A 44,344-nucleotide genomic window follows, 5' to 3' on the forward strand; every position below is an offset into this window, starting at 1 on the left:
TACGCGCGACCACGGAGGATGAAAGGAGATTGGTCGTGAGCACCGGGGCCGCGGAGTGAGCGGATCAGCCTCGCGCAGTTTGCGAGGCTTCCCGTAGTTGTTGCTGCGACTTCAGTCGCCGGTGACCGGCTGCGCGCGGAACTTTCTATTCAGGCCGGCCACACCGTAATCAGCGTCTGCGCGGTAGCTTGCAGGCCGAAGGATCCATAGCCGCGGCAGCACGTGATTCGACGGCCTGCACCGTTTTCCATGCCGGATCGGGTCCGATGCGAACTCCGGGAGAAGGACCGGTGCGTCCGACCCACTCACGTGCTGCCGCACCCACAGATCCTTCGGCCTGCCAGGTGTTGTGCCGATGCGAGTTGCGGTGTGGTCGGCCTCAGGATGACGTCCGGGCGGGTGCAGTGTGGATGCAGAAGCCGATCTCCCTCTTGCCGCGCCGCCGCCGGGGTGGGAACATCAGGCGAATGGGGGGAGATGCGGATCCACGGCGGAACGGGCGAAGTGGCGGACGAGACGGCACGATCCAGCGGGATGGAGGAAGCGCGCTCCGGGGCCGGTGACATGGTCCTGAGCGCGTTCTGCTTCAGCGTGATGAGCCTGATGGTGAAGCTGGCCGGCACGCGCATCCCCAGCCAGGAGGTGGTGTTCGTCCGCGCCGTGATCTCGCTGGCGATGGCGTACGTGCTGGTGATCCGCGCCCGCGTGGGAAACTGGGGGCACCGCAAGGGGCTGCTGGTGCTGCGCGGCTGGGTGGGGTTCCTGGCGCTGTCGTGCTTCTTCTACGGCATCATCCACCTGCCGCTGGCCGACGCCACGGTCATCCAGTACACCAACCCCGTGTGGACCGCGTGGCTGGGATGGTGGCTGCTGGGCGAGGCGCTGACCGCGGGCGAGGCGGTGCTGAGCGGCGCGGGCCTGCTCGGCGTGCTCCTCATCGCCCGGCCGACGGTGCTGTTCGGCGGGGTGGGCGCGGCGCGGCTGGACCCGTTCGCCGTGGGCGTGGCGCTGGCGGGGGCGCTCTTCTCGGCGTCGGCGTACGTGAGCGTGCGCAAGCTGAGCCGCACCGAGCACCCGCTGATGATCGTCTTCTACTTCACCCTGGTCACCGTGCCCGCCTCGCTCCCCGGCGCGCTGGCGGGCGCGGTGATGCCGCGCGGCCGGGAGTGGGCGCTGATGGTGGGCGTGGGGGTGATGGCGCTGCTCGGGCAGGTGTTCCTCACCCGCGGCCTGCAGCGCGAGCCCGCCGGCCGCGCCACGGCCATCGGCTACGCGCAGATCCTCTTCGCCGCGACGTGGGGGATGGCGTTCTTCGACGAGTGGCCGGACGCGCTGAGCCTGGCGGGCGCCGCGCTGGTGCTGGTGAGCGTGGTCGTCCTCGCGCGCCGGCGCGGCCGCCCCGACGTCCGCGCCGCCCGCGCGGAGGAGGGCACGGCGGAGGCGGTGTGATCCCCAAAATTTATTTGCAGTTACCTCTCCCAGCGGTTTTGGGAGAGGTCGAAAAATGGAGGGGAGAAGACGGCGGTTTGTCTTCTCCCCTCCATTTTTCGGGTGAGGGCCCCGCGGCGCCCGGGGACACGCGCTTCGATCCGGATGCGAGCTCGGGAGACACGATCACATTCGCGAAAAGGGAGCATCCCGGCGAGGGACACTCCCTTTTCGTCGGACCGCTGACGGGCGGTTTCTTCAGCCGGCTGCGGCTGCGTCCAGCCGGAGCAGCGTCTGCCCGCCGGGATAGGCCAGGCGCAGCACCGCGTCGCGCCCGTCGGCGGTGCGGCTCACGTCCAGCTGCGTGACCGCCTCGATGCTGTGCGTCAGGTGCTCCAGCGGGCCGCCGTCGCTCAGCATCAGCTCCACCCGGCCGTGGCGCGGCTCGAAGGCGGCGCCGCGGAAGTGCAGCTCCATCTCGGCCCACTGCGCCCCCAGCTCGGGGTCGTCCACCTCCAGGCGCGTCACGCGGCCCGCGTTGCGCCGGGAGAACTCCTTCAGCATCTGCGGCCACTGGCCGCGCTCCGCCACCGCGGTCATCGGTCACCTCGACTGCTGCGCGTTCCCCCAATCCGCGGCGCTCCCGCGGCCACGGCTCCGGATGAGGAAGATGCCACGGACCCCGTGCGGGAAAGGTCGGGCACGCCCCAACTCCGGTGTAGGGCAAAGCTCGACAGCTGCGCCACTTCCCGCCCGCCCCGCCCGCGCTTACCTTCGTCCCCGACTCCCCCGCTCGATCGCGCCCGAAACCCCGAACCATCGCCGCCCGCGACCCCGATGAGCAGCGTCCTCCCCCCCGGAACGGACGAGCTTTCGCGCCTGCTGCTGGACAGCGTGCGCGACGAGGCCATCTTCGCCCTGGACCCGTCGGGCCGCATCACCCGCTGGAGCCCCGGCGCGCGCGAGGTGATCGGCTACGACGAGGCCGAGGTGCTGGGCGCGCACTTCTCCCGCTTCTACACCCCCGACGACGTGGCGCTGGGGATCGCCGAGCGCGAGCTGCGGCGCGCCGAGCAGAAGGGGCGCTCCGAGGCCGAGGGGTGGCGGGTGCGCAAGGACGGCTCGCGCTTCTGGGGGCAGATCGTGACCACCGCGCTCCGCGACGAGGGCGGGCGGCTGGTCGGCTACGGCCGCGTGGTGCGCGACGTGACCGAGCGGCTGCGCTTCGAGGAGGCCATCCGCCTGTCCGAGGCCAAGTTCTCCGGCATCATCTCCATCGCCACCGACGCGGTGGTGTCGGTCGACGAGGAGCTGCGCATCGTCCTGTTCAACCAGGGCGCGGAGAAGATCTTCGGGTGGACGGCGGGCGAGGTGATGGGCCGGCCGCTCTCCATCCTCCTTCCCGAGCGCTTCCGCGACAGGCACGACGCGCATCTCCACCACTTCGCGCAGGGGCCGGTGGCGGCCAAGCGGATGGGCGAGCGGCAGGAGATCTTCGGGCTGCGCAAGGACGGGTCGGAGTTCCCCGCCGAGGCCAGCATCTCGCGGCTGGAGCTGCCCGGCGCGCGGCTGCTGACCGCGGTGCTGCGCGACGTCACCGAGCGCAAGCAGGCCGAGGAGGCGGTGGCCCGCGCGCTGGTGCGCGAGCAGGAGGCGCGCGCCGAGGCCGAGGCTGCGGGCGAGCGGATGCGCTTCCTGGCCGACGCGGCGGCGCGGCTCTCCGAGTCGCTGGACCGCGAGACGGTGCTGCGGACGCTGGCGCGCGTGGCCGTGCCGCTGCTGGGCGACTGGTGCGTGGTGGTCCTGCGCGAGGACGACGGGCAGGCGCGCCGCGTGGCCGCCTGCCACCGCGACCCGGAGCGCGAACCGCTGATGCAGGAGCTCACCGGGCTCCCGGTGGACTTGGCCCCGGCGCACCCGGTCGCCCGGGCGATGGAGACGCGCGAGCCGGTGCTGGTGGCCGACGCTCCCGAGGAGTGGATCGCCCGGATCGCGGCCGGGGAGGAGCACGCGCGCATCCTGCGCGAGCTGGGGATGCACGCCGTGCTCGCGATTCCGCTCGTGGTGCGCGACCAGGTGATGGGCGCGCTGGAGCTGGTGATGTCGTCCGCGGCGCGCCACTACGAGCCGGGGCGGGTGGAAGTGGCGCGGGAGCTGGCCTCGCGCGCGGCGCTGGCAGTGGAGAACACGCGCCTGTACGGCGCGGCGCAATCCGCCATCCGCGCCCGCGAGGACGTGCTGCACGTGGTCAGCCACGACCTGGGCAACTCGCTGTCGGCCATCATCATCAACACCACCGTCCTCCTGCGCACGCTTCCCGAGGAGGAGGCGAACGAGGACCTGCGCAAGCGCATCGCCAGCATCCGCGACCTCGCGCGGCGGATGCAGCGGCTGCGGCAGGACCTGCTGGACGTGGCCAGCATCGAGACCGGCCAGCTCGCGATCGAGTGGGACCTGTGGGATCCGGCCGGGCTGGCGGCCGAGGCGCTGGAGTCGTTCGCCGGGTTGGCGGGGGAGAAGGGGCTGCGGCTGGAGAGCGAGGTGGCGCCCGGGCTGCCGCAGCTGGAGGGCGATCGCGAGCGCATCATGCAGGTGCTGGCCAACCTCCTGGGCAACGCGGTGAAGTTCACCCCCCAGGGCGGGCGCGTGGGGCTGCGCGTGACTGCGGGTGGCGACGAGGTGCGCTTCGACGTGAGCGACACCGGCCCCGGCATCCCCGCCGAGCACCTGGACCGGGTGTTCGACCGCTTCTGGAAGGTGCGCAGCGCCAACCGGCAGGGCGCCGGCCTCGGCCTCGCCATCGCCAAGGGGATCGTGGAGGCGCACGACGGGCGGATCTGGGTGGAGAGCGAGGCCGGCCGCGGCAGCACCTTCTCCTTCACCCTCCCCATCCGCGAGGGAATGACGGAGATCGAGGAGGACGAGTAGAACGGGTTGATGCTGCATCCTCCGTCACCTCGAACATCCTCCGTCACCCTCCGCCGCGACGCCCGATGACGTCATCCTGAGGCCGGCCACGCCGCAACCTGCGTCCACGCAAAGGCTTGGCAGGCCGAAGGATCTATCGCCCGTCCAGCACGTCGGCCTGTCGAGACGCACGTCAGCCGGCACATCTCCCATGATCGAAGCCCCTTCTCCGCGACTCGTCGGAGGAGGGGCTTCATCGCTTTCCGGCATCCCCGGAGCGGTTTCGCGCCGGGGCCTTCATCTCCCTGTGCCTTTCCCCCGACAGCAGGAGAAGCGGGAAGCAACGGCACGCCTCCGCGAGCCGCAAGTTCCGCCGAGGGTATGCTTTGTGCGCCGCGGACGGGCGATGAGCACACGATCCGATCCCGTTCCCGGCGACCGCCGGCAGGACCCCCACCGCGCGAGCGGGGCGGCGGCCGACGCGCGCTTCCGCCTGTTCCGCTGGGTGGGCGAGCACGTGCGCGGCTTCCACGCGGCCGTGGGCGCGCTGCTGTTCGTGGGGTTGGCCATCATCCTGGTCTGCGTCACCCTCTTCGCCGCGCTGGCCGACGAAGTGATGGAGGGCGACACGCTCCCCTTCGATCGCGCGGTGCTGCTGTGGATGAACCGGCACGCCACGCCGCCGCTCACCGGGCTGGCGCTGGACGTGACGGCGCTGGGCGCGGGGACGGTGGTGTGGCTGGTGGTGGTGGTGTCCAGCGTGTACCTGTGGGCCAGCCGGCACCGCTGGTCGGCGGCGCTGCTCTGGGTGTCGATCCTGGGGTCGGGACTGATCAACACCATCATGAAGCTGTTCTTCCAGCGCGAGCGGCCGCACCTGTTCCCGTGGCGCGTGCCGTACGCCGGGCTGTCGTCGTTCCCGTCTGGGCACTCGATGACGTCGATGGTGTGCTATGCCACGCTGGCGTACCTCATCGCGCGCCTGGTCCCGTCGCGGTTCCTGCGGCGCTTCACCATCGGCGTGGCGGCGCTCATCATCGTGCTGATCGGGCTGTCGCGGATGTACCTGGGCGTGCACTACCCCACGGACGTGGCGGCCGGGTTCATCATGGGGCTGGCGTGGGCGTCGTTCTGCGCGCTGGGGCTGGAGGCCATCCGCTTCTTCCGCCACCGCGAGCCGCAGGTCGCCGCGCAGGAGCAGGACCTCGACGCCACCGCCACCGACGGCCCCACGGGCGAGGACGAGGAGCGCGCACCGGAGGCCGCCTGAGAGCGGATGTGCGGAGCCGTCGGAACCCGGCCCTGCAGCCATTCGCCACCGGCGGCTGAAGCCGCGGCAACAACCACGGGAAGCCTCGCAAACCGCGCGAGGCTGTTCGGCTCGGAAGCCGGCTCCGGCGGTGAAGGACGCCTCCCTCTCACCATCCCGGGATGCGCGCGGCGATTAAGAAAAGCGGGCCGCATCGTGTTTCGATGCGGCCCGCTTTCGTTTCTGTGGATGGAGATGCCGCTCACGTCGCGGCGACGGCGACGCCCTCCTTCTTCTCGGGGGCGGCGGGCTCGTCCTCCTCGCGGCGCGGGCCGATGCCGAAGCTCAGGAAGAAGGTGCCGAGGACGAGCGCGGCGCTGGTCCAGAACGGATACCCCGTCCCCATGTGCTGGAAGGTCCATCCGGCCAGCAGCGGGAACAGCACGCGCGCCGCCCCGCCGTAGCTCTGCTGCACCCCCATCATCACCCCCCGCTCGCGCGGCTCGATCACCTGCGACAGCAGCCCGGTCACGCAGGGGAAGGTGAACGCCGTGCCCAGCGGCAGCAGGGCGATCACCAGCGCGAACACCACGATCCGCGGCTCCATCGACACGCCGAAGGGGAGCGCCACCGGCCACCCGGTACGGATGGTGGCGGTGAGCGGGATCAGCCCCAGCCCCAGCACCAGCAGCGCCTGCCCGATGCGCGCCAGCCGCGCCTCGCCGAAGCGGTCCACCGCGGGCCCCAGCAGGAACGCCCGCACCAGCACCGAGATGGCCCCGTTCCAGGCGAAGAAGTAGCCGATGGTCTTGTCGGTGATGCCGAAGCGCACCGCCAGGAACAGCGCCAGCACCGCGGTGAAGCCGGAGAAGGCGCCCATCGCGATGGCGTAGATCCAGATGAGCCGCGGCGCCGGCTCGCCCGGGTGGGTGAGCACGTTCAGCGTGGCCGCGGCCGGCTTCACCACCGCCACCTTCGACTCCTGCATGGCCGGGACGTGCGACTCGCGCACGAACATCCACACGAAGCCGATGTTGGCCGCGCAGAGCACGGCCGCCAGCACCCCCGGCGCCCGCGCGCCGTAGAAGGCCAGGCTCAGCGACCCCAGCGCCGGCCCGATGCTCACCCCCAGGTTGGTGGCCGCCGAGAGCCACCCCAGCGCCCGGGCGCGGTCGCGCGGCTCGGTGCTGTCGGCCACGTACGCCTGGATCACCCCCACCGTGCCCCCGCCCGCGCCCTGCACGATGCGCGAAAGGAAGAGGAGGAGGAGGTAGAACCCGGCCGAGTGCCCATGCCCGCTGGGCAGGCTGGCCCACGCGAAGATCAGGTACGCGGCGACCGACGCCGTGAGCGCGGTCAGCAGCACCGGGCGCCGGCCGTAGCGGTCCGAGAAGCGCCCCCAGAGCGGCGCGCTCAACAGCTGCGCCAGCGAGAACGAGGAGATCAGCGCGCCCACCACGAAGCCGCCGGCGCCCAGCCGCGTGGCCACGAACGGGAGCTGAGGGACGATCATCAGCAGCCCCATCATGTCCACGAACGCGGCGAACATCAGCGCGGTCAGGTTGCCGCGGCCGTTGCGCCTGGTGCGTTGCTCTTCGCTGATAGCCGGTGCCACCCGAATCCCGGGTTCGTGAGGAGAGACAAAGGTTCTGCGGAACGTACCCGCGCCCGCCGGGCCCGTCAATCGACCGCGCCCGGCCGCGTCACCTCGGGGGCGACGCGGCCGGCGCCGGCTGGCGGAGGATGGGGTAGACGGCGGCGTCCTTCAGCCACGCGTCCAGCAGCCCCCAGGTGGCGAACCCGTCGTCGGAGCGCGGCTCCAGCAGCGTGAACGCCAGGCGCCCCAGCGGCTGGTCGGCCGGCACGCGCAGCCATCCGCCGGCGGGACGTGCATCGGACACCCGCCACGCGCCGAAGATCCGCCGCTCGCGGTGCCCCTCGCTCTCGCTCCGCGCCGTGGCCGCCGAATCGATGCGGAACGCCTCCACCGCTCCCGTCACGGAGGCGACGCGCTCGAAGCGGATGCCGTGCGCCGCCAGCCGCTCGGCCACGTCGCGCAGCGTGTCGGGAACGAGCCAGGCGGCGGGGGCGCGCTCCGTCTCCGCCGCGTCGTAGGCGGTGAACTCGGGCATCCGCTCGGGGCGCACCACGTCGCGGCGGCGCCACATCACCTCGCCACTGTAGGGGTTCCGCTCCTCGCTCACCTCGCCCATCAGGATCGGGTTCGGACCCGTGCGCCGGAGCCGCGCCGTCACCGCCAGCGTCGTTCCCACCACCGAGCGCCGGTCCGCCTCCACGGTGACGCGGCGGATCCGCGAGGCGTTCTGCGCGGCCCAGTCCAGCACCTCTTCCACGAAGCGCTTCTGCACCTCCACGCGCTCGCGGAAGGTGAGGTACGAGTAGGTCTCGCTGAGGATGCCGAAGCGGTTGCGCAGCCCCCAGTAGTGGTTGCTGAAGCGCGGCCGCCAGTCGTACGTGTACCACCCGCGCTCGGCGCCCGGCCCCGCCGCCCACGGACTCTCCGGCGCGGGCACGTTGCCGTAGTCGTGGAAGTCGTACCCGTACTTCCGCTTCGCCGACGCGGTGACCGCCGGGAGCCATTCGTCGCGAAGAATGGAGACGATGGCCGGGTCGGTGTTGGGATGCAGCGGCGGCGCGAAGGTCAGCTGGTACGCGTGGAGAGTGCCGTCGGTGGTGTGCAGGTCGACCAGCACCTGCGGGTCGTACGCCTGCATCAGCAGCGCCTGCGACCGCGCCTCGGGCGTCTCCAGCTTGCTGAAGTCGCGGTTGATGTTGAGCCCCTGCGCGTTCGGCCGCGTCCCCATCCCCGCGACGGGTCCGTGCTGCTGCGGCCGGTTGTTCAGCGCGATGCGCTCGTTGCCGTCGGGGTTGAAGATCGGGGCCACCAGCAGCACCAGCGAGTCCGTCCACGCCCGGTGCCGCCCGGCCGCGATGTCGCGCAGGATCTCGAGCAGCGCCTCCTTTCCCTCCACCTCGCCCGCGTGGATGTCGCCCTGCAGGTAGACGACCGTCTTCCCGCTCGCTCGCACCGCGGCCGACGACGCGTCCCCGGGCGTGCCGGCGACGGCCAGCGGGAGCGCCCGCCCCTCCCACGAGTACCCGAACGTGGTCAGGTGGATGAGCGGCGACGCGCGCCCCACGGTGTCCAGGAACGCCAGCACGTCCGCATACCGGCTGGTCTCGCGGAAGTCCGTCCGCTCCGCCCGCGTGAGCGGCCCGCCCTGCGCCGCCGCGGCAGTGGAGATCGCGGAAAGGAGGATCGGAACCAGCAGCAGCCGTCTGCGCATCGTCGTGCGGGAGCGGAGGGGGATCGGGATGCGATCAGCGATGGGACAACGTACGGCATGGCGATGTGGGCGCAACAATCTCCCCCACTTGCCCGTTTACTCCGGGTGTGTTTATCTTCCCCGGTGTACAGATGATACGGGTGGTCAAAGCGGACGGGACGCTCGCGAATCCCGTGATCAGATGGGCCCGGGCTCCCCGCCCACCGGGTTCTACGTCCGCTGCGTGCACGACCGGGTGGTCTACCGGCGCGAGGTGATGCGGACGCCGATTCGCACACTGGCCGCGGAGATCAAGATCTCCAAGAGCGCGGTCGACGCATTCTACAAATCCCGGACGTATCCTGGAAAAGTCTGGCCCAAGCTGAGGGATTGGTACATGGGACAGCGAGAGAGACAGCTCGACGATTACCAGACCCCGCCCGAGAACCACCTCCTGAGCGCCCTGCATACGCTCAGCACCTTCCCGCGCGAGCGTCGCGCGGAGGCAATGCGGGTGATGGCGGAGAACTACAGATCGCTGAACCAGGCGATGGGACTGCCGGTACCCGAGTGGGTCGGGATGCTCTCGGAGATGGCCCGGCGCGAGCAGATCTCCGGGCCCAGCGACGAACCCGAACTTCGCATCCCTCTGCCGCGGAAGCCGGACCACTGAGCGACCGAATGCAGACCGCCCTCGCCGAATCCGGCGGGGGCGGTCTGCGTGAGGACAACTTCACCCACTTGTCCGTTTACTCCGGGTGTGTTTATCTTCCCCAGTGTACAGATGATACGGGTGGTCAAAGCGGACGGGACGCTCGCGAATCCCGTGATCAGATGGGCCCGGGCTCCCCGCCCACCGGGCCTTACGTCCGCCTCGTGCACGACCGGGTGGTCTACCGGCGCGATGTGATGCGCACGCCCATCCGCACGCTGGCTGCGGAGATCGGCATCTCGAAGAGCGCGGCCGACCACTTCTACAAGCATCGGTCGCCCGAAAAAAACTGGCCCAAGCTGAGGGATTGGTACATGGGACAGCGAGAGAGACAGCTCGACGACTACCAGACCCCGCCCGAGGAAATTCTCTTCAGCTCTCTGCACACCTTCGTTACCGTGCCGAAGGGCATGCGCGGGGAAGTGATGCGTGACGTGGCGGAGAGCTATCGTTCCATCTTCCTGAAGCACCGTCTCCCCGTTCCGGACTGGGTGATGCTGCTGACGGATACCGCGCAGCGGGAGCTGAGCTCCGGGCCGAGCGACGAGCCGGACCTCCGCGTCCCATCGCCGCCAAAGCCGGAGCACTGAGCGACCGAACGCAGACCGCCCCCGCCGGATCCGGCGGGGGCGGTCTGCGTTTTCATGCGACGGCGTTCCGCTCACTGGAACGGGCTGCTCTCCCACGAGCCGTACATGGGGTTGGGGAGAAGGACCCAGCTGCGGCCGAACTCGGCCAGCGCGGAGGGCGGCTGGGTGAGCACCGCCTGCGACAGGCCGGGGAAGTCCTGGATGTTGTCGCCCACCCACATCAGCACTTTCAGCGGCGGCAGGCTGGTGCCCGTGCCCGTGCGCACCTGCCCGAAGCGCGGGTTCTTGTCGCTCTGCCCCTGCACGCGGCAGAGCACCACGTCGAACGCGATGGCGACCCTGCGCAGGTTGTCGCGCGTCTGCGGGCAGACGTCGTCGTCGCGGTTGGTGACGATGGCCACGCGCCCGCCCAGCTCGTGCACCAGCCGCGTGAACTCCGCCGCGCCGGGGGTGGCGGGCGCCGCCTCCTCGTTCACCCACGCCGCCCAGCTCTCGCTGGAATAGCCCTGCCCCTGCGGGTTGCGGCGGAACTGGTAGGTGGAGTTGTCCAGCACCGTCTCGTCGGCGTCCATGACCACCGCCCAGGTGCCGCGGCGCTCGCCGGCCGCCAGCTGGCGCAGCCGCTCGCCCGCCCAGCGGTAGGTCTGCACGAACAGGGCGGTGCGCTCGGCCGAGTTGCGCCACCAGTGGATGGCGCCCACCGCCCCCGTCGGCGGGATCGGCGCCTGCAGCCGCGGCGGATTCTCGGGGATGGGCACGGGGTGCGGCGGCCGCGGCTCGCGGCGCTGCTCCGCGGGCGCGGGCGCCGGTGCGGGCGCGGGCGGCGGCGGCGGCGTGCAGGCGGACGCGGCTGCGAGGAGCAGGAGGAGGGAAGCTCGGCCGGTCATGGCGGTCTCCATCTAGGTCGTGCGTGCGTCGGGATGTCGGCTGACGGAGGATGCACGGGCCGCGCCGGAGCCGCATCTCTCCGCATCTCCCACTCTGTCCGGCCGGGCTTGTTCCGCGCCGCGGCGGGGCGATACGTTGCGGTCTTCCGACGTACTCCTGGTTGACCCATCCGCACCCAGCCGACCGCGATGATCCCGAGCCGATCCGCCGCCCTCTGCGCCGCGCTGCTCCTGGCCGCCTGCGCGCCGGCCGCCACCCGCCCCGCCGCGCCGATCCGCGACCCCGAGTCGCTGATCCGCGCCATGCACGACCGCTACCCCAACTGGTACCGCAACCTGGCCTTCACGCAGAAGACCACGCAGCACCGCGGCGACTCGACGGTGGTGCAGACGTGGAAGGAATACGGGAAGATGCCGGGCCGGCTGCGCATCGAGACCGACCTGACGGGGAACAACGGGGTGATCTACGCGCGCGACAGCCTGTACGTGGTGCGCAACGGCCAGCTGGCCATGAAGCGCGCCGAGCGCAACGCGCTGATGGTGCTGGGCTTCGACGTGTACGCGCAGGACCCGGCCACGTCGATCCGCATCCTCACCGAGGAGAAGTTCCTCCCCGGCACGCTGCGCACCGACACCTGGGAGGGCCGCCCCGCCTGGGTGGTGACGGCGACGGACACCACCGGCGGCAGGCACGAGTTCTGGGTGGACGCCGAGCGGCTGCTGTACGTGCGCTCCGTAGAGCCCGGCCCCGGCGGGCAGACGCTGGACGTGCGCTTCGAGAACTACCAGCCGCACGGCGGGGGATGGGTGGCCGAGCGCGTGGACATCCGCATGAACGGCCGCACGGTGCAGATGGAGGAGTACTCGGACGTGCGCACCGACCTGGAGATCCCCGAGACGGCGTACGACCCCGCCACCTGGAGCGCGCCGCGCCCGTGACGGATAGATCTCTCCCGGACGAGAGGACACGGAAGAACCCTTCTCCGTGTCCGCTCGCGTGTTTTCTGTACGAGCCCAGAGAATTGTCGGAGAACACAAAGGTAGAGCAGCGTGGCTTTCGCCCCGAGAGAGGAGTTCGTTTCCACGGCATTCACGTGTCCAATGGCAACTCTTCTTGAATCGTAAACGGGTCTTCGCCTTTGAATTCCGATCCCGTCCGTAAACGGTTTACGAACCGGCGCTGAAGAGAGGTGAACCGCTGAAAGATTTTCGATCGTGATGTAGCCCCGAACTCCAGCGGGTTATTGTGTATCTGGACGGTGTTCCAGTTTTGTTGAATCTGCAAGAAAGGTTTGTACTCGGAGGTTGCAGCGGCCAATAACACCTTCCGTACCTTCAAGAGTATATCGTTTTGACCTTTGGGGCCAATTACAGACCACGATGCTTCACACGTTCGGGCGCAGAGATCTCGGAGCTGAATTTCCGGAATGCGCTTCGTCATTAGAGCAAGGACGTGCGGTAGTACGATATCGGCCACCTCCCACAGCGCGGACTCAGCATCGATCGGGATAAAGCTGTTAGGAACCGTGTCCCAATCGATAAAGAGACCCGTGGTAAAGTGATTGTTCAAATCCTCGACATGTAACGAGTTATGCACCAGTCGTAGACCCTTGGGTGTCTTTACGATCAGGGCAAAGTTGTATGGGCCTCGATCAATCCCGATCTGAAGAGAGGTTGTGTATTTTTCATCTCCATTGACCACCATGCTACACGTTTCGAGCGCGCTTAGAGGAAAACCCGACCGACCAAGGACTTCGGTAGTGACCTCACTGTACCGCGCCAATTGGTCTGCTTCTGTGTTCTTTCCCGATTTTATTTCTAGTATGAGAGTGTTGTGAGTTATAGAAGAAGTCAGGATCAGTTCTGGGCATATAGTAATCTTACGCTGATCAGCCGTGAAAAACGTTATCGTCTTCTCAATAGCAACGTCACGATATCCAAATACGTGGAGCACTCGCGGTAATCCAACGACACCGCGAGACATTCCGATCCACGCATTTAGAAGCAGCCTGTTAAAACTCGAAGACGCTTCTTCCATCTCCATCCTCTGCCTTGATTAGTGCGTCGTAATGATGTTGGAGATTCGTGTACAGTCGAATTATAGTATTTCCACAAGCATCAGTTGGCAAATACACCCGCATATACTCCGGGGTAAGTTCGAACCTCATGTTGCTTCCCACGTGTAAATCGATGGCTTCCACAGTATAAAAGCGACTATTCCGAACTACTGGAACACCCCATAGTCGGAATGGCTCACGAGCAGAAAAAAGCCCGCTGCAGAACAAATCAAGATGCTTAATCGGTTTGGCGAACAAGAAATTTAGGGGCTCGCCTTGGAGTGTCGGTGTGCCTTCATTCAGAACCATCCTGAGTGGATACCGCGCCTCTACCTTTCTTATAGCGGTCGAATATACATCTACGATGTGATTGACCAGACCCAAGTGGGTCGAGAATGAGCCGCCCCGGGCAGTGATCTTCCCATCGTACTTTACATCTTGAAGATTGCTTCGATCCCCGCCATCTCCGTCTACACGAATCCGAATCTTTGAGAGAGTAGTTGCATTAGGGAGGGAGTCCTGTGCCCTCAAGGCACCGAGCACCTGTCGCGCGCTACTCCCCCAGAACTGCATACGAAGAACTTCTATCGGGGCTTCGGGCGTATCAAAGTCGACGTCCCTCAGCACGCGACGGTCGTATGCCAAGCCCAATCCGCGTAGCGGGCCAATCGATGAGAGTTTCTCAAGGAGTTGTGACGGCATCCAAGCGCGGTCGAGCTCCGTCCCAGCGGAAAACATCGCGCTGACGAAAGGCCCCAGAGCTTGGCTAGAGCTCATTGAGTGCAAGAGCCAAAAGCGTGGATTGGAAACGTCCAAGTATGCTGTCAGCGAACGCTTCCCGCTATGCCCCTGAATGGTAAACAGTTCCGCATCGTCGCTTTCATAGAGAGTTGCATCAACAGAGAGTTGCCGCTTCCGGGTCTGGAAGAGACTCAGCGCAAAATCGTTCGCCTGTGTTTGGGTTGCTCCGTCGGGAATAGCAGCCTCAACAATATATGTCTTTACGACAGTACTGTCGGCGTCTGACTCTGGCCCGCGGAGCGTACGCGCAAAGCCGGGCTCCCGCATCGCATGCTCAAGCATGGAAACGAGATCAAGACGTGAGAGCACCCGGAGATTTGCGTCCATCTCGGCCATGTTGAAAGTGCGCAAATGGACGTTAGAAGTCGGTGTAGCGGCTTTTACCATAAACCGCGGAGTGCAGGAGCACAATGCCAGCTTTCCTATATACTCTGCGCTTACGCTCCTACGAAGCGGCCATCATCTACCGCCCCGGGGCGGGGAAGACGGCGCGGCTCTCGTGGCCCTCGCGGTCGACCGCGGCCACGGCGAAGAAGTAGTTGTCGATGACGATGCCGGTGAGCGTGGCCTCGGTCGCGTTGCCCGCCCAGCGCGAGAACTGCCAGGTGGCGCTCTCCGGCTCGCGCCAGTAGATGCGGTAGCCCGCCAGGTCCGGCGCGTCCACCGCCTTCCAGCGCAGCACCGTGTTCGGCGTCACCGCGCCGGCGATGGTCACGCTGTCGGGTGCGGGCGGCGCCCAAGCGAGCGACGCCAGGCTGGTGGCGTTCAGCGCCGCCATGCGGGCCACGTACGGATAGTCCACCATGTCCGGCGTGTCGCCGTAGCGGATGCCGTTCTCGGTGCGCAGGTTCTGGTGCTGGCGCGTGTAGTCCTCGTACATCTCCGTCACCCGCACCGACGGGTAGCCGCTGGTGAAGAACGGCGTGTGGTCGCCGCCGCGCCCGAAGCGGTCCAGCCGGTAGACCATCATCACGTCCAGGTTGGCCACGAACTGGCGCGCCACCCCGTCCACGTAGCGCATCAGCTCGCGCGACGGGGTGTCCAGCTCGCCGCCGGAGTACAGGTATCGCCGCAGCTCCGCCTGGGTGGCGTTCACGGGAATGCCGGGGCCGAACACGCGGGCGCGGGTGTTGTCCACCGCGCCGTTCATCCCCCGCGAGTTCCCCACGATGTCGTTGTTCAGCACCCCCTCGATCTTCCACCCCTGCGCCTGCGCGAAGCGCGCGAAGATCGTGCTCCCGTTCAGCCCCTGCTCCTCGCCCGCCAGCGCGGCGTAGACGATGCTGCCGTCGAACTGGTACCTCGACAGCACGCGCGCGCTCTCCAGCGCCACGGCCACGCCCGACGCGTCGTCGTTGGCGCCGGGGGCGTCGCTGGTGCTGTCCATCACGTCCGTCACGCGCGAGTCGTAGTGGCCCTGCACGATGACGAAGCGGTTGGGGTCGGTGCGCCCGCGCTGGATGGCCACCACGTTCACCACGCGCGTGTCGCGGGGGATGCGCGAGCCGCGCTCGGTGCTGCCGGGGACGATGTCGTCCACGTAGCGCACCTCCAGGCACCCGCCGCACGCCTGCGAGATGCGGGTGAACTCGTCGAACAGCCAGCGCCGCGCCGCGCCGATCCCGCGCGTGCGGCTGACCGTGTCGCTGAGCGTGTGGCGCGTGCCGAAGCCCACCAGCCGGCGGATGTCGGCCTCCATGCGCGCGGGCTGCGTGGCGGCGGCGATCTCGCGCAGGCGCGGGTCCTCGCCCCCCGGCGCGGCGCCGGGCGATGCGGCGGCCGCGCGCTGCTGCTGCGCCGCGGCGGCGGTGGCGGAAAGCACGCAGGCGGCGAGCGCGAGCGCGGGGGTGCGGAAGCGCGGGGTCACGTGGGGTCCTCCGGTTGGCCGGGAACGGCGGTTTCGGGAGATGGAGATGGGGCGCCCGTCGCGCCTTCCGTCTTCCGCGCGGACGCGGCGATGCGGGCCAGCAGGTCCGCCAGCTCGGCCTGCATGAGCGATTCCAGCCGCACGTCGTGCTCGCCGAACTCCAGCGCGGTGGTCATGCGGTTGGGCACCACCACGCAGAACATCCCCGCGCGGCGGGCGGCCAGCGCGCCGTTGGGCGAGTCCTCGAACGCCACCGCGCGCGACGGCTCCACGCCCAGGCAGGCCAGCACGCTGCGGTACAGCTCGGGGTCCGGCTTCACCCGCTCCACGTCGTCGGCGGTGCGGACGCAGCGGAAGTAGTGCCACAGCCCCAGGCGGCGCAGCTGCGGCTCCACCCACGCGCGGTGCGAGCTGGAAGCCAGGCCGATCTTCAGCCCCAGCGACCGCGCCGCGCGCAGCGCCTCCTCCACGCCGGGGATGGGCCCCTGGCCCTCGATGCGCTGGTGGAAGCGCGCGCGGCGGCGGGCGTCCAGCTCGTCGCGGTCCAGCCGCGCGCCGGTGCGCTCCTCCAGGTACGCGTACGGGTCGAAGAACCCCGCCTCGCGGCCGATGCACTGCCCCCACACGTCCAGCGGCAGCTCGGCCCCGTGCTCGGCGAAGAGCTCGGCCACGGTCTCGTACTCGTGCGTCTCGCTGTCGAACACCAGCCCGTCGAAGTCGAAGACCACCGCCTCGATCAAACCGCACCCTCCGGGAGCTCGTTCGTGGGGATGAATGGATGGGACAACATACGCACGGCGGAGGAGTGCGAAAGTGCGAAAGTGCGAGAGTGCGGAAGTGCGGAAGTGCGGAAGTGCGTGGAACCGTTTGGCGATGCGGCTCGGGCATCGGGCGCCATCCACGCGCACCGAACCCGCGGACGCACGGATGTGATGTCCGCGCAGGCGGACTGCGTGCCGTTGTAGCCGCGAGTTCACTCGCATCCTCGGATTCCCCCGGCCGACGCGAATCCCATCCCGCACCGAACCAACGCACTTTCGCACTTCCGCACTTCCGCACTTCCGCACCGCCCTTCCGGGCGCGGCGATTGCACCCGGCGGCGGCACCTTCAGCAGACCTTCGACGACGGGACGGGGAGCGGATGCCGGACGAAGAGCGGGAATACGACGCGATCGTGATCGGCGGCGGGCCGGCGGGGCTGGCGGCGGCGATGTGGCTGGCGCGCTACCGGCGCTCGGTGCGGCTGTTCGACGCGCAGGACCCGCGCAACAAGGAAACGTGGGCGGTGCACGGCTACTTCGGCATCGACGACCCGCCGCCGCTGGAGTTGCGCCGCATCGGCCGCCAGCAGGCCACCGGCGCCGGCGCCGAGCTCGAGGCCGCGGTGGTGAAGACGGTGGAGGGGGCGATCGACGACTTCCGCGTCACCATCGCCGACGACCGCGTCTTCCGCTCGCGGCGGCTGGTGCTCGCCACGGGGCTCAAGGACATCAAGCCCGAGGTCGCGGGCTTCGACGATTTCTACGGCACCAGCATCTGGCACTGCCCCGAGTGCGACGGGCCGACCATCGCCGGGAAGAAGGTGGGGATCCTGGGCTGGGGCGAGTCGATCGCCAAGTACGCACTGTACTTTCTCACATGGACGGACGACCTGACGGTGCTCACGCACAGCCATCCGAAGGACATGTCGGACGAGGCGCTGAAGACGCTGGGGGAGTACGGGATCGGCGTGAACCAGAAGGCCATCACCGCGCTGGAGGGAACGGACGGGCGGCTGGAGCGGGTGGTGTTCCACGACGGGACGAGCGAGGAGTTCCCCTTCCTCTTCTTCCACGTGGCCTCGGGCCCCGGCTCCACCTTTCCGCTGGACATGGGGTGCGAGATGGACGACGAGGGGATCGTGCAGGTGGACAACAACTTCCAGACCAGCATCCCTGGCGTCTACGCCGCGGGCGACATCACGCCGGGCACGCGCCTGGCCATCCGCGCCGCCTTCGAGGGCACCCGCGCCGCCATCGGCGTCCACAAGTCCCTCATCCCCGAGGAGGAGAAGGTGACGCAGGAAAGAAGTGCGTGAGTGCGGAAGTGCGGAAGTGCGTTGGGCTTGCGCGGACGTCAGAAGATCCAGCCGAAGGTGTTCTGCACGGGATTGTAGCCGGGCGGGCAGGAGGCGATCCACGCCTCGATCCTGTTCACGTGCGCGCCGGCGTTGCCCTGCGGGATGGAGGTGGAGAGGAAGAGCACGCCGGGGAAGGAGCGCCCGGCACGGTTCAGCGCCTCGACCAGCGGCGCGAAGTCGTGGTAGTTGCGGGTCAGCACGATGCGGCCTTCCCCGATCGCGTGCTCCAGCAGCTCCGGGTCACTGGCCTCCCGCAGTCCGGCCTCGGTCGCGTGCACCACGTCGATGCCGCGCCGCACCAGCTCGCGCGCCGCCGCTTCGCTGATGTGGACATCGAAGAGGAAGCGCATCCGCGGCTCAGCCCGCTTTACGCGCGCGAGCGTTGCAGGCCGCCTCCATCTGCCGTCCGATCCGCTCGTTCAGCTCCACCCGCCCGTGGACCTCGGACGCGAACTTGCCGGCGTACGCGAGCGCCTGGTCCAGGTGTTCACGAGGGATCCAGCTGAAGTGCTCGTACAATCCCTCGCGATCGTTGCTGTAATCGCGCTCCACCATCGCGATCTCCCACACGTCCGGCCCGCCGCGGACGGACGCCCGGCGGCCCGTGACTCCGTCGCGGAACTCGATGGCGGGGAAATGCTCCAGCGTCCACCACTCCTCGGCAATCCGGCGCATCCCCTCGGAACGGCCCTCGCCGGAAGCGGCAAACGTCCCGTTCAGCTCCTCCTCGAGCCATTCGGGAAGCCGGGTGGTGATGGGATTCGCGGGCATGGTGCACCTCGTGTACGGTGTATACGCAAGTACGTCCAAGACGTTATCTACAACGCTTTCGATGGTCAATCCCCTGAACAACGTCACCAGGCCGGTGCCGGAAGGCTTGTAGTCCGCACGCCCGGGGCGCATCATGCGGCGGCCGGAATGGTTCCCCATTGGATGATCGCACCTTTTGCATCGGAAGGCCCATGGGCAAGGTCCTGTCGCGGGGAAACGTGGAGATGATGCAGCAGATCGCCAGGGGCGGCGGACTGACCGCGGCCATGTGGGAGCACAGGGACGAGGACCAGATCCACCTGTACCGCGTCTGCGGCGAGACCGAGTGCTTCAACACGTGGATGTACTGCCTCGCCGGAGGCGAGTACAAGGCGCTGGCCCAGATGGTGGCCCCCGAAAGCGTGGCGGTGGACCAGGTGGGCAACAACGAGGGAATGCCGGGGCGCAAAGGCGGCGTGGACCCGCGCCTCGAGATGCTGGCGAAGCTGGGGATCACGCCCAGCGCCCCCAAGAAGGAACGGCTGGTGGTGGAATACTCCTGGATGCCGGCGAAGCAGTTCTCCGGCAACCTGCTCAGCGTGGGCGTGAACCGGAAATACGCGGTGAAGGGGAGCGGGCTGTCGTTCGAGGGCGGCGGCGGCGTGATCCTGCAGATCGGCACGCCGCTGTCGTGGGTCGAGACCGAGGAGGAGAACGTCGACTTCACCAGCCGGTTCATCTGACGATCACACCCCTGGCGTTGCAAGCGGACCGCCCGGAGCGAGTGTCTCGCTCCGGGCGGTCTTTGCATCGCCATCACGTGCATCCCTGACTTCAGCGATGCGAAACGGCGTGCTGCGGGTGCGCGAAGAGCGGGAGGTAGCGCCCGTACCCCTCCGCCTGCAGGCGCTCCACGGGGATGAAGCGCAGCGACGCGGAGTTCATGCAGTAGCGCAGCCCGGTGGGCCGGGGGCCGTCGTTGAACACGTGGCCCAGGTGCGAGTCCGCGTGCGTGGAGCGGACCTCGGTGCGCTCGCCGTACGAGTTGTCGGCGCGGGTGCGGATGTTCGCCGGCTCCAGCGGGCGGGTGAAGCTGGGCCACCCGGTGCCCGAGTCGAACTTGTCGGTGGAGCTGAACAGCGGCTCGCCCGACACGATGTCGACGTAGATCCCCGCGCGGTGATTGTCCCAGTACTCGTTGCGGAACGGGGTCTCGGTGGCCGCGTGCTGCGTCACCTGGTACTGCAGCGGCGTCAGCGTGCGGCGCAGCTCGGCGTCGCTCTTCTTCGCGTACGTCCGCGCGGCCGCGGCGCGCGGGGCCTGCGCGTGCGCCGGCGCGGCGGCGGCCGCCGCCACCACGGCCAGGGCGAGCGCGGGGAAGATCCTCTTCGTCATCATCTTCATCTCCCGATATCAGTGCGATCCGCCCGCGGCGTCGCCCCACAGCTCGTGGAGGCGCGCGTCGCGGCCGCAGCCGCGGCGATAGGCGTTGTAGTGGTCCGGGTTGCGCTCGGCGAAGTCCTGGTGGTACTCCTCGGCCGCGTAGAACGGCGTGGCCGCGTCGATCTCCGTGGTCACCGGCCGCGTGAAGTGGCGCTGCACCACCGCCTTCGACGCCTCGGCCGCGCGCCGCTGCCCGGCGTTGCGGAAGAAGACGATGCTGCGGTACTCCGGGCCGTGGTCGCAGATCTGCCCGTTGGCGGAGATGGGGTCGATGTTGTGCCAGTACACGTCCAGCAGCTTGTCGTAGCTGGTGCGCGCGGGATCGAACACCACCTGCACCGACTCGGCGTGCCCGGTGCGCCCGGAGCCCACCTGCTCGTACGAAGGGTTGGCCACCGACCCGCCCGCGTACCCCGAGACGGCGGACACCACCCCCGGCACGTGCTCGAACGCCTTCTCCATCGACCAGAAGCAGCCGCCGGCGAACACCGCGGTGTCGCGAGCCGCGGCGCCCCGCGCGGGAATGGGCGCCGACGAGGCGTGCGGCACGAACGCCGCCGCGCCCATCACCAGCGCCGCGCCGGCGAGCGCGGCGGAAATCGATCGAACGGGATTCATGCGCATATCTGTCCTCGTCTCGGGATGCATCTTCACTATCCATCCAACCCGCACCGGGAGATACGGATACACCGCAGTGCGCGGATCTGTCCCACCCCATCGGGCGTGACGAAGATTGGAGGCGGAACAGGGCGAAAGGTTACATCGCCAGGCAGGTCATCTGATCGCCAACTCCATTACCACCAACACATGCAGCGGTGCGCCGCCCGGCATCGCGCCCTCTCCGGCCGGCCGAGGCCGTCCACCTCTCCCGTACCGGGAGAGGTAGCCTGGCTGCGTCGGTGTGCTCCGGCTGCATCGTGCCCGCCTGTCTGGCCCCCTCCCCCGGTCCGCAGGGGAGGGGAGAACTCAGCACGGGGGCGAGGTCGTCGCGTCAGGGAAGCCAGGCTGGGATGGAGTTTCGGCAACGCGCCGATGCTGGAGAGCCACCTCCTCCCGGAACGGGAGGGGGTCGCGCCCTCCGGCGCGGGGGGAGGGCGCGAGGTAGCCGAAGCGCACCGCAAGCTCCGTATGCGCTGTGGACGCACTCACGCACTCACGCACTCCCGCACTCCCGCACTTTCGCACTCCCGCACTCCCCCCTCCCCACCCGTTCGGGTAGCCCCCCTGCCGGACAAGAAGCGAAGCCTGCTCCGTACGGCGGTTGGTGAGCGGGATTCATGGCAGCATCGTTGCGTTGCAAGTGCGCAACCGCAGCCGCGGCGGGCGCTTTGCCCTGCTGCGACGCGCATCTGGCCCGTGGCTGGACAAACTCCGATTTCCCAACGGGAGACCGCATGATCTCCGCTACCGCACCCGGCAGCGAAGTGGAAGGGGTAACCTTCCTCTGCGAAGACATCGAGGCGTGCGCGCGCGTCCTCACCCCCGAGGCCGTGGAGTTCGTGGCGGGGCTGCACCGGCGCTTCAACGCGCGCCGCGTGGAGCTGCTCCGCCGGCGCGACCAGCGGCAGGCGCTCATCGACTCGGGCGCCATGCCCGAGTTCCTGGCCGAGACCGAGCCGGTGCGCCAGGACGACTGGAAGGTGGGCCCGTGCCCGCCCGACCTGCAGGACCGGCGGGTAGAGATCACCGGACCGGTAGACGCCAAGATGGTGATCAACGCGCTGAACTCGGGCGCCAGCTGCTTCATGGCCGACTTCGAGGACGCGCTGTCGCCGACGTGGCGCAACGTGATCGAGGGGCAGGACAACCTGCAGAAGGCCGTCCGCCGCACCCTCGCCTTCACCTCGCCCGAGGGGAAGAGCTACGTGCTGGGCGACAGGCTGGCCGTGCTGATCGTCCGCCCGCGCGGGTGGCATCTCGTCGAGCGTCACGTCACCGTCGACGGCGAGCCCATCTCCGCTTCGATCTTCGACTTCGGGCTGTACTTCTTCCACAACGCGCGCGAGCTGCTGGAGCGCGGCAGCGGGCCGTACTTCTACCTCCCCAAGATGGAGAGCCACCTCGAGGCCCGGCTCTGGAACGACATCTTCGTCGCCGCGCAGGAGCAGCTGGGTGTTCCAGTGGGCACCATCCGCGCGACGGTGCTGATCGAGACCATCCTGGCCGCGTTCGAGATGGACGAGATCCTGTACGAGCTGCGCGACCACGCCGCCGGGCTGAACGCCGGGCGGTGGGACTACATCTTCTCCCTGATCAAGAAGTTCCGGAACCGCGAGGACGCGGTGATGCCGGACCGCGTGCAGGTGACCATGGCCGTGCCCTTCATGAAGGCGTACTGCGACCTGCTGGTGAAGACGTGCCACCGCCGCGGCGCGCACGCCATGGGCGGGATGGCCGCCTTCATCCCCAGCCGCCGCGACGCCGAGGTGAACAACACGGCGCTGGCCAGGGTGCGCGAGGACAAGGTGCGCGAGACGGGGCAGGGCTTCGACGGCACCTGGGTGGCGCACCCGGACCTGGTTCCCGTGGCGAAGGAGGTCTTCGACCGCCACCTGGGCGACAAGCCGAACCAGAAGGACGTGCTGCGCGAGGAGGTGTCGGTCGAGGCGCGCGAGCTCATCTCCTGCGGCATCGCGGCCGGCGAGGTGACGGAGGGGGGGATCCGGCTCAACATCTCCGTGGCCCTGCAGTACCTGGAAGCGTGGCTGCAGGGGAACGGCGCCGTGGCCATCAACAACCTGATGGAAGACGCGGCCACGGCCGAGATCAGCCGCGCGCAGCTCTGGCAGTGGATCCGGCACCGCACGCCCGTCACCAACGACGCCGATGGCGACGGGGTGATGACGCCGGACGACTACTGCCGCATCCGCGACGAGGAGGTGGCGAAGCTGAAGGGCGCCCGCGGCGGCGACACGCCGCAGCTGGACCAGGCGGTGAAGCTGCTGGACGATCTGGTGCTGGGCAGCGAGTTCAAGGCGTTCCTCACCATCCCGGCCTACCAGCTCCTGAGCTGAGGGCAGCGGGACCCATCGACAAACCGAGAGACGGACGGAGGAGCCGATGAGCCGGGAGAGCTTCGAGGCGCAGGTGCGGGAGCTGGAGATCCAGTGGCTGACCGACGGCCGCTGGGAAGGCGTCCAGCGCGGCTACACCGCGGCCGACGTGGTACGGCTGCGCGGGTCGGTGAAGGTGGAGCAGACGCTGGCACGGCACGGCGCCGAGCGGCTGTGGCGACGGCTGCACCAGGACGACGCGGTGCGCACCTTCGGCGCGCTGACCGGCGCGCAGGCGGTGCAGATGGTGAAGGCCGGGCTGGAGGCGCTGTACCTGTCCGGCTGGCAGGTGGCGGGCGACAACAATCTGTCGGGGCAGACGTACCCCGACCAGAGCCTGTACCCGTCCAACAGCGTGCCCAACGTGGTCCGCCGCCTGAACAACGCGCTGCAGCGCGCCGACCAGGTGGAATGGGCGGAGGGCGATGGCGAGGCGAAGCGCGACTGGCTGGTGCCCATCGTGGCCGACGCCGAGGCCGGCTTCGGCGGGCCGCTGCACGCCTTCGAGCTGACGAAGTCGATGATCGAGGCGGGCGCCGCGGGGGTGCACTTCGAGGACCAGCTGGCCAGCGAGAAGAAGTGCGGGCACCTGGGCGGCAAGGTGCTGGTCCCCACCGCGCAGTTCATCCGCACGCTGGTGGCCGCCCGGCTGGCGGCCGACGTGCAGGACGTGCCCACCGTGCTCATCGCGCGCACCGACGCCGACAGCGCCTCCCTGCTCACCAGCGACATCGACGAGCGCGACAGGCCCTTCTGCACCGGCGAGCGCACGGCCGAGGGGTACTTCCGCGTGCGCAGCGGCGTGGACGCGGCCATCGCCCGCGCGCTGTCGTACGCCCCGCACGCCGACCTGCTCTGGTGCGAGACCAGCACGCCGGACCTGGACGAGGCCCGCCGCTTCGCCGACGCGGTGCACGCGCGCTTTCCCGGGAAGATGCTGGCGTACAACTGCTCGCCCAGCTTCAACTGGCAGAAGAACCTGGACGCGCACACCATCGCCCGGTTCCAGACGGAGCTGAACGCGATGGGATACAAGTTCCAGTTCGTGACGCTGGCCGGCTGGCACCTCATCAACCTGCACACCTTCGAGCTGGCGAAGGGGTACGCGGAAGAGGGGATGACGGCGTACGTGGCGCTGCAGGAGCAGGAGTTCGCGCGCGAGGCCGAGGGCTACACCGCCACCAGGCACCAGCGCGAGGTCGGCGCCGGATACTTCGACAAGGTGCTGATGACCGTCACCGGCGGCGAGGCGTCGACCGCGGCGCTCACCGGGAGCACGGAGCAGGCGCAGTTCGCCTGACCCGCATCGACGGATCGGTACCAGGGAGGCCCGCCGGGATCAGTCCCGGCGGGCCTCCGCCGTCTGGTGAGCGGAAGATCGATGAGCGGATGCGAGTCGCCCCGATCCTCCCTGCGCAATCCCCGAATCCCCTCTCAGGACGGCGACACGGCCACCGGCTCGCAAACCGTTGCGCCGGAACGTATTGAGCGGTAGCGGGCGCCGGAGGACGGCAGCGGGAACGCGGAAGAATGCGCCTGCATTTTCGCGGATTTTGGCACTGCGGCGCGGCTCGTTCGCGCCGCTTCGTGTGACCCGGAGCCGATGGCGGTCGTCCTCTGGACGATGGGATGGCGGGAAGGACGAAGGAGCCGGCACCGTCCAGTACGTCCCCCCGGACGGGTGCCTCGTGACGTCTTCCGGGCTGGCGATCGGATCGGGCCCGGGTTCCACTCCCGCATGCAATCGGCGGATGGGTGCCAATACAGCAAGGTGGATCGGGCGCCTTTCGCGGGATGTCCATCTTCACGCAAACCGGCGCGAACCGCGGGTGATGGAAAACCGCCGGGCCGGTCCGTCCAATCAGGATGAAAGTCCGTCCTGTGCTGTCGCGGCTTCTGCAAGTCGGTTGCGGAACAGGCCGGAGTTTGGCGGAGTTGCGGCCGCGGCCGGGCACGAGCAAAGGCTCCATGAGGGCGGGCGGCAGTCGCCGCAGGATTGACTCGCAGCGGGGCGGTCGCTAATGTCACCCGGCGCATTCAAGGCGTCCAATTTCATCGAAGGCCTGCATCGCCGCGAGGTCCTTGCAGCGCCGCGGCCATGAAGATACCGGAGACGGCCTTGCCCAGACTTCCGCCCTACCTGGGTGAGTTCGCCGACGAAGATGCCGAGTGGCTGGCGTCTGCTGGAGAGCAGCGGCGGGTCCGCGCCGGCGAGGAGGTGATCACCGAGGGCGTGACCCCGGAGCACATCCACTTCGTGCTGGAAGGCGAGTTCGTGGTGTCGTCGCGGTCGCTGGGCGACCCCGAGATCCAGCGGATCGGGCCGGGCGAGGTGCTGGGCGAGGTGTCGTACATCAACCAGGTGCCGCCGGGCGGCTCGGTGCGCGCGGCCACGGACGGCGTGCTGATGAGCGTGCGCCGCGCCGACATCGACGCCAAGGTTGCCGCGGACCCCGCGTTCGCCAGCCGCTTCCGCAAGGTGATCTCGGAGTTCGCGGTCAGCCGCATCCTCCTCTACAGCCGCCGCTTTGTGGACGGCGAATCCCCTCCGCCCGCGCCCTCTTCCAGCGCCGACGACGACCTGCGCGTGCACGAGCTCATCGAAAAGCTGCTGCGGGGCGAGTTCTAGAACAGAAGTGCGGAAGTGCGTGAGTGCGGAAGTGCGTGGGCTCCGCGTGCGGAGACGCACCCCCCCGCGCCCGAATCTTCCCCCGCACCGGAAGTCCGCGAAGGCGGACTGCGTGCCGTTGTAGCCGCGACTTCAGTCGCATTTTTCCATTGATGGATTCATCGCCGCAAACGCAAAAGGCCTCCCCGCCATCGAGCAGGGAGGCCCTTCGCATTTCACCATACCTTCGTGGCGCGGTGAGTTCTCCGCGTCTCCGCGTGAGATCCCGCCGGGCTGGGGACGCGCGACGAAGCCGGTCCCGCACAGGAGACGCCGGTCACGCCTCGAGGTGATACTCCTTCAGCTTGCGGTACAGCGTCCGCTCGCCGATGCCCAGCATCTCGGCGGCGCGGCGGCGGTTGCCGCGGGCCTCGCGCAGCGCCGCGCCGATGGCCTCGCGCTCCAGGTCCTGCATCGTCATCCCCGGGCGGAAGACCACCACGCCGCGCTCCTCCGGCGGCTCCGGCTCGGGCGGCGGGGCGGGCGCCCACCCCAGCGCCGCGGGCATCCCCGCCCCGCCGCCGATCGCCACCCCGGGCAGCGTCACCGGCTCGCGATGGCGCTGCTTGTAGATCTCGAACTCGCGCCGCAGGTCGTCCAGATCCATCCGCATGTCGAACATGGTGCGGAAGATGAACTCCAGCTCCGGCGGCGGCCCGCCGTTCCCGTTCGCCTGCACCGGCACCCCGGCCGCCGTCGCGGGCGCCTGCCGCGGCATGGGAACCGGCATCAGCGCGCGGTTGCCGCGGCTGTAGCGCACGTCGGCGGGAATGTCCTCGGGGCGGATCACCCGGCCGGGGGCCAGCACCACCATGCTCTCGATCAGGTTGCGCAGCTCGCGCACGTTCCCCGGCCAGTCGTACTCCGCCAGCACCCGCACCGCCTCGGGGTCGATCCCCATGAACGGGCGGTCGTGCTCGGCGCTGAACTCGCGGATGAAGCGGTCGATCAGCCGCGTGACGTCGGCCCGCCGCTCGCGCAGCGCCGGAAGGTCGATGCGCAGCACGTTCAGGCGGTGGTACAGGTCGCGCCGGAACTGGCCGGTCTGCACCTGCTCGCGCAGGTCGCGGTTGGTGGCCGCCAGCACGCGCACGTCCACCCGCAGCAGGTCCTCGCCGCCCACGCGCCGGAACTCGCGCTCCTCCAGCACCCGCAGCAGCTTGGTCTGCGTGGACAGCGGCATCTCGCCGATCTCGTCCAGGAAGATGGTGCCGCCGTTGGCCAGCTCGAAGAACCCCTTGCGCAGGCTGGACGCGCCGGTGAAGGCGCCCTTCTCGTGGCCGAACAGCTCGCTCTCCAGCAGCGTCTCCGGCAGCGCGGCCACGTTCACGGCGATGAACGGGCGGTGGCGGCGCGGCGAAAGGGCGTGGATGCCGCGCGCCACCAGCTCCTTTCCCGTCCCGCTCTCGCCCAGGATCAGCACGGTGCTGTTCACCGGGGCGATCTGGACGATGCGCTCGAGCACCCCCTCCATCTCCTCGGTGTCACCCACGATCCCGGTGATCTCGCGCAGCTCCTCGCGCTGGACCAGGCGGCGGCCCACCAGGGCCACCTCCTCGGGGTCGATGGGCTTGCCGAAGCACTCGCTGATCCCCAGCTGGCGGCACACCTCGCGCCCCGAGGGCTCGGTCGGCTCGGTCAGCCCGATGATGGGCACGCGTCCGCGCTCGCGCGCCTGCGCCACCATCTGGCGGGCACGGCGCTCGCGCAGCCCGCCGGTGATCACCAGCAGGATGGGCTCGCCCAGCGCGTCCGCCACCGACTCGCCGGCGGCGAGCAGCTCCACGCGCATCCCGGCCTGCTCGAACGCGCCGCGGAGCCGGACGGCCGGCTCCAGGTCATCGGTGGTGATCACAACGACGTCCGCCAACGGATTTCGATCTCCAGTAAACTGAAGTGCGTGAGTGCGGAAGTGCGTGAGTGCGCCGGTTTCCGCGCGAGTGCCGGCTTCACGCCGAAGCCCGCGCACTTTCGCACTCCCGCACTGCGCTTTTCGGGGCTTCCGGCGACACAACCTAACATCGCCGCCAAGCCGGTGCGAGTGTTACGGCCTTCGCCGGAAACGGCTGTGTCTCACGAAAAGCGGGGCCGGCGTGCGCCTGGCGCCGCCAGCCCCGCCGTCTTCGAGCTTCGGCCGCGGTCAGTGGCACGCCCAGCCGAACGCCAGCTCCGCCGCGTGCCGCGGGCACTGCGTGATGTGGCCCACGCCCACGTCGCCGAACATGTGCGGCAGGTTCCGCTCGGAATCGATCTGGAAGAGGTGCTCCATCCGCGAGCCGCAGACGCGGCACGCGGGATAGCTCGCGGACTGCACCCAGAGCGGCCATCCCAGCAGCTTCTCGCCGGAACGGGGAAGGCGTCGCCCAGCACGTCCGCCTCGGCGTCGCTCATCTCCATCCCCAGCTCCTCGTACTCGTCCCACAAGGGATAGTCCGCCGCCTCCGTCCAGCCGGTGATGCGCTTCGCGGGGAACATCGCCGCGGGAATCTCCGTCCCCCGATCGCCTCTGCTGCCCTCCGGCGCGGCGACGAGGCGAAGGAGCGTGCTGGCGGCGTGGGGCTGCCATGCGTCGCAGTCGTCCTCGCAGAGCGGGTCGTCGCTGGTGCAGTAGAAGAATTGCAGCAGCATTTCCTCGCCCAGGCGCGCGCGGCCGGCGGCGGGAAGGTCGCGGGCGTTCAGCTGCACGAAGAGCTGCATGGGCCGGCCGCAGTTTCCGCACGCCGGCCACGCCTCGCCACCGGCCAGGTGCGGAGCGCCGGAAAACTTCGACGCCGCCGCGTCTCCGTCCCCGTCCTCCACCACGGGGAGCCAGGCGCTGCGCCGGAACGCCGCGGCCTTCGCCATCGCCGCGTCGAGCGAAGGCACCGCTCGTCCGCCGCATGCTCGTCCGCCGGCGCGGCGGCGGACGGTGAAGGCGGCGCCGCGGTCCCGGACCTCGGCGGCGGCGGAGACGACGCGCGAAAGGCGCGGACGGCGGCCACGAGCGCGAGGACCACCGCCGCGGCGGCGACGAGATAGATGAGGATGGACACGGGTGCGATCGGAATAAAGGGAGAAAGGCGGGATCAGCGCACGCGCGCGACGTGGATCTCGCGGATGCGCGTGCCGCCGGGCGCCAGCAGCCACCCGGCGACCGCGTCGTCCGGGCGGATGAAGCGACGGCGACCGGATCGCCCGCCGGCGCCGGGGCCACGAGACGGCCGGCTTACACCGTCTCGCCGGGGGCGGTGGCGCCGGCCGCGGCGCGCAGCTCGGCCAGTGTGGCGTGCACGCGCTCCAGCATCTCGGTGTAGCGCGGGTCGGCCTCGTCCTTCATCAGGTCGGCGAGCGCGGCCTCGGCCTGCTCGTGGGAGCTGATGGCCTTCTGCAGCGCCAGCTTCTTGTTGTCCTGCGGCTCCATCTCCATCTCCTTTCGTTTGCGATACTCGGGAGATCCGTCGTGCAATCCGGCAGCGCACGTGCGACCTCGCTGATAGATCCTTCGGCCTGCAACCGCTGGTGCGGGGAAAGCGACGGTGTGGTCGGCCTCAGGATGACGTCTCTTTGTGCGTTTGTAATGCACGGGTGATTGCCCGTCATGGACTCGCGAACCCATGAGCGATTCAGCGCGGGCCGCCCAGGCGCGGGTCCTCCAGGCGCTCCATCGTCTCCAGGTCGTGGATCTCCATGTCGAAGTACGGCGCGCCGTTCAGGGTGATGCGCATGCTGGTGGGCCACACCACGTCGTCCTCCTCGGCGGCGCCCTGCAGCCACACGTCCTGCGTCACCGGCGCGGCGCCGCCGGCCGGGTCGCGCACGGGCATGCGGACGTGCGCCAGGCGCCCGGTGGCGTCCACGTACAGCTCCACCGGCGGGCGCCCCGGCACCATCGCGCGGATCCCCGCCTGCCCCGCGGAGTCCGGCGGGATCTCGGCCAGCGTCACCCCCGGCGCGCGCAACGGCACCAGCCGCATCACCTGGTACAGAAAGAACTCGTCGCGCTCGTTGGCCAGCATGGCGGCCGGCATGGGCTGAAAGCGCCCGCCGCTCACGATCCACCCGCGCGGCGCCGCGTAGACCAGCGAGCGCTCCGTCGCCCGGCCGCGCCCCTCCTCCCAGGTGGAGACCACCGCGGTGTCCGGCGGCTGCACGGCCCACACGCCCTCGATGCGCACCGTGCGCCCGCCTGCGCGCACCGTGGCCTCGCCCTTCCACGACAGCGCCCGCGCGCGCTCCAGCGCCTCCGCGCCCCCCGCCTGGCCGATGGCGCGCGCCAGCACCCCCGCCGCGCCGGGGATCGGCGGCGGCGCCACCACCCGCGGCGGGGGCGTGCACGAGCTCAGGCCGGCGAGCGCGGCGGAGAGGATGAGGACGACGTTTCTTCGCATCGGCGGACCGGGGCTGGGGGGGGTGATGGATCACTCGTTCGCGGGGCGGCGCGGGCGCTGCCTGGCGGAGACTGAGCGAATTACGAGCCGCCCCGGGCGCGTGGGGTCCAGCGGCGTGCGGGCGCCGGCCAGCGCGCGGGCGACCAGGTCCTGCACCTCGGGGCGCTCCAGGTCGTCCGCGCGGGCGAGCGGGAGGTGGCGCGCGACCGTGCCGCTTCCTCGCAGCAGCTCGTGCGGGTCCGCCAGCCCGGCGCCCTGCAGGAAGCAGAGCGCCACCGAGCGCGGGTACACGGCGATGGAGAAGATCCCCTCCGATGGCCGGTCGCCGGGGCAGAACCCGACGACCAGCGCGTTGTAGTTGTCGTACACCATCTGCACCGCGCCGGGGAGCCGTGCCCGCATCCGGGCCAGCGCCGCGCGCGCGAGCGCGGCGACCTCCGGCGTGAACCGGTCGAGAAATCCGTCCAGCGTGCGCTCGGGCGTTTCGGCGTCCATCATCCCCCTCCGCCTTCTCCTCCCGGCGAGTGCGGTGCCGCACCTCGGGCGGTCACGGGGTGATCCAGTTGTCGTTCAGCCCGGCGGCGTCCAGGCTGCCGAGCGCCGCCAGCAGGCGCTGCGCCTCGGCCTTGTCCGCGCCGGTGGCGGTGCGGGCGGTGTGAGCGTCTTGTCCCCCTGCCCAAGCTCCATCGTCCAAAGCGGGAGCACAACCCTTTTTTCGCCGTGATGCGTGCCCATCGCGACACAGGGCGTTCCGGGCGGGCGACGGGGCCCCGCGTTCAGGCGAATGGAATTCGCCAGCAACAACGGCACGAAGTCCCTGCGGGACTGCCATCCAGCATTGGGGTGGAGGGAGGAGATCGGCCGTGAGCGCCGCGGCGAGTCACGAGCGGATCAGCCTCGCGCGGTTTGCGAGGCTTCCCGTGGTTGTTGCTGCGACTTCAGTCGCCGGTGAGGGGCTTCCGTCACACCGCGGGAGATTCGTCGCGGGGAAGCCCCAGCCGCCCGGCGATCTCGTCCACGCGGGTGAACAGCATCTCGGGGTGATGCGCCGCCAGCCCCGCGGCGGTGGTGTATCCCCAGGCGACGGCGCCGAACGCGATTCCCTCAGCGCGGGCGGCGTGCAGGTCGCGGATCTCGTCGCCGATGCAGAGCGCCTCCGCTGCCGCCACGCCGCTGCCGGCCAGCACCTTCCGCAGCTTCCGCCGCTTGCCGAAGAGCGAGACGCCGCACCCGTAGAACGCGACCCGCGCGGCGTTCTCCGGCCCCAGCACGCGCCGGACGTTCGCCGGCGAGTTGGAGCTGACGATGGCGATCCGCACGCCATCCTCCGAGAGCTGCCGGAGCATTTCGTCCACGCCGGGAAAGAGGGCGATGGAGCCGATGTCGGCCGCCATCCGCCGGCGCATCCAGCGCGCGACCAGCGGCAGCTTCCACAACGGCAGCCCCACGTGCTCGATGATGCGCCGCGCGTCCAGCCCGCGCAGCGGCTCTGCATCCCCCGGCTCGATCCGCCGGAACCGGTGGACCCGCGCCGCCTCGTTCACCACGCGCAGGAACCACGGAAACGAATCCGCCAGCGTCCCGTCGAAGTCGAAGATCGCGAGCCGGTACGTCATCCCCATCCTCATCCTGATCCCCTTCTTGCCCCGCCGTTCGCGGTGAAACATACGGCTGGCGCGGGCGATCGGGAACGCAGCCGCGGCGGCGCCCGCCGTGCGATTCCGCGCGCGGGAACGTATCATCGCTCCGATGCGGTTCGTACGTCCGCGAACGACGAAGAGGAGTGGAGATGGAGATGCCGGACCGCGCGCCCGCGCACCTGAAGCTCGAGACGATGGCCGGCACCTGGCGCGGCGAGGAGCGCATCCGCCCGGCGCCGTGGGACCCGGCGGGCGGCAGTGCGTCGGCGCTCATCGTGAACCGGCTGGCGCTCGGCGGCCAGGTGCTGGTGCAGGACTACGAGCAGGCGCGCGGCGGCCGGCCGGCGTTCACCGGCCACGGCGTGCTGCGCTGGGACGACGCGGAGCAGGTGTACGTCTTCCACTGGTTCGACTCGCTGCGCACCACGCCCGCGGAGTTCCGCGGCAGCTTCGGCGGGGGCGTGCTCACGCTGGTGCGCCGCGAGCCGCGGGGGAGCGCCCGCGCCGTGTGGGAGTTCGCCGCGGACGGGCAGAGCTACCAGTATCGCATGGACGTTTCCGGCGACGGGGAGCGGTGGACGCCGTACCTGGAGGGCGCGTACGTCCGCGAGAGCGGGGGAGGGAGCGCGTGAGCGGCGGCGAGCTCGCGGAGGTGGTCCGCGCGATCGCCCGGGCGCGCAGGGCGCTGGGGCGGCTGCGGGCGAGCGTGTCCGGCGCGCCGGGCGTGCGCGAGACGGGGTCGGGGATGGAGGTCCACGCCGTCGGCGACGCCCTGCATCCCGACGCCGAAATCCCGTCCGTGGAGCTGTGGGCCGACGCGGAGCTGGACGACGGCACCGCGCGGGCGTGGTCGCTGGAGCTGCGGTGGGCCGAGCCGCGGTGGGTGATCGAGGCGTATCTGCTGAAGGATTCGGTGCAGGGGCAGGAGGAGCTGCACGCGTTTCCCCTGCGCTACGCGGACGATGCGGCCGGCGTCGCGCGCCAGTTGGCGGAGGCGACCCGCGAGCTGGTGGCGCTCCCGCTAAGGCACGGCGGGTGAGGGAGATGGAGTTCAAGCGCTTCGAGCGGCGGGCGCGGGAGATCTTCGACGGGATCCCGGCGGAGCTGCGGCAAGGCGTGGAGTACGTGCTGGTGGAGCGCGGTGCGGTGCCGCACCCCACCATGCCCGGCATCTACACCCTCGGCGAGTGCGCCACCGGCGAGTACGACGCGGGCGGCACGTTCTCCGGCGAGGTGCGCTCGGGGGTGCACCTGTACCACGGCTCGTTCCGCGAGCTGGCGAAGCTCGACCCCGAGTTCGACTGGGAAGAGGAGCTGTGGGAGACCATCACCCACGAGGTGCGCCACCACCGCGAGTCCGCCGCGGGCGAGGACGCGCTGGAGGAGCTGGACTGGGCCGAGGACGAGAACTTCAAGCGCCGCGATGGCAGGAAGTTCGAGCCTTTCTTCTACCGCGCCGGCATCCCCGTCGGTGAACGCGCGTGGGAGGTGGATGGCGACCTGTTCGTGGAGCGCGAGATCTCCGCGAACGAGTTCGACAACCGCGACGAGATCGGCGTCACCATCGACGGCGAGGAGATGGAGGTGCCGTTGCCGGAGGAGCTCGGCGACGTGCACTTCGTCCGGCTGGCGGGGCTGTGGGACGACGAGGTCGACGTGATCGTGGTCCTCGTCCGCCGCCGCGGCGGATGGGAGCAGCTGGGCGCCCTCTTCAGCGGCCGCAGCCCCGAGGTGCTGGAATCCACCATCGATCTCGATGCCGACGACGAGGACGAGGAGGGCGAGGATTAGCGGCTGACCGGAAGTGCTGCCGTCGGTAGCGAATCGGGACTCCTCGCTCTCGGCGCCTGGTTTGCAAGTAGATGTCGGCGCGCATGAGATGCGCCAGCGTCGGCCCGGCATCGCGCCCTCTCCGGTCGGCTCAGGCCGTCCACCTCTCCCGTACCGGGAGAGGTAGCTGGGACGCATCTTCGCCACGTGCGAACATGGGTGCGGCCAAAGGCTGCTGGTAGCGCGATGCTGGAAAGCCACCCTCTCCCGGAACGGGAGGGGGTCGCGCCCTCCGGCGCGGGGGGAGGGCGCGAGGTCGAGGGCGCGCGACGAAGCTCGGATGATGGAACGAAATCAGTCGACGACCGGGGATGACGACAGAGCGGAGGTGGCGTTGACGGAAGCGGACGCGGGCGTGGCACCCGAGCCCCGGCGCGAGGCCGGGCCCTTTCTTACCCCCTACGAGATGGCGTTCGGCGAGGCCGGGTTCGAGAACCGGCTCTTCCCCCGCATCCAGGCCGAGGCCGACGAGCACGGCGAAGACCCGCTGGCGCGGGAGCGCTTCGGGTTCCTGACGCTGGCCGGCGACGCCGCGCGCGACATGGTGCCCGCCGACGCGCCGCCCGAGATGCTGGAGGAGTACCGCGCCCTTCTCTACCACGCCTTCAACTTCTGGCGCTTCGGGCGGCGCACCTACGCGCTGGACGCCGCCGTCGCCCGCTTCCTGGTGGAGGCCGCGCCCTCGCTGGAGGGGTGGCGCCTGTCGCTCCCCGTCCCCAGCGTCTACGTGCGGATGCCGCCCAACCTGTTCTGGGCCAGCATCGCCACCGACGTGCCGCCCGAGCCGGTCGACGGCTTCTTCGCCACCACCTGCGAGGGGCGCGACCCGCTGGGCGGCGCCTACCACGACCTGCACGTGCTGATGGTGCTGGGGCTGCGCCGCGGCCGCGCGGGGTTCAGCGTCATCCCCTTCGACACCGAGGTGGGCCCCGGCATTCCCGCCACCTGGGCCGAGGGCTCGCGCGACGGCGCCCGCGACTTCGAGAACATCCTGCCCGGCGGGGAGATGGCGGGCCTCTACTCCATCCTCACCACCGGCGAGGTGCTGAAGATCCTGGCGCGGGCGATGTGGTACGTGGAGGCGCACCCCGAAGACGTGGAGGCCTTCGCCGCGCCCGAGCGCCGCGGCGAGGACCGCCCCGGGCAGGTGCCGCTCAGCCGCCTGGGCTACCACCGCGTGCGGCTCTCCGGCGGCGGGTCCATCGCACCGCAGGGCGCGGCGGGATGAAGGCGCCCGAGGCCGCGGGCGTCCTTTCCGAGATCTCCATGCTGCTGGAGGTGGTGGGCGGCGACCCGTTCCGCGCCAAGGCGTACGCCACCGCCGCCCGCCGCATCGAGGCCAGCGGCGCCGACCTGGCCCGGCTTGCCGCCGAGGGACGGCTGACCTCGCTCCCCGGCGTGGGCGGCGGCATCGCCGAGGTGCTGCGCGAGCTGGTGGAGACGGGGCGCTCGTCGCTGTACGACCGGCTGGCCGCCGACACGCCCATCGGGCTGTACGACCTGATGCGGATCAAGGGGCTGGGCCCCAAGCGCATCCGCACCCTGTACGCCGACCTGGGGATCGACTCGCTCGACAAGCTGGAAGAGGCGGCGCTCGCGGGGCGCCTGGCCGGGCTCCCGGGGATCGGCGGGAAGACCGAGCAGAAGATCATCGAGAGCATCGCCTTCGCGCGGGCGGCGCGGGGGCGGCGGCGGCTGTACGCGGCGCTGGAGGTGGCCGAGCGGCTGCTGGAGTGGCTGCACACGCTGGACTCCGTCACGAAGGCCGAGCTCGCCGGCGAGGTGCGGCGCGACCTGGAGGTGGTGGATTCCGTCGATCTCGTCGCCGCGTCGAAGGATCCCGCCGAAGTCCTGGCCGCCTTCCGGAGCCTGAGCGGCGCCGCACCGGCGGGTCCCATCGACCCCGAGCGGGCGGAGATCCAGTTCAGCGACGGGCTGAAGGCGCGCCTCGTGTGCGTCGCCCCCGCGCGCTTCGCCGCCGCGCTCGTGTACGCCACCGGGAGCGCGGAGCACGTCGCGCAGCTGGAGGCGCGCGCGGGGGAGATGGGGATGCGCCTGGCGGCGGACGGCCTCTGGCGCGGCGCGAAGCGCGTGGCCGCGCGCGACGAGGCGGCGCTGTACCGCGCGCTCGGCCTGCAGCTCATCGAGCCGGAGCTGCGCGAGGGATGGGGCGAGATCGAGGCCGCGGCGGCGGGCGAGCTGCCGACGCTGGTCGAGGTCGGCGATCTCCGGGGCACCTTTCACTGCCATACGACGTATTCAGACGGCCGCGCCTCGCTGGCGGAGATGGGCGAGGCGGCCCAGGAGCGCGGATGGCGCTACCTGGGGATCGCGGACCACTCGCAGTCGGCCGGGTACGCGGGGGGACTCAGCCCGATGCGCATCCGCGCGCAGTGGGCGGAGATCGACGGCTGGAACCGCGAGCACGGCGGGCGGGGGAAGAAGCGCTTCCGCCTGTTCAAGGGGGTGGAGAGCGACATCCTGCCCGATGGCTCGCTGGACTACCCGGCCGACGTGCTGGCGGGGTTCGACTACGTGGTGGGCTCGGTCCACAGCGCCTTCAACCTGGGCGAGAAGGAGATGACGAAGCGCCTGGTGCGCGCCGTCTCCAATCCCCACATCACCATGCTGGGCCACGCCACGGGGCGGCTGCTGCTGCGCCGCAACTCGTACGAGGTGGACGTGCGCGCGGTGATCGACGCCGCGGCCGAGCACGGCGTGTGTGTGGAGATCAACGCCGACCCCGCGCGGCTGGACGTGGACTGGCGGAACGCGCGCTACGCCGCCCGGCGCGGCGTCCTCGTCCCCATCAACCCCGACGCGCACTCCACCGCGTCGCTGGACAACGTGCAGTGGGGCGTGCGCGTGGCCCGCAAGGCGTGGCTGGGCCCGCGCAACGTCCTGAACGCCTGGGAGCTGGAAGAAGTCGAGGAGATCCTTGCCAAGAGAAAGCAGAGCCGCGCGCCGTGAGCGGCTGATCCACATCCTGGACCGCCTGCACGCCGAGTACCCCGACAGCCGGTGCTCGCTCGAGCACCGGACCCCGCTCCAGCTCCTCGTCGCCACCGTTCTCTCCGCGCAGACCACCGACGCGGCGGTGAACCGGGTGACGCCCGCGCTCTTCGCCCGCTTCCGCACGGCCGCCGACTTCGCCGACGCGACGCAGGAGGAGATGGAGGAGCACCTGAAGACGCTCAACTTCTTCCGCAACAAGAGCAAGGCGCTGATCGGCCTGGGCCGCGCGCTGGTGGACCGCTTCGGCGGCGAGGTGCCGGCCAGCATGGAGGCGCTGGTCACCCTACCCGGCGTCGGGCGGAAGACGGCCAACGTGGTGCTCGGCGTGGGCTTCGGCATGGCCGACGGCGTGGTGGTGGACACGCACGTGAAGCGCAACGCCGCGCGGCTGGGGCTCACGCGCGAGGAAGACCCGGAGAAGGTCGAGGCGGACCTGATCCCCCTGCTGCCCGTGGAGCGGCGGGTGATCTTCACCCACCTGCTGATCGACCACGGCCGAGCCGTCTGCACCGCCCGCAAGGCCTTCTGCGAGCGCTGCGTGGTCGCCGAGCTCTGCCCCACCGCGCCCGCCGCCTTCCGCCAGGCGCCGGCGTCCAACGAGGCGGCCGTGCCCGCCTGAACCTCCCCTGGAAGCAGGAGTCACGTGGATTCAACGGTCAGCGGAGAAGTTCTCCGTTGACTCCGCTGACTCGATGTGATAATGACTTTCTTTTTTTGGATACAACAAACTGGCATGCGCCCCTCTGAGCGCACATATTACGACACTGCAATCAAATACTCACCTGTTCGACGGAGGCGCACCATGCGGAAGCTGAGGCTGGATCCCGAGGAGCTGCGGGTCGAGACGTTCGTGCCCAGCGGCGGGCGCGACGGTCAGGGCACCGTGTACGGCCACTACTCGTACCCGAACGGGTGCTTTCCCCCGTCCGACAGCGATCCGGCGCTGGAGAGCTGCGGCTACAACACCTGCGCGGGGATCACCTGCCAGCAAAGCTGCAACGGCTACACCTGCGGGTGCGATCCCGTCGGCTCGGCGCAGTGCGACTCCATCGGCTACACCTACTGCATCAAGGACATGTCGTGCATGGCGCAGTGCCTGCCACCGCGGTAGCCACCGCCCCCCCGTTTCGAGCGCCGCGGCCCCAACGGGCTGCGGCGCGTTTTCGTGTCACATCCGCAAACGTTTAGCGACACGTTGCGCAAATCGCGGGGTCTTGATTATCATCGTGCGCCGCCACGCCGCGCCTCCACGCGCCGCAGGTCTCCGGCGGCTTCCGATCCCCCCATCTGGAGAAACCCGGCGATGCAGAAGATCCGCCTGGACCTGGACGCGCTCGTGGCCGAATCGTTCGCGCTCGCCGCCCCGCATGCGGATGGCGAGGGAATGATGGAGGCATACGGCGCCGGGCAGACCCGGAACTGTGCCACGCCCCTGTGCACCGCGGGCACCTCGTGCCTCTGACGCTCTGAGCTTCCAGGGAGCCGGTATCCTCCGGCTCCCTTTCGCGTCCGCGGCCATCCCCTTTCGGCCGCGGGCCGGGCACTCCGCCCGGCAACCGCTCCGTCCGGAGCGCCCTATCCACCCATCCCCCACATCTCCAGGAGCAGTTCCGATGCTGAACCCCGAAGACCTGACCGTAGAGTCGTTCGCCACCAGCGAGGCCACCATGAGCATCGGCACCGGCGGCGGCTTCTGCTGCACCGGCTGCGACAGCGGCTGCGGCATCAACCCCACCGGCGGCGGGTGCGAGAGCGCCAGCGGCCAGATCTACTGCGTGGACAACAACACCATCGCCGCGGCCTGATCCGGCGTGCCGGGGAGAGGGTGCGCGCATCGGCGCCGCGCCCTCTCCCGCCTCTCCGGCGGCCCCTGCCGCGGGCGCATCCGCCGCGGCCGCCGGCCTCCTCCCGGACGTCCTGTCCGGCGGCGGCTCCACTCCGGAGCGCCGGTCTCCTCCTCTCCATCCCGGAGGCACTCCCATGATGAACCCCGACGATCTGAGGGTCGAGTCTTTCTCCACCACCGGCGACGCGGCCAGCATCAGCCAGCCGATCGGCGGCTGCTGCACCGGCTGCGTGAGCGGCTGCGGCTACAATCCCACCGGCGGCGGCTGCGAGAGCGCCAGCGGGCAGATCTACTGCCAGGCCGATCCGGTCCTCGCCTGATCGATCCCGGCGCAAGACGTGGAGCGGGGCGGCCGCGGTGCCGCCCCGCTTTTTTCATCCCCATTCCGAATCGCCCCTGGATCTCACGCGAAGACGCGGAGACGCAGAGAACTCACCGCATGGGCCGAGCTCTCCGTGTCTCCGCGTCTCCGCGTGAGTCCATCCGTTGCTTTGCGGGGCGGGATGCGGGGTTTCGCCCGATCCCTTATGATTCCCGCTTCCAGTTGACGGCGCCCGGCGCGCGACCCGCGCCGGGCGCGCTGCCTAGAATCGCCCGACCGTACCCGCGCGGACCATGCTCAAACCGACCATCAGGGACTTCCTTTCCGGCGCCGTGGAGCCGGGCGCCGCCGTGACCGTGCAGGGATGGGTGCGCACCCGCCGCGACTCCAAGGCCGGCATCTCGTTCATCAACGTGAGCGACGGCTCCGTCTTCGCCACCATCCAGGTGGTCGCGGGGAAGGAGCTGCCGAACTACGAGAGCGACGTCCTGCGCCTGACCGCGGGGTGCTCGGTGGTGGTGCGCGGCGAGCTGGTGGCCACGCCCGGGCGCCCGCAGCCGGTGGAGGTGCGCGCGGCGGAGATCGAGGTGCTGGGGTGGGTGGACGACCCGGAGACGTACCCCATCCAGCCCAAGCAGCACTCGATGGAGTTCCTGCGCACGGTGGCGCACCTGCGCCCGCGCACGAACACCTTCGGCGCGGTCGCCCGGGTGCGGCACACGATGGCGATGGCCATCCACCGCTTCTACGACCGCAACGGCTTCTTCTGGGTGCACACGCCCATCATCACCACCAGCGACGCCGAGGGCGCGGGGGAGATGTTCCGCGTGAGCACGCTGGACCTGATGAACCTGCCGCGCGCCCCGGGCGGGGAAGTGGACTTCGCGCAGGACTTCTTCGGGCGCCCGGCCTCGCTCACCGTGAGCGGGCAGCTGAACGTGGAGGCCTACGCGCAGGCGCTGGGGCGGGTGTACACCTTCGGGCCCACCTTCCGCGCGGAGAACAGCAACACCAGCCGGCACCTGGCCGAGTTCTGGATGATCGAGCCGGAGCTGGCCTTCGCCGACCTGAACGACGACGCCGACCTGGCCGAGGATTTCCTCAAGGCCATCTTCACCGACCTGCTGAACGAGCGGGCCGACGACATGGCGTTCTTCGCCGAGCGCGTGGACCCCGAGTGCGTGAAGCGCGTCGAGGCGTTCCTGGAAAGCAGCTTCGAGCGGATGGACTACACCGAGGCCGTGCGCCGCCTGGAGGCCAGCGGCCAGAAGTTCGAGTTCCCGGTGCAGTGGGGGATGGACCTGCAGAGCGAGCACGAGCGCTACCTCACCGAGAAGCTGGTCGGCCGCCCCGTGGTGGTGATGAACTATCCGCGCGAGATCAAGTCGTTCTACATGCGGCTGAACGACGACGGCAGGACGGTGGCGGCCATGGACGTGCTGGCCCCCGGCATCGGCGAGATCATCGGCGGGTCGCAGCGCGAGGAGCGGCTGGACGTGCTGGACCGGCGCATGGCCGAGATGGGGCTGGACACGGCGAGCTACGGCTGGTACCGCGACCTGCGCCGCTACGGCACGGTGCCGCACGCCGGCTTCGGGCTGGGCTTCGAGCGGGCGATCCAGTACGCCACCGGCATCGCCAACATCCGCGACGTCATCCCCTACCCGCGCACGCCGGGGAGCGCGGAGTTCTGAGCGGCCCTGTCTCAAGCGGAGACGCGGAGGACGCGAAGAATTGCTTCGCGTCCTCCGCTTTTTTGCATCTCCCAATCCTCCACAACAGCCTTCACATAGAGGCTCCGTCATCCCGAGAACAGACGGCGATTGCGCTCGTCACTGGTCTGCTACGAGGCACGCCGTGCGATGGAAGTCGAAGGTTTGCAGGCCTTGATGGAATCGCGGGAGGGAGTTAAGGTCAGAGGCATACCGCACATTTAAGCTCACAAAGGGATGCACGCGCATGCGCAACGCGCTATCCGTCTCGCCCTCTCGTCCCGCCGCCACGATGGCGACGCCGGGAGCGTGCACCTGTCGTTGTCGTGCGCGAGGGCGGTGAATCATCCGCGGACCGTTCGCCTTTCGGGGCGGACGGTCCGTTCGCGTTCTCTACCCCGCCGCGAGCGCGTGAGCCGAAGCGGGCCAACCCTGACCGGAGAAACTTCGGTGAACATCGGGTGCTTCTGCACCGAGTACGTGTCGTGCTTCGACTGTACCGTCTGAACGGGCGGCAAACCCCGGACGAGGGAGGAAACGATGAAGAAGTTCAGGCTGGCGGTAGAGGAGCTGTGCGTGGAGTCGTTCGGCACCGCCGCGGCGGACCCGGCGCGGGGCACCGTGCGCGCCGCCGAGGCCACGCCCGCCACCGGCTGCGCCCTGTGCGGCACCGCGGCGGTGGGCGGAAGCTGCTTCAACGGGTGCACCATCGACAACTGCGAGATCGGCTGAAGCGCGGCGGAAGTGCCGCGGTGGCCGGGCCGCGGGGGCGGTCCGGGATGAACCATCATCAGGGAGATGGGAACGATGAAGAAGCTGAGCCTGAAGGTCGACGACATCACGGTGAGCTCGTTCACCACCGACGAGTACGACGACGTGCGCGGCACGGTGGAGGGGAACGCCATCACCGTTCCCCCGCGCTGCTCCGGCACGGTGAAGTTCGACGGCGGCGACGACGACTGCACCAGCGGGTGCGTGTGCTGCCGCTTCCGCCCGGCGCCCAAGCCGCAGTGAACTGAAGTGCGGGAGTGCGGAAGTGCGGGAGTGCGCTGGCTCCAGGTGAGCCACGGCACTCCCGCGTTCCCGCATCTCCCATGATCCAGCCAGAGCCGGAAGAACGCGCGGAACCCACGCACTCCCGCATTTCCGCACTCCCGCACTTTTGTCCTCCGTGCATGGTCCAAAGCTTGCGCCTGCGGCCCCGCATGGAACCTCCCATTCAGAACGAGAGGCGCCGCGGCACGGACCGCAGGCGCACCGGCGGCCTCGGCGGGCCCGGACGCTTCGGCGTGGGCCCGCTGCTCATCGGCTTCCTGGCGCTGATCGCGCTGACCATGCTGTGGGGCGGCGCGCAGAACAGCGGCCGCATCGCCTACAGCGAGCTGAAGAACCGCATCGCCGCCGGGCAGGTGGAGAAGGTGGAGATCACCCCCACCACCATCGTGGCCACGCCCAGGCCGGCGATCGCCGACAGCGCCAGGGTGCGCCAGTGGTCGGCCGCACTCCCCGCCTCGTTCGAGGACCGCGAGCTGCTGCCGCTGCTGGAGCGCATGCACGTGCCCTACCAGGGCGCCGAGGAAAGCAAGCTGTGGGGCCTGCTGGTCTGGCTCCTTCCGGTGGCCATGATCGTGGTGTTCTGGAGCTTCATGATGAGGCGGATGAACCCCACGCAGGGCGTGCTGACGGTCGGCAAGAGCAAGGCGCGCATCGTGGGCGAGGAGGGCACCGGCGTCACCTTCCAGGACGTGGCCGGCGTGGACGAGGCGCGGCAGGAGACGCAGGAGATCGTGGAGTTCCTCCGCTCGCCGGAAAAGTTCGCCAAGCTGGGCGCCAAGATCCCCAAGGGCGTGCTTCTCGTCGGCCCTCCGGGAACGGGGAAGACGCTGCTGGCGCGCGCGGTGGCCGGCGAGGCGGGCGTCACCTTCTTCCAGCTCTCGGGCGCCGAGTTCGTGGAGATGTTCGTGGGCGTGGGCGCCGCCCGCGTGCGCGACCTGTTCGCGCAGGCCAAGGCGCAGGCGCCGTGCATCATCTTCATCGACGAGCTGGACGCGCTGGGGAAGGCGCGCACCCCCGGCGGCGTGCTGGGCGGCAACGACGAGCGCGAGCAGACGCTGAACCAGCTGCTGGTGGAGATGGACGGCTTCGACCCGCGCATGGCCGTCATCATCATGGCCGCCACCAACCGCCCCGAAATCCTGGACCCCGCGCTGCTGCGCCCCGGCCGCTTCGACCGGCAGATCCTGGTGGACCGGCCGGACGTGAAGGGGCGCCTCGACATCCTGCGCATCCACTCGCGCGGCGTGTCGCTGGGGCAGGACGTGGACCTGGAGCGCATCGCCCGGCGCACCCCCGGCTTCGTGGGCGCCGACCTGGCCAACCTGCTGAACGAGGCCGCGCTCCTGGCCGCCCGGCGCGACAAGTCGGAGGTCAGCATGCTCGAGATCGACGACGCGGTGGACCGCATCGTGGCCGGGCTGGAGAAGAAGAACCGGCTGATCAACGACAAGGAGCGCACCATCGTGGCCTATCACGAGGCCGGCCACGCCATCGTGGCCGAGCGCGTGCCCACAGCCGACCCGGTGCACAAGATCAGCATCATCCCCCGCGGCGTGGCGGCGCTGGGCTACACGCAGCAGCTGCCGACCGAGGACCGCTACCTCCTGCAGAAGCAGGAATTGATGGACCGCATCGCCGTGCTGCTGGGCGGGCGCGTGGCCGAGGAGATCGTGTTCAACGAGATCTCCACCGGCGCGGGGAACGACCTGGAGCGCGTGACCGAGCTGGCGCGCAGCATGGTGATGGAGTACGGGATGAGCCGCGAGCTGGGCCCGGTGAACCTTTCCGGCCCGCGCCGGATGCAGTTCCTGCAGGCCGACGGCGACCACGGCGGCGGCCGCCAGTACAGCGAGGAGACCGCGCGCCAGATCGACAGCGAGATCCGCGGGCTGATCGACGGCACCTACGAGCGCGTGCGCCGCATCCTGACCGACGACCGCGGCGTGCTGGAGGTGCTGGCCCAGCGGCTGCTGGAGAAGGAAGTGGTCGACGAGGCCGAGCTGCGCGAGATCATGAACCTGCCGCCGCGCACCCGCGAGCCCAGCGAGGACCGCATCGTCACCCCGCCCCCCGCCTCGCCCATCGGCGAGGCCGGCCAGGCGCGTGCCGCGAGCTCGGCGGCGGACGACGCGGCGGCGGACTGAGGTGGGGGAAAAGAAGTCCTGAGTCCCAAGTCCCAGGTCCCAAGTGGAACTGCAGGGGAGATGGAGATTCGAATGGATGCGAAGGACGGGAAGGACCCGCGCTACAGCGACAAGAGCCCGCACTCGGCGGACGAGCAGAGCCAGCCCGAACCCGAGCGCCCGGTGCCCGAGACGGAGCGCGACGCGAAGAGCGGCCAGGCGGACAAGCCGTCGCAGGCCGAGGGCGAGCGCTGAGCTTCAGTACGAGAAGTGCGGAAGTACGAGAGTACGGAAGTACGGAACTGCACATCGCCCCGCGCCGAACGGATCGGCGCGGGGCGATGTGTCTTCAGCGCAAGGAAGCCTTCCCCGCTCCGCGATGAAGTCCGCGAAGGCTGACTGCGTGCCGTTGCAGCCGCGACTTCAGTCGCATCTTCCAACACCCAACCGCTTCGGGTGCAACCACTTCCGATGTGATACCATTTCCTTAAGCTGATTGTGCAGAATAGATGTTCCGCAGGTACTCGTAGCCGGTGATGGAGGCGAGAGTTTCGTTGGAGTAGTTGCGAAGGATCGTGGCCACACGCTCCTTCAGCGCGGCGAGGTCGGCGGGCA

The 44,344-nt window shown here is 69.7% G+C and carries 45 protein-coding genes; 26 read left to right on the forward strand and 19 right to left on the reverse strand.

Annotated elements, in window-relative coordinates:
- Positions 1-477 precede the first annotated feature (477 nt).
- The gene (locus VLK66_RS16110) at positions 478-1,449 is read left to right on the forward strand and encodes a DMT family transporter (RefSeq protein ID WP_325310473.1); all 972 of its coding nucleotides are present in this window, start codon (positions 478-480) and stop codon (positions 1,447-1,449) included.
- Between the two features lie 237 nt (positions 1,450-1,686).
- Here the strand turns inward: VLK66_RS16110 and VLK66_RS16115 are convergent, their stop codons facing one another.
- Positions 1,687-2,028 (reverse strand): DUF5335 family protein, encoded by a 342-nt coding sequence (locus tag VLK66_RS16115; RefSeq protein ID WP_325310474.1) that lies wholly within the window; start codon positions 2,026-2,028, stop codon positions 1,687-1,689.
- Between the two features lie 237 nt (positions 2,029-2,265).
- Here VLK66_RS16115 and VLK66_RS16120 point away from each other — a divergent pair, with 237 nt between their 5' ends.
- Together VLK66_RS16120 and VLK66_RS16125 are read left to right on the forward strand one after the other, a co-directional pair.
- Positions 2,266-4,356 carry a PAS domain S-box protein gene (locus VLK66_RS16120; protein WP_325310475.1) on the forward strand — a complete coding sequence of 697 codons (2,091 nt, stop codon included), beginning with the start codon at positions 2,266-2,268 and terminating at the stop codon, positions 4,354-4,356.
- Positions 4,357-4,741: 385 nt separating this feature from the next.
- A complete protein-coding gene (locus VLK66_RS16125; protein WP_325310476.1) occupies positions 4,742-5,605 on the forward strand; it encodes a phosphatase PAP2 family protein in 864 nt (287 codons plus the stop codon).
- Positions 5,606-5,846: 241 nt separating this feature from the next.
- On the opposite strand, the gene VLK66_RS16130 is transcribed toward VLK66_RS16125, so the two are convergent.
- The gene (locus VLK66_RS16130; protein ID WP_325310477.1) at positions 5,847-7,199 is read right to left on the reverse strand and encodes an MFS transporter; all 1,353 of its coding nucleotides are present in this window, start codon (positions 7,197-7,199) and stop codon (positions 5,847-5,849) included.
- Between the two features lie 88 nt (positions 7,200-7,287).
- On the reverse strand, positions 7,288-8,892 hold the full coding sequence (locus VLK66_RS16135) for a M14 family metallopeptidase (protein WP_325310478.1): 1,605 nt from the start codon (positions 8,890-8,892) through the stop codon (positions 7,288-7,290).
- Between the two features lie 223 nt (positions 8,893-9,115).
- Here VLK66_RS16135 and VLK66_RS16140 point away from each other — a divergent pair, with 223 nt between their 5' ends.
- The gene (locus VLK66_RS16140) at positions 9,116-9,544 is read left to right on the forward strand and encodes a hypothetical protein (RefSeq protein ID WP_325310479.1); all 429 of its coding nucleotides are present in this window, start codon (positions 9,116-9,118) and stop codon (positions 9,542-9,544) included.
- 8 nt (positions 9,545-9,552) lie between these two features.
- A complete protein-coding gene (locus VLK66_RS16145; RefSeq protein WP_325310480.1) occupies positions 9,553-10,173 on the forward strand; it encodes a hypothetical protein in 621 nt (206 codons plus the stop codon).
- A gap of 71 nt (positions 10,174-10,244) precedes the next feature.
- Here VLK66_RS16145 and VLK66_RS16150 read toward each other — a convergent pair whose 3' ends face one another.
- Positions 10,245-11,060, reverse strand: a complete 816-nt coding sequence (locus VLK66_RS16150) for a 5'-nucleotidase, lipoprotein e(P4) family (protein WP_325310481.1) — start codon at positions 11,058-11,060, stop codon at positions 10,245-10,247.
- A gap of 189 nt (positions 11,061-11,249) precedes the next feature.
- Between VLK66_RS16150 and VLK66_RS16155 the strand changes: the two genes are divergently transcribed.
- Positions 11,250-11,999, forward strand: coding sequence for a hypothetical protein (locus tag VLK66_RS16155; protein ID WP_325310482.1), 750 nt, complete (start codon positions 11,250-11,252; stop codon positions 11,997-11,999).
- 151 nt (positions 12,000-12,150) lie between these two features.
- Here the strand turns inward: VLK66_RS16155 and VLK66_RS16160 are convergent, their stop codons facing one another.
- From VLK66_RS16160 to VLK66_RS16175, 4 genes are all read right to left on the reverse strand, one after another.
- Positions 12,151-13,098, reverse strand: a complete 948-nt coding sequence (locus tag VLK66_RS16160) for a hypothetical protein (protein WP_325310483.1) — start codon at positions 13,096-13,098, stop codon at positions 12,151-12,153.
- On the reverse strand, positions 13,073-14,254 hold the full coding sequence (locus tag VLK66_RS16165; RefSeq protein ID WP_325310484.1) for a hypothetical protein: 1,182 nt from the start codon (positions 14,252-14,254) through the stop codon (positions 13,073-13,075). Before VLK66_RS16165 ends, VLK66_RS16160 begins: the two co-directional genes overlap by 26 nt.
- Before the next feature lie 127 nt (positions 14,255-14,381).
- Positions 14,382-15,785 (reverse strand): M28 family metallopeptidase, encoded by a 1,404-nt coding sequence (locus tag VLK66_RS16170; RefSeq protein ID WP_325310485.1) that lies wholly within the window; start codon positions 15,783-15,785, stop codon positions 14,382-14,384.
- The gene (locus tag VLK66_RS16175; protein WP_325310486.1) at positions 15,782-16,525 is read right to left on the reverse strand and encodes an HAD family hydrolase; all 744 of its coding nucleotides are present in this window, start codon (positions 16,523-16,525) and stop codon (positions 15,782-15,784) included. The genes VLK66_RS16170 and VLK66_RS16175 overlap by 4 nt, the downstream gene beginning before the upstream one ends.
- A gap of 401 nt (positions 16,526-16,926) precedes the next feature.
- Between VLK66_RS16175 and VLK66_RS16180 the strand changes: the two genes are divergently transcribed.
- On the forward strand, positions 16,927-17,862 hold the full coding sequence (locus VLK66_RS16180; protein WP_325310487.1) for an NAD(P)/FAD-dependent oxidoreductase: 936 nt from the start codon (positions 16,927-16,929) through the stop codon (positions 17,860-17,862).
- Positions 17,863-17,900: 38 nt separating this feature from the next.
- Here the strand turns inward: VLK66_RS16180 and VLK66_RS16185 are convergent, their stop codons facing one another.
- Together VLK66_RS16185 and VLK66_RS16190 are read right to left on the reverse strand one after the other, a co-directional pair.
- Entirely contained in the window at positions 17,901-18,254 is a 354-nt protein-coding gene (locus VLK66_RS16185; RefSeq protein ID WP_325310488.1) for a DUF5615 family PIN-like protein, read from the reverse strand.
- A gap of 7 nt (positions 18,255-18,261) precedes the next feature.
- Entirely contained in the window at positions 18,262-18,675 is a 414-nt protein-coding gene (locus VLK66_RS16190) for a hypothetical protein (protein ID WP_325310489.1), read from the reverse strand.
- Between the two features lie 191 nt (positions 18,676-18,866).
- Between VLK66_RS16190 and VLK66_RS16195 the strand changes: the two genes are divergently transcribed.
- Entirely contained in the window at positions 18,867-19,397 is a 531-nt protein-coding gene (locus VLK66_RS16195; protein ID WP_325310490.1) for a hypothetical protein, read from the forward strand.
- A gap of 91 nt (positions 19,398-19,488) precedes the next feature.
- Here the strand turns inward: VLK66_RS16195 and msrB are convergent, their stop codons facing one another.
- Together msrB and msrA are read right to left on the reverse strand one after the other, a co-directional pair.
- Positions 19,489-20,052 carry a peptide-methionine (R)-S-oxide reductase MsrB gene (msrB, locus tag VLK66_RS16200; protein WP_325310491.1) on the reverse strand — a complete coding sequence of 188 codons (564 nt, stop codon included), beginning with the start codon at positions 20,050-20,052 and terminating at the stop codon, positions 19,489-19,491.
- 15 nt (positions 20,053-20,067) lie between these two features.
- Complete coding sequence (gene msrA / locus VLK66_RS16205) at positions 20,068-20,715, reverse strand: peptide-methionine (S)-S-oxide reductase MsrA (protein ID WP_325310492.1); 648 nt, start codon at positions 20,713-20,715, stop codon at positions 20,068-20,070.
- Between the two features lie 776 nt (positions 20,716-21,491).
- Between msrA and aceB the strand changes: the two genes are divergently transcribed.
- From aceB to VLK66_RS16220, 3 genes are all read left to right on the forward strand, one after another.
- Positions 21,492-23,111, forward strand: coding sequence for a malate synthase A (gene aceB, locus VLK66_RS16210; RefSeq protein ID WP_325310493.1), 1,620 nt, complete (start codon positions 21,492-21,494; stop codon positions 23,109-23,111).
- A gap of 46 nt (positions 23,112-23,157) precedes the next feature.
- Positions 23,158-24,450, forward strand: a complete 1,293-nt coding sequence (gene aceA, locus VLK66_RS16215; RefSeq protein WP_325310494.1) for an isocitrate lyase — start codon at positions 23,158-23,160, stop codon at positions 24,448-24,450.
- Between the two features lie 819 nt (positions 24,451-25,269).
- Positions 25,270-25,779 (forward strand): Crp/Fnr family transcriptional regulator, encoded by a 510-nt coding sequence (locus VLK66_RS16220; RefSeq protein WP_325310495.1) that lies wholly within the window; start codon positions 25,270-25,272, stop codon positions 25,777-25,779.
- Between the two features lie 316 nt (positions 25,780-26,095).
- Here the strand turns inward: VLK66_RS16220 and VLK66_RS16225 are convergent, their stop codons facing one another.
- The 7 genes from VLK66_RS16225 to VLK66_RS16255 form a co-directional block, all read right to left on the reverse strand.
- Positions 26,096-27,688 carry a sigma-54 dependent transcriptional regulator gene (locus VLK66_RS16225; RefSeq protein ID WP_325310496.1) on the reverse strand — a complete coding sequence of 531 codons (1,593 nt, stop codon included), beginning with the start codon at positions 27,686-27,688 and terminating at the stop codon, positions 26,096-26,098.
- Between the two features lie 203 nt (positions 27,689-27,891).
- On the reverse strand, positions 27,892-28,683 hold the full coding sequence (locus VLK66_RS16230) for a DUF1963 domain-containing protein (protein WP_325310497.1): 792 nt from the start codon (positions 28,681-28,683) through the stop codon (positions 27,892-27,894).
- A 340-nt stretch (positions 28,684-29,023) separates the two neighbouring features.
- Positions 29,024-29,224 carry a hypothetical protein gene (locus tag VLK66_RS16235; protein WP_325310498.1) on the reverse strand — a complete coding sequence of 67 codons (201 nt, stop codon included), beginning with the start codon at positions 29,222-29,224 and terminating at the stop codon, positions 29,024-29,026.
- Between the two features lie 196 nt (positions 29,225-29,420).
- Entirely contained in the window at positions 29,421-30,185 is a 765-nt protein-coding gene (locus VLK66_RS16240) for a hypothetical protein (RefSeq protein WP_325310499.1), read from the reverse strand.
- A gap of 30 nt (positions 30,186-30,215) precedes the next feature.
- Positions 30,216-30,683: a hypothetical protein gene (locus tag VLK66_RS16245; RefSeq protein WP_325310500.1), complete on the reverse strand. Its 468-nt coding sequence runs from the start codon at positions 30,681-30,683 to the stop codon at positions 30,216-30,218.
- 49 nt (positions 30,684-30,732) lie between these two features.
- The gene (locus tag VLK66_RS16250) at positions 30,733-30,879 is read right to left on the reverse strand and encodes a hypothetical protein (RefSeq protein ID WP_325310501.1); all 147 of its coding nucleotides are present in this window, start codon (positions 30,877-30,879) and stop codon (positions 30,733-30,735) included.
- Positions 30,880-31,147: 268 nt separating this feature from the next.
- Complete coding sequence (locus tag VLK66_RS16255) at positions 31,148-31,801, reverse strand: HAD hydrolase-like protein (protein ID WP_325310502.1); 654 nt, start codon at positions 31,799-31,801, stop codon at positions 31,148-31,150.
- A 179-nt stretch (positions 31,802-31,980) separates the two neighbouring features.
- Between VLK66_RS16255 and VLK66_RS16260 the strand changes: the two genes are divergently transcribed.
- The 15 genes from VLK66_RS16260 to VLK66_RS16330 all read left to right on the forward strand — a co-directional run bounded on the left by VLK66_RS16260 (position 31,981) and on the right by VLK66_RS16330 (position 43,984).
- Positions 31,981-32,457 (forward strand): DUF1579 family protein, encoded by a 477-nt coding sequence (locus VLK66_RS16260; protein WP_325310503.1) that lies wholly within the window; start codon positions 31,981-31,983, stop codon positions 32,455-32,457.
- On the forward strand, positions 32,454-32,864 hold the full coding sequence (locus VLK66_RS16265) for a hypothetical protein (protein ID WP_325310504.1): 411 nt from the start codon (positions 32,454-32,456) through the stop codon (positions 32,862-32,864). The genes VLK66_RS16260 and VLK66_RS16265 overlap by 4 nt, the downstream gene beginning before the upstream one ends.
- Positions 32,865-32,869: 5 nt before the next feature.
- Entirely contained in the window at positions 32,870-33,616 is a 747-nt protein-coding gene (locus tag VLK66_RS16270) for a hypothetical protein (RefSeq protein WP_325310505.1), read from the forward strand.
- Positions 33,617-33,989: 373 nt separating this feature from the next.
- Positions 33,990-34,883 carry a hypothetical protein gene (locus VLK66_RS16275; protein WP_325310506.1) on the forward strand — a complete coding sequence of 298 codons (894 nt, stop codon included), beginning with the start codon at positions 33,990-33,992 and terminating at the stop codon, positions 34,881-34,883.
- A complete protein-coding gene (gene polX, locus VLK66_RS16280; protein WP_325310507.1) occupies positions 34,880-36,625 on the forward strand; it encodes a DNA polymerase/3'-5' exonuclease PolX in 1,746 nt (581 codons plus the stop codon). Before VLK66_RS16275 ends, polX begins: the two co-directional genes overlap by 4 nt.
- Entirely contained in the window at positions 36,594-37,289 is a 696-nt protein-coding gene (gene nth / locus VLK66_RS16285) for an endonuclease III (protein ID WP_325310508.1), read from the forward strand. The genes polX and nth overlap by 32 nt, the downstream gene beginning before the upstream one ends.
- Before the next feature lie 183 nt (positions 37,290-37,472).
- Complete coding sequence (locus tag VLK66_RS16290; protein WP_325310509.1) at positions 37,473-37,781, forward strand: hypothetical protein; 309 nt, start codon at positions 37,473-37,475, stop codon at positions 37,779-37,781.
- 192 nt (positions 37,782-37,973) lie between these two features.
- Entirely contained in the window at positions 37,974-38,132 is a 159-nt protein-coding gene (locus VLK66_RS16295; protein ID WP_325310510.1) for a hypothetical protein, read from the forward strand.
- Positions 38,133-38,283: 151 nt separating this feature from the next.
- Positions 38,284-38,475, forward strand: coding sequence for a hypothetical protein (locus VLK66_RS16300; protein ID WP_325310511.1), 192 nt, complete (start codon positions 38,284-38,286; stop codon positions 38,473-38,475).
- Between the two features lie 175 nt (positions 38,476-38,650).
- Positions 38,651-38,836, forward strand: coding sequence for a hypothetical protein (locus tag VLK66_RS16305; protein WP_325310512.1), 186 nt, complete (start codon positions 38,651-38,653; stop codon positions 38,834-38,836).
- 295 nt (positions 38,837-39,131) lie between these two features.
- Positions 39,132-40,532: an asparagine--tRNA ligase gene (gene asnS, locus VLK66_RS16310; RefSeq protein ID WP_325310513.1), complete on the forward strand. Its 1,401-nt coding sequence runs from the start codon at positions 39,132-39,134 to the stop codon at positions 40,530-40,532.
- 558 nt (positions 40,533-41,090) lie between these two features.
- The gene (locus VLK66_RS16315) at positions 41,091-41,282 is read left to right on the forward strand and encodes a hypothetical protein (RefSeq protein ID WP_325310514.1); all 192 of its coding nucleotides are present in this window, start codon (positions 41,091-41,093) and stop codon (positions 41,280-41,282) included.
- A gap of 75 nt (positions 41,283-41,357) precedes the next feature.
- Complete coding sequence (locus tag VLK66_RS16320; RefSeq protein ID WP_325310515.1) at positions 41,358-41,564, forward strand: hypothetical protein; 207 nt, start codon at positions 41,358-41,360, stop codon at positions 41,562-41,564.
- Positions 41,565-41,755: 191 nt separating this feature from the next.
- On the forward strand, positions 41,756-43,750 hold the full coding sequence (gene ftsH, locus VLK66_RS16325) for an ATP-dependent zinc metalloprotease FtsH (RefSeq protein ID WP_325310516.1): 1,995 nt from the start codon (positions 41,756-41,758) through the stop codon (positions 43,748-43,750).
- A gap of 60 nt (positions 43,751-43,810) precedes the next feature.
- Positions 43,811-43,984, forward strand: coding sequence for a hypothetical protein (locus VLK66_RS16330; protein ID WP_325310517.1), 174 nt, complete (start codon positions 43,811-43,813; stop codon positions 43,982-43,984).
- Positions 43,985-44,344 lie beyond the last annotated feature (360 nt).

The organism is Longimicrobium sp., assembly GCF_035474595.1.
Taxonomy (GTDB): Bacteria; Gemmatimonadota; Gemmatimonadetes; order Longimicrobiales; family Longimicrobiaceae; genus Longimicrobium.

Excerpts from the sequence above, each read along its gene's own strand:
- VLK66_RS16110 (WP_325310473.1), top strand. The coding sequence starts at position 478 with ATGCGGATCCACGGCGGAACGGGCGAAGTGGCGGACGAGACGGCACGA.
- VLK66_RS16115 (WP_325310474.1), bottom strand. The coding sequence starts at position 2,028 with ATGACCGCGGTGGCGGAGCGCGGCCAGTGGCCGCAGATGCTGAAGGAG.
- VLK66_RS16120 (WP_325310475.1), top strand. The coding sequence starts at position 2,266 with ATGAGCAGCGTCCTCCCCCCCGGAACGGACGAGCTTTCGCGCCTGCTG.
- VLK66_RS16125 (WP_325310476.1), top strand. The coding sequence starts at position 4,742 with ATGAGCACACGATCCGATCCCGTTCCCGGCGACCGCCGGCAGGACCCC.
- VLK66_RS16135 (WP_325310478.1), bottom strand. The coding sequence starts at position 8,892 with ATGCGCAGACGGCTGCTGCTGGTTCCGATCCTCCTTTCCGCGATCTCC.
- VLK66_RS16145 (WP_325310480.1), top strand. The coding sequence starts at position 9,553 with ATGCAGACCGCCCTCGCCGAATCCGGCGGGGGCGGTCTGCGTGAGGAC.
- VLK66_RS16150 (WP_325310481.1), bottom strand. The coding sequence starts at position 11,060 with ATGACCGGCCGAGCTTCCCTCCTCCTGCTCCTCGCAGCCGCGTCCGCC.
- VLK66_RS16155 (WP_325310482.1), top strand. The coding sequence starts at position 11,250 with ATGATCCCGAGCCGATCCGCCGCCCTCTGCGCCGCGCTGCTCCTGGCC.
- VLK66_RS16160 (WP_325310483.1), bottom strand. The coding sequence starts at position 13,098 with ATGGAAGAAGCGTCTTCGAGTTTTAACAGGCTGCTTCTAAATGCGTGG.
- VLK66_RS16165 (WP_325310484.1), bottom strand. The coding sequence starts at position 14,254 with ATGGCCGAGATGGACGCAAATCTCCGGGTGCTCTCACGTCTTGATCTC.
- VLK66_RS16180 (WP_325310487.1), top strand. The coding sequence starts at position 16,927 with ATGCCGGACGAAGAGCGGGAATACGACGCGATCGTGATCGGCGGCGGG.
- VLK66_RS16185 (WP_325310488.1), bottom strand. The coding sequence starts at position 18,254 with ATGCGCTTCCTCTTCGATGTCCACATCAGCGAAGCGGCGGCGCGCGAG.
- VLK66_RS16190 (WP_325310489.1), bottom strand. The coding sequence starts at position 18,675 with ATGCCCGCGAATCCCATCACCACCCGGCTTCCCGAATGGCTCGAGGAG.
- VLK66_RS16195 (WP_325310490.1), top strand. The coding sequence starts at position 18,867 with ATGGGCAAGGTCCTGTCGCGGGGAAACGTGGAGATGATGCAGCAGATC.
- msrB (WP_325310491.1), bottom strand. The coding sequence starts at position 20,052 with ATGATGACGAAGAGGATCTTCCCCGCGCTCGCCCTGGCCGTGGTGGCG.
- msrA (WP_325310492.1), bottom strand. The coding sequence starts at position 20,715 with ATGAATCCCGTTCGATCGATTTCCGCCGCGCTCGCCGGCGCGGCGCTG.
- aceB (WP_325310493.1), top strand. The coding sequence starts at position 21,492 with ATGATCTCCGCTACCGCACCCGGCAGCGAAGTGGAAGGGGTAACCTTC.
- aceA (WP_325310494.1), top strand. The coding sequence starts at position 23,158 with ATGAGCCGGGAGAGCTTCGAGGCGCAGGTGCGGGAGCTGGAGATCCAG.
- VLK66_RS16235 (WP_325310498.1), bottom strand. The coding sequence starts at position 29,224 with ATGGAGATGGAGCCGCAGGACAACAAGAAGCTGGCGCTGCAGAAGGCC.
- VLK66_RS16240 (WP_325310499.1), bottom strand. The coding sequence starts at position 30,185 with ATGCGAAGAAACGTCGTCCTCATCCTCTCCGCCGCGCTCGCCGGCCTG.
- VLK66_RS16245 (WP_325310500.1), bottom strand. The coding sequence starts at position 30,683 with ATGATGGACGCCGAAACGCCCGAGCGCACGCTGGACGGATTTCTCGAC.
- VLK66_RS16255 (WP_325310502.1), bottom strand. The coding sequence starts at position 31,801 with ATGACGTACCGGCTCGCGATCTTCGACTTCGACGGGACGCTGGCGGAT.
- VLK66_RS16260 (WP_325310503.1), top strand. The coding sequence starts at position 31,981 with ATGCCGGACCGCGCGCCCGCGCACCTGAAGCTCGAGACGATGGCCGGC.
- VLK66_RS16270 (WP_325310505.1), top strand. The coding sequence starts at position 32,870 with ATGGAGTTCAAGCGCTTCGAGCGGCGGGCGCGGGAGATCTTCGACGGG.
- polX (WP_325310507.1), top strand. The coding sequence starts at position 34,880 with ATGAAGGCGCCCGAGGCCGCGGGCGTCCTTTCCGAGATCTCCATGCTG.
- VLK66_RS16290 (WP_325310509.1), top strand. The coding sequence starts at position 37,473 with ATGCGGAAGCTGAGGCTGGATCCCGAGGAGCTGCGGGTCGAGACGTTC.
- VLK66_RS16295 (WP_325310510.1), top strand. The coding sequence starts at position 37,974 with ATGCAGAAGATCCGCCTGGACCTGGACGCGCTCGTGGCCGAATCGTTC.
- VLK66_RS16300 (WP_325310511.1), top strand. The coding sequence starts at position 38,284 with ATGCTGAACCCCGAAGACCTGACCGTAGAGTCGTTCGCCACCAGCGAG.
- VLK66_RS16305 (WP_325310512.1), top strand. The coding sequence starts at position 38,651 with ATGATGAACCCCGACGATCTGAGGGTCGAGTCTTTCTCCACCACCGGC.
- asnS (WP_325310513.1), top strand. The coding sequence starts at position 39,132 with ATGCTCAAACCGACCATCAGGGACTTCCTTTCCGGCGCCGTGGAGCCG.
- VLK66_RS16315 (WP_325310514.1), top strand. The coding sequence starts at position 41,091 with ATGAAGAAGTTCAGGCTGGCGGTAGAGGAGCTGTGCGTGGAGTCGTTC.
- VLK66_RS16320 (WP_325310515.1), top strand. The coding sequence starts at position 41,358 with ATGAAGAAGCTGAGCCTGAAGGTCGACGACATCACGGTGAGCTCGTTC.
- ftsH (WP_325310516.1), top strand. The coding sequence starts at position 41,756 with ATGGAACCTCCCATTCAGAACGAGAGGCGCCGCGGCACGGACCGCAGG.
- VLK66_RS16330 (WP_325310517.1), top strand. The coding sequence starts at position 43,811 with ATGGAGATTCGAATGGATGCGAAGGACGGGAAGGACCCGCGCTACAGC.